We start from the raw sequence: 56695 nt of genomic DNA on the forward strand, positions 1-56695 counted from the left end.
AACGGCATCTGGATCGGTACGCCCCAGCGTTTTTGCGTGACTTTGGCAGCGTCGTACCAGTCGTCTTTTTCGCGGAAGATGCCGCACAGATCATTTGGCGTACGTGGCGGCGAGGTGCCGCACGCCGTCAGCAGTGAGGTGAGTAACAACAGTCCGACGGCTTTGCCTGCGCTCAAAATGCACCTGTGCCTGATACGTATGAAACGGGCATTTTACGCAGGTCTGCGCCTGGTGCACCTGCACTATCCTGAGCCCCAGGTGTCGTAATTCCATGCGCCCACTCTCAGGAAGACCTATGACCCAGGATGTGCTTGCCAAGGAAACCAACCGCCGCCAGTTGCAGCAGATCATCTCCGGCCTGTCCGACGGGGTGATTCTGGCCGAGGTCGACCAGACCATCCTGTGGGCCAATGAGGCCGCGCTGACCATGCATGGCGTGGGTGACGTGATGGGGCTGGGGGCCAACGGGCAGCAATACGCCGAACGCTTTGCCCTGCGCTACCGCAACAACCACCCGGTGCAGGCAGACAACTACCCGCTGGCCCGGGCCGCGGCGGGCGATGAGTTCAGCGACGTGGTGGTGGAAGTCACGCCCACCGCCGACGAAGAAAAAACCTGGGTGCACCGCCTGCGCAGCCTGGTGATCACCGACTCCCACGGTGAACCGGAACTGCTGGTGCTGATCCTCAGCGACGCCACCGAGTGGGCCAGCGCCGAGCAGCGCTTCGAAAAAACCTTCAATGCCAACCCGGCGCCGGCGGTGATCTGTCGCCTCAGCGACCTGCGCTATATCAAGGTCAACCAGGGCTTCCTGGAGATGACCGGCTACAACCGCGACCAGGTCATCGGCAAATCGGTGTATGAACTGGATGTACTGGAACAGGCCGAACGCAAGGACCTGGCCATCCAGCGCCTGGGCGAAGGCGCGACCATCCCGCAGATGCAGGCGGAGCTACGGCTGCCCGGAGGCGGCAGCAAGCTGGTAATCGTTGCTGGCCAGCCATTGGACATGAACGAAGAGGACTGCATGCTGTTTTCCTTCATGGACCTGGAGCCACGGCGCAAAGCGGAAATTGCCCTGCGTCAGAGTGAGGAGCGCTTCGCCAAATCCTTCCGCCTGACTCCGGTGCCGACCCTGGTGTGCAGCGCCGGTAACCGCCAGGTGGTGGATATCAACGAAGCCTTCATGAGCATCACCGGCTACATCAGTGAAGAGCTGATCGGCAAATCGATCGAGGACATCGACTTTATCGACAGCCCCCAGGCTGCCGCACAGTTGTTCGCCAGCCTGGAAAAAGCCGGCAACCTCGACGGCCAGGACCTCAAGGTGCGCAAGAAAGGCAACGAGGTGATCGACTGCGTGGTCTCCGCCGACACCGTGATCATCCAGGACGTGCCCTGCTACCTGATGGTGATGATGAACATCACCGAACGCAAACGCTCGGAGCTGGAGCTGGTGGCGGCCATCGAGGAAGTGATGCAGGACGCCTCGTGGTTCAGCCAGACGCTGATCGAAAAACTGGCCAACGCCAAGAGCGTCAACAGCGCCAGCCAAACGAACGTGGCCTTTACCGACCTTACCGCCCGCGAGCGCGATGTACTGGGCCTGATCTGTGAGGGGCTGGCCGACAAGGAGATCGCCTCGCGCCTGAAACTGGCGCCCAACACCGTGCGTAATCATGTGGCCACGGTGTACTCCAAACTGGGGGTGCACAGCCGCAGCGCTGCCATCGTCTGGGCCCGTGAACGTGGGCTGTTCGCCGGGGAATTGCGGGTCAAAAACAAGCCGTGACAGTGCAAATGCACTAGTGCACCTAGTGCGAATTCGCCTTATTGCGGCGACGGCTAGTCAATAACCTTCAAGGTATCAAACTGAATGCCTGAAGGAACCCGCATGTTTACCCTCTCTCAACTGCGAAACTGCATCGAAGAAGGCCTGTCGCCGCTGACGTGCGAGTTCACCCTGTGCCGGGATGCGTCCCTGACCCTCAAGGTCTATGACGCCGAAACCGGCCGGGTCGACCTGGTCGTCACCGGGATCAGCACCAACCGCCTGCAGACCCCGCAAGAAGTGGAAAAGATGGTGGAAGAGCTGCGTTACGAACTGCAGAGCAACACCATGGGCAAGCTCACGCTGGATGACTTGCCTTCAACGACGCCCCAATAAAGTAGAACACCCCGCCCCCGACGATAAACGCTCCCAGCATCCAGAACATGTAATGGGCCGGCAGGCTGGCCAGCACCAGCCCGCACAACACCGGCCCCAGCGCGGCGCCCAGGTTGGACAGGTTCTGTGCCCCGTAGTACATGCCGCGCAAGTGGTCCGGAGCGATCCGGTCGATGAACATGTACTCGGCCGGGAACACAATGATCTCCCCCACGGTGAACACCGCCATCGCCAGCACCCACCACAGTACGCTGGTGGACAGCGCAAACCCGATGATCCCCAGCATGAACATGCCCAGGCCCGCGACCAGCCACTGGCCGAGGTAACGGTGCGATATACGCCGCCCGATCAGGTATTGCAGGGCAATCACCAACACCGCGTTGGTGGTCAGCACGGCGCTGACCACGGTGTAGGTGTATTCGGCGGTGGTGGTGGTCACCAGGTATTGCGACAGCCACGCGGTGAACTGGCCGAACACCACGGCACTGAGTACACCGCCGAGAGTGAAGCACACGAGACGATGATCCCTTAAAAGTACTCGCCCGACGGCAAGGAATGGCACCGGCTTTTGCGTGGCATCAACGGTGGCCAGGGTACGGTCGCCCCAGCGCCAATACAGCAGGAAAAACCCTACCCCCAACAGCGCCGAAAGGATAAACGGCACGCTGATATCCAGCTTGGCCAGCACCGCCCCGAAAGCGGGCCCAACCGCATAACCGATGTTGGTCAGGGTGTACTTGATGGAAAACACTTCGCTGCGGGCGTCTTCGGGCAACAGGCTGGCAAAACCGGCCTTGACCGCGATATCGATCACCGCATAAGCCAGGTTGATCAGGATCAGGCAGCTGTAGAACGCCCAGATGTTCTGGGCCAGAACAGTACCGACAAAGCCCAGCACAAATAGCACGCTGAAGGTCAGCAACAACCGATAACTGTTGATACGGTCGACCAGGAAACCGCCATACACACTGAGCAGCGAGCCGACGATCAACGAACTGCCGATCACCAGGCCAACCTGGGTGATGTCGAGGGAAAAATGGTGGGTGAGGTAGATCACCAGGTAGGGAAACGTGATTGCCTTGGCCAGCGTGAGCAGCAATGTGGCGGACAGCAACAGGTTAACAGTGCGGGGGTAGTTTCTTATTGTCGCAAGCATCCTGCTCTCTTTCCTTGAAGGTAACACGGCCGTTTCAGCCGGCTACCTTAACTCAGGAACAGGGCACAAATGCAAGGTCATTTCTTGACAGGGGTGATCTCGAGAATGGTGCCGTTGGTGGTTTTGAGCAGCACGAACTTATCGCCTACCCGCGCCCACTGGCTGTCTTCTTCAGGCTGTTTGAGACCGCGCTTTTTCCAGTCGCTGACGGCCGACTCCTTGCGCATCAGGATATCCGGGGCACGGTCACCTTCTTTCAAGTCACGGGTATTGATGTTCGAAGGTTGTACGGTTTCCTGTGGGGTGTCACCGGCCTGCACGATAAAGCTGGCGGTGGACAGGCTGGTGGCGACCAGCAGGCAGGCAGCGAGGGATCTGGATTTCATGGGTGCTCCTTCAATGATGGGGGCTTACCAGGCTGGGACCGCTGCGCCACGCAAACATTCCGTCGCCGCGACAGACGCCTCCCAGGTGCCGCCTTGACGTGTTACCTGAGTAGCGCACGGCGTGCCCGCGCCAGCACCACCATGGCCGCTCACCTTTCTTTGCAGGTAATTGCCATGGGATACAGCAACGCCCTATCCGGCCCGATGCTCACCACTTTGCACACACGCGACAGCCGCCGGGAAACGCGCCTGACCGAAAAAATCCAGACGCTGAATGCCCAAATCAACGAGCAGTTCCAACGACAACCCACCTTCCGCAGCTTTGTGCAGGACGCGTTCAATCAATCGTTCAACACACTGGCCACGCCCCTCGACCTGACCAAGACATTTCTCAGGATCGACCCCGCGCCCACAGCTCATGGAGCAAACACGACCACCACCGCACGGCAGGACGCATCCACCCCGTTACTACCCACCCTCCTGGATGCGGTCGTGGAACGCCTGGTCACCCGACAGGCCGCCCACTATGCCGGGCAACCGACCCATTTCCACCTGACCAGCGACGGCCGTGACGACGGTGCCGTACAGGGTCTTACCCCGCAAGCATTCGACCGTTTTCTCGACACCTTCACCAGCACCCTGGCCGTGGGCTTCAAGACCTATGTGGAGCACTTCTGGAACGCCCCCATCGGCCCCCACGATACGCAGACCTGCAAGCAATGGCTGGCCGAGAAACGCCTGGACGTAATGAGGGCCGAAGCGGAACTGTTGAAGCTTGATGGCGTGCTCGATGTAGCGAGCGAGTTGCTGCTCCTGCGCGTCATGGGCTACCCGGATGCCGCATCCCGTCGTGCCTTGAACGGCTATCGTCCCTGTGCCTACGGGCTGGCGGTCAAGGACAAATTGTCCCGGGATATCCCGCTGTATGGCGCATTCGTGCTCACGGCCCGTGACCAGGACGATGACCAGGTACACCGCGCGGGTGAGGAGCCGCCACCGCAGGTGCGTGACATCACACCCCAGGCCAATGTCGGCAGCGTCTTGCTGTTTCTGCCGAACAGCGGCTTCGAAGCCTTCGATTCGCTGGCAAGCCTCGATCGCGAATTGCATCGTCGACTCAACGACCCCCAAGCGTTCACCGATATTCTGGGCTTGATGGGCGAAAACGACCGGGCGAGCGGCCTGGCGTTTCATCAACAACAGATCGCCAGCGGTCAATTTCGCTACATCGAGCGGCTGGAATCGATCTTCCTCTATAGCCAGGACTCACTGCATGAACGGACGCAAGCGGACTTCACCTGGATGGTCACTCACTACCAGCGTCAGGCCGCAACGCTGGATGCCTGGCTCTTGCCGGCAAGTCTCGACAGGGTGACCGATTTCACCCGCGCATTCGACGTCGGTGGGGTATTGATAGCCCGGCACACCAAGAAACTGCGGCGCCAACTCCAGCAGTTTCTCAAGGAAGCAAGCCGTGACGACCAGCAGACCTGGGCGCATGCGGTGAAGGACTACACCGATGAATTACAAGGCCTGACCGTGTCGGAAGGGCTGCCTTCGTTGTCCCAATTCAGTGATCCCTCCGTATTGCTGTCCTACAGCAATGAACAACTGCGCCAGCGACTTATCGACGACCACAGCCTGGCGGTCGACCCCGACACCCTCATCATCCACACCAAAACCTATGCGCTTCGGCCTACCGGCAGTTATGTGCCCGGCGGCAAGCCGCATCCATCTGAGCCAGGCACGCCGGTCTACACGCAGCGCGCACTCAGCCTGACGGAGTTGGCGCTTGAAAACGTCGAATGGCTGGATCTCAACTTCACCCACTTTTCGCGGCTGACGGACACCGAACAGAAACCTTACTCCGCCTTGACGATGCAGCAAATCAAAGACCTGGTGCGCAGCGTCAACATTGGCAACAGCTACGAGCAATTCCTGAAAAAGCGCCTGATCAGTTCCGACGAAGCGCAAGCCGAGCAAGATCGTTACGTCCGGTGCATGGCCCTGCAACTGCGGGTGGACGCCATCGAAGCGAAAATCGCCGGTGACTTCCTGCCGGACCGCCTGGACCGCGGCTACAAGTGGGTGATGAGCGCCCTCGCCGGGCCTGTCGATGACGACAAGCGCCCTACCGTCGAAGAACACCGGATCATGGTCAGCCGCCTGAAGCTGCGCGGTGAACGCGTTCGTGGCGTCCTGGTGTTTTCCACTGCGACGCAGAGTGTCGCGTCACTAGTGGTGTATACCCCTGGTGCCGCCAATGGGCGGTTGTTTCACGAGTACGCCGACGCATCGGCCATGCACCGCGACTTCATCAATCATGCGGCGTGGCGTGACTACTTGACCGTTCGCGTAGAACTCAGCGCACGCCCGCGTATCCAGCGCCTGCTCAAAGGCGGCGCCAACGAGACGGTGATCGCCTTGAGCCGCATCGCCGATCATTTTCTTGAAGAGGCCTACCAGGCAGAAGCGTCGGCGGTGATCAATGACGCGAATGCACAGTCGACCAGCACCCAGGAGGCCAATCTCGAGAGCGCGACGACCGTCCTCACCGCGGCCCTGGACTTCGCGACCCTGTTTTTCCCGGTGAAGGTGATGTTGCCTGTCGGTCTGTCCAGAAGTCTGCTGTCGATCATCAATGCCGTGGAAGCCGCACAGCTCGGCGACCGTGCGGCCGCCGCTGGGTACGTCGTGCGTGCCTTGGGTGAGATGGTCGGGGCCGTGCTGGATGGCGTCATGGGAGCTGCGCGCGTCACGCCCACAGGTACTGCCATAGGTCGCGGCCGTGCGATCAACCCAATGCTGGCATTAAGGAAGAAGCCGGAAGGCATCTCCCCCCTGGCGGGCTGGGCGGGTCAGCAGATTTACGTGCAAGACACTGTGACGCCGGGCACCTATGAGGCGCCCCGGCATTTTCTGCTGGAGAACAAGCGTTGGTATTCGATCCGCCGGGATAACGATGCGCAAGTCTGGCGGCTGAGGGACCCACGGCGGGCGCCCAGCGCTTATAAAGGCGACCCGCTTTACCGCACCGCACAAGGTGTGTGGGAAATACGCTCTCCGTACCTGGGCTTGCGCGGTGGAAACTCTTACCCGACCCAGCCCGAAAGAGCCTTGATAGACCTCTTCCCGCATTTGGATCAGCAGCAGGCCCGACGGGTATTCGAGTCATTCGATTTTCCCGTGAACCGCGTGCTGGAACATCAAATGCAAACGGTGCTGCACCTCAGGCTGGCGCCAGACCAGCTCGATACAAGCTTCACCTACCTGCGCATTTCCCAGGAGCGCTTCTGGGCACGTTTGAGAGGCACAGACCTGCCGGGCTCACACGCGGCCGGCACAATCGACCCCGCGCCCGGCCCGCACCGGCCGCCCGCGCCGCCCACGGTCACCCAACGCCCGGCCGCCGAGCGCTTCCTGGAGTGGGGGCAAGCCTTTGAACACCAGGCAATGACCGCCGTACCGGGACGCCCGGGCATCTGGCGGCGGAGCAACGCCACCCCCAGCCAGGCGTTACAGGACTACATCAAGATCGGCGAGCATTACTACGCGATTCTGCCCGGCGATACCGTCATCGCCGTACAAGGCGCCAAGACCGTCATTACACCGGCAAACCGACCGCACTCGACGTTCGCGCAGTTCGAAGATGTCCTCGCGAATGCCAACCTGGAACAACCCAGAATCGTGGAATACAACGCCCAACTGGATAACTGGCTCGTGGTGCCCCAAGTACCCTTTCCCCGCCCCCTTACCCGGCATATGAGCCAGATGTTCCCTCTTTTCACCCCGCACACGCTGGGGCAACTGAGCCAGCGCCTGTTCGACCGGGCCAACCCATTGGGGTTGAACGCGAATGGCTTCGCTCACTTGATCAAGAACGTGCATGACTGGAGGGCCTGGACGAAGGGCGTTGGTGCGGCACTGACTGAGCAAAGCGCGGTGTTGGCGAGCGACCCGCTGGCGCTGATGCCCACGTTGTCCAGGGGACTGAGCCCGTTCGAATGGTCATTGGACGTTTCCAATCAATTCGAACTGATACGGTTCAACACCGAGGGCCTGCGACCCACCTTGATGGCCAACCTGCTGGAACGCACTACCAACACCAACACCAAGATGCTGATGAAAGAGCTGCTGGTGGGCAGTCACTATGAAGTCTTCGACTCTGCGTTCAACACCGAGCTGGTCTTCCGTCGACCCGGCCAACCGACCGTGTATTGGATGACGCTGCGCAACACGGACGCCCGGGTCCTTTCATCGCGCAAATACAACCCTGAGGTTCCCACTTCCGCCAACCTGCGCAAACAGCAGGCGCCGATGAGCGATATGCTTGTCCAGGCACGCAACACAGGCAACCTGCAGCTGCTGATCGGTGGTGTGCAACGCAGCGGCCAGGCGCAGGTATCACCTTTCATCTTCCGACCCTGAGCACCGCGAGTGGATGGAGACAAAGCGGCTTGTCTGCGTGAAATAATTCCTGTAATTTTTCATGAAATTATTTGAAATTAATTTCATGACGCCTCAAGAAGAACTTGCAACCCTTGCCGCGCTGATCCATGACCTGCGCAAGCACAAGAAGCTCACCCTCGCCCAACTCGCACAGAAAATCGAGCGTTCGGTGGGCTTCCTGTCCCAGGTCGAGCGCGGCCTGTCACGCCCGACCGTGGCCGACTTGACCGCCATCAGCCACGCCCTCGGGGTACCTACCACGTACTTCTACAGCCAGCCCAGACCCAAGGCCGTGGACTGGATCACCCGCCCGAACGAGCGGCGCACGGTGTATTACGCCAACGGCATCACCGACATCCTCGTTTCGCCAAGCATGAACGGCGCCTTCTCGATGCTCGACAGCCTGCTGGCCCCCGGTGCCAACAGCGGTGAACAGACCATGAGCGACCGCGCCGAACAAGCCGGGTTTGTGCTGGAGGGCGAGTTGACGTTGTGGGTGGAAGGTGAAGCCGGCTCAGTCACCCTCGGTCCTGGCGACAGCTTTCACCTGGCCAGCTTCGCTCACTGCCGTTACGCCAACCTCACCGATCTGCCCGCCCGCGTGTTGTGGGTTTACAACTAGGAGCAACACCCGTGAAAAGCCATGCCACCACGTTACTGGCCGAAGTACGGACCTTTCGCCAGAACTATCCGGACGTGCGTTATGTCGACCTGATCGCCCTGGACATTCCCGGGCACTTCTACGGCAAGCGCTACCCTATCGAGATGCTGGAAAAAGTCGCCGCCGGCAGCCCGTTGAAGCTGCCACAGAACGCCGTGTTGCTGGGGGCTCAGGGCGGATTGTTCAAGATTGGCGACTACTGCTTCAACGACGGCGACCCGGATGCCAACCGCCGCCTGGTGCCGGGCACGCTCAAGCCGGTGAGCTGGGAGTCGCAGCCGCTGGGCCAGATGCTGATCACCTCGGACGGCACCGAGGCGCCCATCGAGTTCGAACCGCGCGAAGTGCTGGCCAAGGTGCTGGAACGCCTGCAACACAAGGGCATTCATCCGGTGGTGGCGTTTGAACTGGAGTTCTACCTGTTCGACAAGAAACTCGACAACGGCCTGCCGCAATTTGCCCGCGACCCGCTGAGCGATGATGCCGACGACCAGCCCAACCTGCATATCGAACGGCTGTCGCGCTTCAGCGAAGTACTGGATGACATGGCGCAAACCGCCAAGGACCAGGGCATCGATATCACCGTGATCACCGCCGAGATCGGCCCCGGCCAGTTCGAAATCAACTTCGGCCACCTCGACGATGGGATGCGCGCTGCCGACTGGGCCGCCCTGTTCTGCCGCAGTACCCGTGGCGTGGCATTGAAACACGGCTACCGCGCCAGCTTCATGGCCAAGCCCTACCTGCAATTCCCCGGCAGTGGCATGCACGTGCATGTCAGCCTCTATGATGGCGCGGGTAACAATTTGCTGGCGGCACACCAGCAGCAACCACTGCGTCATGCCGTGGCCGGCTGCCTGGAATTGCTGCCGCACTGCATGCCGATCTTCTCACCCAACCACAATGCCTTCCGCCGCCTGGGCGGTACGGTCAACGCCGCCACCCGCGCCAGCTGGGGCTTTGAAGACCGCGACGCGTGCGTGCGCATCCCCGAATCCGACCCGCGCAACCTGCGTATCGAACATCGCCTGGCCAGTGCCGACGCCAACCCGTACCTGGTGCTGGCGGCGATCCTGGTCGGCCTGGAACACGGTCTTGAAGCCAGGCGCGAACCCATCGCCCCGCTGAATGAAGACCGCAGCAGCGGCAGCGACTTCCCCCTGGAAATGCTCGACGCCGTGCGTGCCATGCAGCATCACGCGGTATTGCGCGATAAGCTGGGCGCCGAATTTGTCGACGTGTACTGCGAAAACAAGCGTCAGGATCACTTGGCCTTCCAGCAAGAGATCCATGCGCGGGAATATCGCTGGTTTCTTTAATATCACTCACGGAATCATCGATGACCGACCAAAGCGCCCCGGCCCTCAAGGAAATCTTCAACGTCGAACGCCTGCAACACATCGCCAGCGAGATGACGGCGGTGTACCCGGCGTTCGACGCCAAGGGGTTCCTCAAGCACGCCAAGGCCGGGCTGGCCGAATTGTCGGTGATGCAGCGCATGGCGCGGGTCAGCGAGAGCCTGCATGCGGTGATCCCGCTGGATTACCCGCAAACGCTGAAGCTGCTCTACGCCCTGGCCCCGCGCCTGAACAGTTCGTTTGTCAGCCTGTTCCTGCCGCACTTCGTGGCGAGCTACGGGCGGGATGATTTCAAGCGTTCAATGGCCGCGCTCAAGTACTTCACGACGTTTGGCTCCGCCGAATTCGCGATCCGCCATTTTCTACTGCACGACTTCCCGCGCACGTTGGCGGTGATGCACGAATGGTCGCTGGATACCAACGAACACGTGCGCCGCCTGGCCAGCGAAGGTTCGCGGCCGCGCTTGCCCTGGTCGTTCCGCCTGGCCGAAGTACAGGCCAACCCCGAACTGTGTGCGTCGATCCTCGACAACCTCAAGGCAGACACCAGCCTGTACGTGCGCAAGTCGGTGGCCAACCACCTCAACGACATCACCAAGGACCACCCGGAGTGGGTGCTCAGCCTGATCGAAGGTTGGAATCTGGATAACCCTCACACCGCCTGGATCGCCCGCCACGCGCTGCGCAGCCTGATCAAGCAAGGGAACACGCGTGCGCTGACGATCATGGGGGCCGGGGCCAGAGCCGACGTGAAGATCCACCATCTGCAAGTGACGCCGGCGGTGATCAACCTGGGAGAGCGGATCAATCTGTCCTTCACCCTGGAATCCACCGCCACAGCCCCACAGAAGCTGGTGGTGGACTACGCCATCGACTATGTGAAAAGCGCCGGCCACAGTGCAAACAAGGTATTCAAACTCAAGGCGTTCAGCCTGGGTGCCGGGGAACAGCAGCACATTCGGCGCGAACAGCACATTCGCGACATGACAACCCGCAAGCATTACCCTGGGCGGCATGTGGTGCATGTGTGGGTGAATGGGGAAAGGCTGGGCAGTGCCGAGTTTGAGTTGCGTGCCTGACGGGGTTCAATGACTCCACGGTATCGATCCGGTTTCTTCAGTTGGCTTCGCCCAGCAACAAGCCTTGCTCACGCGCGCACAACTCCACCACGTAATCCCACAACACCCGCAGCCGCACTGACTTGTGCAATTCCCGGCGCGAGCTGATCCAGTAGCTGCGCTGGATCCCCTCCCCCGGCAGCAACGGCACCAGGTCCGGGTCGCCGGCGGCCATGAAGCACGGTAATACCGCAATCCCCAAACCGGAGCGCGCCGCCTGATGCTGGGCGATCACGCTGGTGCTGTGGAACACCACCTTGGGGTTGCGGCAGAAGCTGCTGAGGAATTTGAGTTCCTGGCTGAACAGCAGGTCGTCGACATAATCGATCCAGGCGTGTGCCGCAAGGTCTTCGCGCTTTTCAATCGGCGGGTTGCGCGCCAGGTAGGCGCGGCTGGCATAGAGGGCCAGGCGGTAGTCAGTAAGTTTGCGCGTGACCAGTTGATCGACGCTCGGCCGCTCGAGGTGGATGCTGATTTCCGCTTCGCGGTTGAGGATGCTGACAAAGCGCGGCACCGCCACCAGCTCCACTTCCAACCCGGGGTAGCGCTCGAACAGCCCGCCCATGCGGCTGGCCAGGAACATCACGCCCAGGCCTTCGGCCACACCCAGGCGGATCTTGCCCAGGGGCGCGGCAGCATGAGTCAGCTCGTCTTCGGCCAGCAGTGCGACGTTTTCCATGGCCTCGGCATGTTTTAGCAGGGCCTCGCCGGCGGGGGTCAGTTCGTAGCCCTGGGCATGCTGCACGAATAGCGCGGTGCCGAGACTTTTCTCGATCGCCTCGATATGCCGGGCCACAGTGGCGTGGGTGGTTTTCAGGCGTTGCGCGGCGGTGAGCAAGCGACCGCTGCGCTGCAACTCGAGAAAGTACCGCAGGTCATTCCAGTCGAACATGACGCCTCCATTGCCTATCCCTGGGCTACGCTGTTTAAAAACGCACAGCAGCTGGGTAAAAACTAACATTTTTAAGACGAAAACTAACAACTAGGATGGGGCCAATAAGAAAAACAAGCGAGACCTTCAGATGCCCATTGCAACTGCTGAATACGATTACATCGTCGTAGGCGCCGGCCCAGCGGGCTGCCTGCTGGCCAATCGACTGTCCGCCAACCCCGCCCACCGCGTGCTGCTGCTCGAAGCCGGTGGCCGCGACAATTACCCCTGGATCCATATCCCCGTCGGCTACCTGTTCTGCATCGGCAACCCACGCACCGACTGGTGCTTCAAGACCGAAGCCCAGGAAGGCCTGCAAGGCCGTGCGCTGAGTTATCCACGGGGCAAGGTGCTGGGCGGCTGCTCCTCCATCAACGGCATGATCTACATGCGTGGCCAGGCCCAGGACTACGACGGCTGGGCGGCCGCAGGTAATGAAGGTTGGGCGTGGAAGGACGTGCTGCCGCTGTTCAAGCAGAGCGAAAACCACTTTGCCGGCGGCTCGGAATTTCACAGCGACGGCGGTGAATGGCGGGTCGAGCAGCAGCGTCTGCACTGGCCGATCCTCGATGCATTCCGCGATGCGGCGGCGCAGAGCGGCATCGCCAACATCAACGATTTCAACCAGGGCGATAACGAAGGCTGCGGCTACTTCCAGGTCAACCAGAAGGCTGGCGTTCGCTGGAATGCGGCCAAGGCGTTTCTCAAGCCGGTACGCCAGCGCCCCAACCTCACCGTGCTGACCGAAGTGGAAGTGGACCGCGTGCTCCTGGAAAACGGCCGTGCCTGCCAAGTGGTCGGGCGTCAACAGGGCCAACAAGTGAGCTGGAAAGCGCGCCAGGAGATTGTGCTATGCGCCGGCTCCGTCGGTTCGCCGGGCATCCTGCAACGCTCGGGAATTGGCCCGTCGAATGTGCTCAAACCGTTGGGCATCAATGTACTGCATGAACTGCCCGGCGTCGGCGGCAACCTCCAGGACCACCTGCAACTGCGGCTGATCTACAAACTGGAAAACGCCCGCACCCTCAACCAGATCGCCGGCACCCTGTGGGGCAAGATGGGCATGGGCCTGCGCTACCTCTACGACCGCAGCGGCCCGCTGTCGATGGCGCCCAGTCAACTGGGTGCGTTTGCGCGCTCGGGTCCGGAACAGACCTCGGCCAACCTGGAATACCACGTGCAGCCGCTTTCTCTGGAGCGTTTCGGCGAACCGTTGCACGGGTTCCCGGCGTTTACCGCTTCGGTCTGCGACTTGCGTCCGCAGAGCCGGGGCCGTATCGACATCCGCTCGGCCAACCCGGCGGACGCACCGCTGATCCGCCCCAACTACCTCAGCCATCCGGAAGACCTGCGCGTGGCCGCCGATGCGATCCGCCTGACGCGCCGCATCGTCGCCGCACCGGCCCTGAGCCAGTTCAAGCCGGTGGAGTATCTGCCGGGCGATTCGCTGCAGACCGAAGCGCAATTGCACGAAGCCGCCGCACGCATCGGAACGACGATCTTCCACCCGGTCGGCACCTGCCGCATGGGCAACGATAAAGACGCAGTGGTCGACGCCCAACTGCGGGTGCACGGCGTGCCCGGCTTGCGCATCGCCGACGCTTCGATCATGCCGCGCATCACCTCTGGCAATACCTGTTCACCCACGCTGATGATCGCGGAGAAGGCCGCGCAGCTGATCCTTTCGCCGAATACAAGGAGTCTCGCCCCGGAGAAAGAACTGGTTCATGCAATCTGAATAGCGGCGCCGAACCTGGCGCCGACAGTGGAACAACAATAAATAATCACTGTGAGGGCTACCCGATGTCAGAACATGCTCAAACCCTGGGCTCGCCGGTCGACGCGAGCACCAGCAACGACTCAAAGAAAGTCATCTTCGCCTCGTCCCTGGGGACGGTGTTCGAGTGGTATGACTTTTTCCTCTACGGCGCCCTGGCGGCGGTGATCAGCAAGCAGTTCTTCGCCGGGGTCAACGACACCACGGCATTCATCTTTGCCCTGATGGCCTTTGCGGCCGGCTTTGTAGTGCGGCCCTTCGGTGCGCTGGTGTTTGGACGGTTGGGCGACATGATCGGGCGCAAGTACACCTTTTTGGTCACCATCATTCTGATGGGCGTGGCGACCTTCTGTGTCGGGTTGCTGCCAACCTACGCCAGCATCGGCATCGCAGCGCCGATCATCCTGATCGTACTGCGCATGCTGCAGGGCCTGGCGCTGGGCGGCGAATACGGCGGCGCCGCAACCTACGTGGCCGAGCACGCACCGGCCGGCAAGCGCGGCTTCCATACCAGCTGGATTCAATCCACGGCGACCATCGGCCTGCTGCTGTCGCTGCTGGTGGTGCTGGCCTGCCGTTACTTCACCGGTGACCAGTTCGAAGTCTGGGGCTGGCGCATTCCGTTCCTGTTCTCCATCGTGCTGCTGGGCATTTCCACCTGGATCCGCATGAGCCTGCACGAATCGCCCGCGTTCCTGAAAATGAAAGAGGAAGGCAAGGCCAGCAAGGCGCCGATCCGTGAGTCCTTCGGCAAATGGGAAAACCTCAAGGTGGTGCTGATCGCGCTGTTCAGCATCAACGGCGGGCAAGCGGTGACCTTCTACGCGGCGCAGTTCTACGTGCTGTTCTTCCTCACGCAGTTCCTGAAGATGGACCCGGCCCTGGCCAACATGCTGTTGATCATCAGCGTGGTGATCGGTGCACCGTTCTTTATCTTCTTCGGCTGGCTGTCGGACAAGATCGGGCGCAAGCCGGTGCTGATGCTCGGCCTGCTGCTGGCCACCGTGCTGTATTTCCCGATCTTCAAGAGCCTGGCGCACTACACCAACCCGGCGATGGACCAGGCCAGCACCCAGGCGCCGATCACCGTGATGGCCGACCCGGCCACCTGCACCTTCCAGTTCGACCCGGTGGGCAAGGCGAAATTTGACAGCCCGTGCGACAAGGTCAAGACCTTCCTGGTCAAGCAAGGCCTGCCCTACAGCAGCGTCGCCGCCCCCGCCGGCAGCCCCGTGCAAGTGAGCGTGGGCGAAGTGCGTATCGACGGTTTTGACGAAAAAGCCCTGCGTGGCGCGGTGACCCTGGCCGGCTATCCGTCTTCGGCGGACGTGGCCCAGGTCAACAAGACCATGGTGGTGGTGCTGATCGTGGCGCTGATCCTGATTGCCGCGATGTGCTACGGCCCGCTGGCAGCGCTGATGGTGGAGCTATTCCCGACGCGTATCCGCTACACCTCGATGTCTCTGCCCTACCACATCGGTAACGGCTGGTTTGGCGGGTTCCTGCCGACCGTATCGTTTGCCCTGGTGGTGTACACCGGCGATATCTTCTACGGCCTGTGGTACCCGGTGGTGGTGACCGGGGTGAGTTTGATCGTGGGGATGGTCTGCCTTAAAGAGACCCGTCACGTGGATATCGATAACAACTGACCCGATCTCCTGAGCACAGAAGATCCGCTGTGGGAGGGGGCAAGCCCCCTCCCACATTTGCCTTCAGGCGCCTACACATAAATTGCTGTACATCCATACAGATAATGGTTGATCAATGCGCGCTGACTGAGCATCCTGCACAGCATCAACCCGATCTGTGTGACGACCATGCGCCTGTACCTCTGTGAAAAACCCTCCCAGGCCAAAGACATTGCGGCCGTGCTCGGCGCCAGCCGCCGTGGCGATGGGTGCTGGCTGGGCAATGGGGTCACGGTCACCTGGTGCATCGGCCACCTGCTGGAAACCGCCCCGCCGGATGCCTACGACGAAAAGTACAAGCGCTGGGTACTGGCCGACCTGCCCATCGTCCCGGAAAAATGGAAGATGCGCGTCAAGCCCAAGACCGCCAGCCAGTTCAAGGCGGTCAAGCGCCTGCTGGGGGAAGCCCAGGAGCTGGTGATCGCCACCGACGCCGACCGTGAAGGCGAGATGATCGCCCGCGAGCTGGTGGAGCATTGCCGTTATCGCGGGCCGATCCAGCGGTTGTGGCTATCCGCGCTGGACGATGCCTCGATCCGCAAGGCCCTGGCGGCGCTCAAGCCGGGCGCCGAGACGTTCAGCCTGTATCACTCGGCCCTGGGCCGCTCCCGCGCCGACTGGCTGATCGGCATGAACATGAGCCGCCTGTTTACCTTGCTCGGGCGCCAATCCGGGTATCAAGGCGTGCTGCCCGTAGGTCGGGTGCAGACGCCAACCCTGCGCCTGGTGGTGGACCGCGACCGCAGCATCGCCGACTTTGTGCCAGTGGCTTACTGGGCCATCGATGTCGACCTGCGCCACGGGGGCATGACCTTCACCGCCCAATGGCGCGCGGCCGAGGACGCCTGTGACGACCAGGGCCGCTGCCTCAACCCGCAGTTGGCGCGGGACGCGGCCGACGCCATGACCAACGCCGCCACCGCCCGGCTGGTGAAACTGCGCACCGAGCGCATGCGTGAAGTGGCGCCCCTGCCCTTCGACCTGGGCACCCTGCAGGAAATCTGCTCCAGGAAGCTCGGCCTTGGCGCCCAGGAAACCCTGGATATCGCCCAGTCGTTGTATGAAACCCATAAAGTCATCACCTACCCGCGCAGTGACTGCGGCTATCTACCGATGAGCCAGCACCCCGACGCGCCCAGGATCCTGGCTGCGTTGGCACGTGCGGATACCGCAGTGAACGAGCTGATGCCGCATATCGATGCCCAGCGACGCTCGCGGGCGTGGAACGATGCCAAGGTCAGCGCCCACCACGGCATCATCCCTACCGGCGCGGGCAAGGATGTGGGACAACTCACCGGCAAGCATCGTGCGGTGTATACCCTGATCCGCGCACGCTACCTGGCGCAGTTCCTGCCCAACCATGAGTACGATCGCACCCAGGCGGATTTCGACTGTGCGAATCAGGCGTTGCGTGCAGTGGGTAAAGTAGTGATCGAACCGGGCTGGAAACGCGCCCTGCCCGAAGCCCTGGCGCCAGCCAAGGGACGTGAAGCGCCGGCTCCGCAAGCCCTGCCGCCATTGGTACAGGGCCAGGATTATGGGGTGGCCAAGGTCAACCTCAAGGACCTGTGGACCCAACCGCCCAAACCCTTTACCGAAGGTGACCTGATCAAGGCGATGAAAAACGTCGCCAAGTTGGTGGAAGACCCGCTGCTCAAGCAAAAGCTCAAGGACACCACCGGCATCGGCACCGAGGCCACCCGCGCCGGCATCATACAGGGGCTGTTGGACCGTGGTTACCTGGTGAAGAACGGCAAGGCGCTATCAGCTACACCCGCGGCATTCAGCCTGATCGACGCCGTGCCCCGGGCCATCGCCGACCCAGGCACCACCGCCATCTGGGAGCAGGCCCTGGACATGGTGCAAAGCGGCGAAATGAGCCTGGAAGACTTCGTCGCCAAGCAGGCGGCCTGGATGAGCAAGCAGGTCGCCCGTTGCAATGGCATGCGCATGACCATCACCGGTCCCGCCAGCCCGGCAGGCCGAGGTGCCACGCCATGGAAAAAGAAACGCAAGAGCACGCCACGCAAGACGACGGCCAGTCCCAAGCGGGCCAAAAAACCGACAAATGCCGGCTAAACACCAAAAAAACCGGCGAATGACGTTTTTCGACGGGTTTAGCGCCGCTTTGGACCTTGCAGCGCGGTGGCCGGTCTAGGATTCTGTAGTGGGACCCTGACTAACCAACAACACCACCGGAGTGGCCGCCATGAAGACCGTTGCAGAAGTGCTCAAAGCCAAGGACCAGAAAAACCAGGAAGTGCATGTCATCAAACACGACCACACCGTGTTTGAAGCCTTGGTGCGGATGTCGGAGAAAAACGTCGGGGCCTTGCCGGTGGTCCAGGATGACGTGGTGGTCGGGATCATCAGCGAGCGTGATTACGCCCGCAAAATCATGCTCAAGGGGCTGTCGTCGGTCACCACCAAGGTCCATGAAGTGATGAGCTCCCCGGTGATCACCGTCGACACCCATAAAAAGGTCGATGAGTGTATGAACATCATGACCGACAGTCACCTGCGCCACCTGCCCGTGGTCGAAGACGGCAAGCTGTTGGGGCTGCTGTCCATCGGCGACCTGGTCAAGGAAGCCATCGCCGACCAGGCTGACCTGATCAAACAGCTGGAGCAGTACATCCGCGGCGAGTAGAGACCGCGAAGGCGTGTGCCGCAACGAGGCGGCACACGCGGTATACATACCGAAAGCTCCGTGGTTGCGTTTTATGCCCGCTACGCGAGCCGTTTCCTGTGCTGACCACAGTTAACTCCTACATCTTGAGCGTTTCGTCCTCCAGTAAAGTCAGGCGGTCTGAATAGCCGGGCTGGCCGAACAATGGAGTTTTTTGCGTATATAACACGGGGACGTTCTATGGCTGATACTCCAGGCCATGGCTCAATCTCGAACGCCTTACACCCCCCCCCGCCAACGAACGATCCCCCAACCTCCAAACACGCGCTGACCGCTCCAGTGGCTCAGAAACACCCTCCAAGCCTTCCATTTCGCAGAAAACGGAACCGCTCAGGTGTTGCCGTCAAATGTTCCTTATAAAAACTTAATTCAAGGTAGAGCACCATGCCAACGGTACACCGCGAAGGCGGCCCCCGTGTCCGCCACGGCCGTCATTTACCACCGACATCACTGATCATTCCAGAGATTCGGCTTCCTTTTGCCGGTCCGCCACCACGTTCCGACAACGATCAGTTAAAGGCGCACGCTCTCGCTTGGGCACAGCAACATGGCTTGATCGGTCGACGCGGTGCGCATAGGTTAAGCACCACGCCGCTGCTCGAGTTGGGGATGGCGTTGTGCGGAAAAGCCCCCACACACCGAGCCGAGACGCTGGTGTGCTGGTATCTGTGGGCGCTCACGCTGGATGATCGGATTGACGACGGGCCATGGGCGGAAAACGGTGAATTGGAGCGATTCGTCACCGCAGTGCAGGCAGTGACCGAGAACGATGGCACGCATCCCCTCAGTGAAATGAGTTGTTTTGATGATCCGATGCTGGCTGTCCTGGCCAACGATCTGTGGCCACGAACCAGACACTGGGGTAGCGACGGTTGGCGGCAACGGCTCACGCAGCACCTGATCCGACATCTGCGCGCCCAGGTGACGCTAGTGCGAATGCGCGAAACCGACGCGGTGCTCGCGCTGGCCGAATATCTGCCATTGCGCCGAGATTCGTTCGGTGCACTGTTCTTTTTTGATCTGATAGATGCCGCCGAAACGCTCGATCCCTACCAGCATTCAGCGGACGTCGAATGGTGGAACACACTGCGCGAACACAGTGCCGATATCATCGCCTGGACGAACGATATCCATTCGATTGCCAAAGATGTGGTGTGTGGTGAGCACTTCAACCTGGTATCGATACTGGCGGACACCGCAGGCATGGAATGGCCTGCCGCGATCGAATCTGCACATCAGATGGTGGTCAACGCGGTCGCGGCGTTCACGGCTGTCGCCGCTCGGCCAGCCAATCACCTGCCATCCGCCGCAACCGAGCCGGACCGGCTGCGACAGGTTGTACGGGCAGCGGGTGACTGGCACCAGACCGTTTCTCGCTACCACCTGCACACCACCGGCACTACAACGCAGGCCAACCGGACAGTGGACCTGACACTCACGCCACCAACGCTGAAATCCAGGCAGTTCGAAATCGACCCCTATCCCTTGTATGAACGTTTACGTACCACTCTACCGATCACCTACGACGAGCCCACGGACGTATGGCTGGTCAGCCGGTATGTGGATGTCAAAGCTGCATTGACGCATCCGCAAGCCAGCAACAATAACTACACCTGGCAGATTGGGCCGCTGCTGGGGCACACTCTCGTGGCGATGGACGGCTGTGAACACGCTCAGCACCGTGCACTGCTCAGCCCATCGTTTCGCAGCCAAGCCCTTGCCTCGCTTGAAGCATCCATCATCTCGGTCACCTCTGACCTGCTGGCACGCATGCATGGCCGTACCCAGGTGGACCTTATCGCCGACTTCACCGCAGCACTGCCAGTGCGGGTGATGGCTCACGCACTGGGCCTGCCGGCTGACACCAGCGAGGAGGTAGCGCGGCTGAAGCGCTGGTGCGCGATCGGCTTTGCTTACATGGGCAACTATCGACAGGACCCGGCCCAGTTAACCGGAGGGTTGTCCAACCGAGACGATTTCTACGATTTCATCCAGCCACACATCGACGCCCGCCGCGCTAAACCTGCAGATGATTTGATCTCGCAGCTCCTAGCGGCAGAGATTGACGGCCAACCATTGCCCGAAACCTTCGTCCGGGCTTACTGCGCAATTCTGATGACTGCAGGTAGCGAGACCAGTCACGGCGCACTGGCGAATCTCATTGTCAACCTGCTGAGCGAACCCGGCGTCAAAGACGCCGTGATGGCTGATCCCGACTTGATGGACACTGCGCTCACCGAAACCTTGCGACGCAATCCTCCTTTGCAACTCGTACTCCGCGAGGCCCGCGAAGCGCTGCAGCTGCCGTCGGGAACGATTCCTTCTGGTGCGACCCTGGCCTGCCTGATCGGGTCGGCCAACCGTGATCCGGCTCAATACACCGACCCGGATACCTTCAGCTTGTCGCGCACCGATCAGGCAACAAATCATTTCGCGTTTGGCGCAGGGCGTCACTTCTGCCTGGGATCCATGCTGGCGCGGATGGAAATCACGCTCGGCGCTCGCATGCTGCTACAGACCTTTCCAGACGTGCGCTGGGCGCCAGGGTTCCAGCCCTCGGAACAAGGTTTCCTGAACCGTTGCCCCGACCGACTGGAGGTTGTTCTATGACCACTGCCGCCCCCGGCTACACCGACAGCTATCTCGGCGACCAGCACGCCGGCCAATTGGTACGCCTGCGCACGCTCGAATGCGCCTTTGACCCACAAAGCCAAACGGTTTTCGACCTGCTCAACCTTCCGTGCAAGCCTGACATCCTTGAACTCGGCGCCGGTGCGGGTTCGTTCACTGGCTGGCTGACCCAGCGATACCCTGACGCGGCAGTCACGGCGACCGATATCGATACCCGATTCCTCACCGATATTCCCGGCATAAAGGTGCTTACCCACAATGCCGTCACCGATGACTTTCCTGTGGCCTCTTTTGATGTGGTACACGCCAGGGCGCTCCTGTGCCACCTCCCCCAACGGGAAGACATATTGACGCGCGCCATCACCTGGCTTCGTCCTGGTGGCTGGTTGGTGATCGAGGACGTGAGCCTGCAGCCGAGCTTGAAAACCTCGCACCCATTGTTCCGAAAGGTCGCCCAAGCCGGAATCACACTTCTGACAAAGTCCATTGGTTCCGACATGCTCTGGGCCGATACGCTCCCTGCCCGATTGCGTGACAGGGGACTCACCAACGTAGAGCATCGCCTCTTTGAGGGCCGAATCGGCGACAACAGCCCCGCCGATACATTCTGGGCCTCAACTACCCTACAGGCTGGGCCGGCGCTGCTGAAACTTGGGTTACTCACCCAGGATGACCTGGAAGCAATGACCCAGCTGCGCGCCGATCCAACATTCACCGACACTGCATTGACATTTGTCAGCGCCTGGGGACAAGCCCCTGAACGTGAGTAGAACGGCGGAGCGCCGTACATTGCACCGGAGGAAACTCAGAATGATCGATCTTGTAGTGTTAGTTGACGCACAAGACGTGCAAGTCGGTGTGTGTGACAAACGTGCCGCACACCTGGGAGCGGGTCAGCTTCATCGCGCCTTTTCGGTCCATCTGATCGACAGCGCCGGGCGTCATCTACTTCAACGTCGTGCTGCCGGTAAAATGCTTTGGCCAGGTTTCTGGTCGAATGCCTGCTGCAGCCATCCGGCACCCGGCGAAACGGTTACGGATGCCGCATCTCGTCGTCTGCGCGAAGAACTGGGCATTTCTGCCTCGTGCCGGTTTCTGTACAGTTTTGAATATCATGCTCGCTATGGTTCGATCGGTGCGGAGCACGAGTTTTGTCATGTACTGGTTGCTCAGTCTGACGCGGCGGTCATCCCGGATGCAGAAGAAATCAGTGAGATCAAATGGTGGACTCGCGCTGAAATCTCCGCCCGGCTTTCAGAATCCCCAGCGCAATTCACACCCTGGTTCCAAATGGAGTGGCTTCATCTTCTGTCAAAGCACCCTTCGTTCGATACACCTACAGTGCAGGAATGATGATGGCAAGCTCAACGACCCGACACGCCAGAAAATGACGCCCAAGTCACGTTTTCCCGGATTCTCCCGTCCCCACGGCAATTTATGTAGTGATCAAAAATAATCACTACATAAGCGTTGACGTAACCATTTTGTCCTTGCATTATCGAGACGTCTCCCGGATCGGGAGCGTTGGCAACAAGCGTTTTGAACAAGCTCGTCTGACCGCCGAGCTGTTTTTTCCGGATGTGCACTGCCCACAAGGCAGATTGATGAAGCTGACCGGCCCTAAGGGCTCGGTACAAGGCGCTCAAATGCGGCTTGTCTTCGTTATGAATGCATTGCGTAGCAGTTCATCAGCAAGACTACATGCATCAGGTTCAAGACCCTGCCCGTATTCGGCAGACCGTCGCTGACGCCCGGTTTTCGCAACCGGAGACAACTTACGAAGTATTAACGAACCAACTGATAGATCGCCAACTGGTCAAGGGGCTTACACATGAATCTGAACAACCAACCAACTATCGATGAATTGGCTGAGATGTTCGCAGCGCAGAAAGACACACTCGACGACCATATCCTGTGGATTGGCAAATCGGGCGAAGTGCAAATTGACTGCCTGGCGCCCCACACCGAAGAAGCTGAGTTCGACCGCAATAACCGTGAACTGGCGGCGCGCCTGAAGATGTACCGCCGTGGCCAGGGTTATGTCGGCAAGAAAGCAGCCGCCGATCGCAACTTTATCGAGCAGGTCTTCCACACACTTAATACCGAATGGCAGAATCTCAAGGGCCAATCGCAAGTTAAAGTGATTGATAGATACTGCTGATAACACCGCATTAAACATTTAAGCCCGCTTGTTGATTCGAGCGGGCTTTTTAATTTCGGCTCTACAACACTGCGGGAAATCGTCCCTTCTTCGCTTCGTCGCAAAAGATATCAAACAACACCTGCGCTGCCGCCGAGAGTTCATGGCCGGGTTTGGTCAGCACCCCAATCGGTCGTTCAATGACAGGATCGGTCAAGGTGATGCAATGAGCCCCCGCCTCCTCCATCTGCCGCGCGCACAATGCGGGGACGGCGCTGACACCCAACCCCGTCGCTACCATCTTGCCTACAGTCGCCAGTTGATGGCTTTCCAGCGCCACCGGCAACTTCATCTGCCGCGCCCCCAGATGCTCCTCCAGCATCACCCGCACCGTCGAAGGTCGCTGCAACGTGATGAACGGCTGCTCCAGCAAGGTTTTCCAGTCGATTTCATCAAGCTCGACCAACGGCGAATCCCCCGGCACCACGGCAATGAAGCGATCCAGGTACAACGGCGTGAACGCCAGCGACGAACCGTCTGAAGGCTCGAACGCCACGCCCAGCTCCACCTGGCGGTCGCGCACCATTTCCAGCACCTGCTCGTTGATCAAGTCGTGCACGGTGACATTCACCTGAGGGTAACGCGCGCGGAATATCTTCAGGATCGGCGGTAGCAAGTTGCCCGCGAACGATGGCATCGCCGCCACCGTGACCCGCCCGCGTTGCAGGGTAAAGCGCTGACGTAGTTCGTCCTCGGTGTTGTCCCAGTCGGCAATCAAGCGGCGCGCCAAAGGCAGCAGGGATTCCCCCTCGGGTGTCAACGCGACGTTGCGCGTATTACGGCTGAACAGACGCCCGCCCAGGCCTTCTTCCAGGCCCTTGATGGTCAAGCTCAGTGCCGACTGGGAAAGGTGCAGGCGTTCGCAGGCGGCGGCGAAACTCAGGCTCTGGGCCACGGCGAGAAACGCGCGCATCTGTTTAACTGTCATGACGCTACTCCAAATGGCCAGGCGACTATGCTGTTTTTTAAATCAATCAACCTTAAAAAACAACTTAACAAATCAATCCGTCGGAGCAACACTCGGTTCATTGGCTGGCCCACAAACAATAAAAGAGGTGCATATGGCAGGTTTCGATAAACGCGTGGCGTCCTACGAGGAAGCACTGGCGGGCCTGGAAGACGGCATGACCGTACTCTCCGGCGGTTTTGGCCTGTGCGGCATTCCGGAAAACCTCATTGCCGAGATCAAGCGCAAAGGCACCCGCGACCTCACCGTGGTATCCAACAACTGCGGCGTCGACGGCTTCGGCCTGGGCGTGCTGCTGGAGCAGAAGCAGATCAGCAAGGTGATCGCTTCCTACGTGGGTGAAAACGCCCTGTTCGAGAAGCAGTTGCTCAGCGGCGAAATCGAAGTGGTGCTGACCCCCCAGGGCACCCTGGCCGAAAAAATGCGTGCGGGCGGCGCCGGCATCCCGGCCTTCTTCACCGCCACCGGTGTTGGCACTCCGGTCGCCGAAGGCAAGGAAACCCGTGAATTCAATGGTCGTCCGTACCTGATGGAAGAATCCATCACCGGCGACTTCGCCATCGTCAAAGGCTGGAAAGCCGACCACTTCGGCAACGTCATCTACCGCCACACCGCCCAGAACTTCAATCCGCTGGCTGCCACCGCCGGCAAGATCACCGTGGTCGAAGTCGAAGAAATCGTCGAACCGGGCGAGCTGGACCCGGCGCAGATCCACACCCCTGGCATCTACGTCGACCGGATCATCTGCGGCACGTTCGAGAAGCGCATCGAACAGCGCACCGTACGCAAATAATCCGCCCCCAGCCCGAACAATAAGGACACATAAAATGGCTCTTACCCGCGAACAAATGGCTCAACGCGTCGCCCGCGAAATGCAGGACGGTTTCTACGTCAACCTGGGCATCGGCATTCCGACCCTGGTGGCCAACTACATTCCGGAAGGCATGGAAGTGATGCTGCAATCGGAAAACGGCCTGCTCGGCATGGGCCCGTTTCCGACCGAAGACACCATCGACGCCGACATGATCAACGCCGGCAAGCAGACCGTGACCGCGCGTATCGGCGCGTCGATCTTCTCGTCCGCCGAGTCGTTCGCGATGATTCGTGGCGGCCACGTCGACCTTACAGTGCTCGGTGCCTTTGAAGTCGACGTACAAGGCAACATCGCTTCGTGGATGATCCCCGGCAAGCTGGTCAAAGGCATGGGCGGCGCCATGGACCTGGTGGCCGGTGCGGAAAACATCATCGTGATCATGACCCACGCGTCCAAGGACGGTGAGTCCAAGTTGCTCAGCCAATGCAGCCTGCCGCTGACCGGCGCCAACTGCATCAAGCGTGTACTGACGGACCTGGCGTACCTGGAAATCGAAAATGGCGCTTTTGTCCTCAAGGAACGCGCACCTGGCGTCAGCGTTGAAGAGATTGTACGCAAGACCGCCGGTAAACTGATCGTCCCGGACCACGTTCCAGAAATGCACTTCCAGTGAGGACAGATTCCATGCAAGACGTCGTGATTGTTGCTGCCACCCGTACCGCCGTGGGCAGCTTCCAGGGTTCGCTGGCGAACATTCCGGCACCGGAACTGGGCGCCGCCGTGATCCGTCGCCTGCTGGAGCAGACCGGCCTGGACCCGGCCGAAGTGGATGAAGTGATCCTCGGCCAGGTCCTCACCGCAGGCTCAGGCCAGAACCCGGCGCGCCAGGCGTCGATCCTGGCCGGCCTGCCCCACGCGGTGCCCAGCCTGACCTTGAACAAGGTTTGCGGCTCGGGCCTCAAGGCCCTGCACCTGGGCGCCCAGGCCATCCGTTGCGGTGACGCCGACGTGATCATCGCCGGCGGCATGGAGAACATGAGCCTGGCTCCGTACGTACTGCCCGCCGCGCGCACCGGTTTGCGCATGGGCCATGCCAAAATGATCGACAGCATGATCACCGATGGCCTGTGGGACGCGTTCAACGACTACCACATGGGCATCACCGCCGAGAACCTGGTGGACAAGTACGGCATCAGCCGCGAAGCCCAGGACGCGTTCGCCGCCGCATCCCAGCAAAAAGCCGCCGCTGCTATTGAAGCGGGCCGCTTTGTCGATGAGATCACACCGATCCTGATCCCCCAGCGCAAAGGCGACCCGGTGGCCTTCGCCGTCGATGAACAACCCCGCGCCGGCACCACCGCCGAATCCCTGGGCAAGCTGAAACCGGCGTTCAAGAAAGACGGCGGCGTCACCGCCGGCAACGCCTCCAGTCTCAACGACGGCGCCGCCGCGGTGCTGCTGATGAACGCCGACAAGGCCAAGGCCCTCGGCCTGCCAGTGCTGGCGCGCATTGCCAGCTACGCCAACGCCGGCGTCGACCCGGCGATCATGGGCATCGGCCCGGTGTCGGCCACCCGCCGCTGCCTGGACAAAGCCGGTTGGAGCCTGGGCGACCTGGACCTGATCGAAGCCAACGAAGCCTTCGCCGCGCAATCCCTGGCGGTGGGCAAAGAGCTGGAATGGGACGCCGACAAGGTCAACGTCAACGGCGGCGCCATCGCCATCGGCCACCCGATTGGCGCCTCGGGCTGCCGCGTGCTGGTGACGCTGCTGCATGAAATGATCAAGCGTGATGCCAAGAAAGGCCTGGCGACGCTGTGCATCGGTGGCGGCCAGGGGGTAGCCCTGGCGCTCGAACGCAACTGATTCAAAGAGCAACATGGAAAGGGCCTGGTTCCACGAAAACCAGGCCTTTTCTTTACCCTTCAACCTCGCGTCTGCGGCACCGCTTTAATCGCCGTCAAATTCCCCCATACCTCCCAAGGAACCGCAATGCGCCATCTGGACGGCAAGCCAAAATCCTATCTCCTGTTCCTGCTGGCAGCCCTGGCCGTGGCAGGCTGCTCACCCAAGGATCAGTCCCGCGCACGGGCGATCAACGGCGAACAAAGCTCGTTCCTCTGATGGTGCGAACCTGTGGCGAGCGGGCTTGCTCACCTCAACGCTGATCAGCGCTTCAGGCAGCGCTGATAACGCTCGTCGACCCGCTGGGCAAACCACGCCGTGGTCAGGTTACGGGTGATCTTGGGGCTCTTGAGCACGATGCCCGGCAGGATGGCCCGTGGCATCGGCTTGCCGGCGGCCTTGTCGGCCAGGGCAAATACGCGCTTGTAGAGGGTGGTGTTCTCGAAATCCAATTGCTCGCCCTGCTCCAGCTGACTGCGGATGCTGGGGTTGCGCATGTCCAGCCTGGCCCCCAATGAACGCACCGCCAGCTCGGTGGTGCCGGGCAGCAGCGAGCCGTAGCGAATCAGATCTCCGTCCAGGGCCAGCTCGGTGCCCGAAGCACGGCTGACGGCAGCCTGGAACGCGGCATTACGGCTGGCGTACCACCCGGCATTGAAATCGGCAAAGCGATACAGCGGCCGATCGTAGCTCACCGGGTAACCCAGCAAGTGCGCGATGCCGAAGTACATGCCGCCACGACGGGTGAAGACTTCGCGACGAATTGTGCCATCCACCGTGTAGGGATAACCCCGCGCCTGCTTCTGCGCAAAGTCGATACTCACCTGCATCGGGCCTGCGGTATGCACCGGGTTGAAACCACCAAACAACGTGTTGCCCAGGGGCACCATGCTGATGAAGTCATCGAAGATGCCACTCAGGTCCTTCTCCGTGCGCGCAGCATTGAGGCGGTCGGCGTAGGTCTTGCCGCTGGGCGAACGCAGTTGCAGGGCGCTGCGCACGACAAACGCCGGCACATGGACTTTGCCGGCACGCCGCAGGATTTCATCCTGGGCGATCTTGCCCATGTCTGGCACCGGTGGGTCGACCTGATAGGTCGACTCCTGCTCGGTCACCGCCAGCACGGCGCAGATATTTTCCGTGCTGGGGTAGATGTTCTGGGTGTCAAAGGCCGTGTAGATGTCCTGGGCCCAGCCCTCGCGGTCAGCCACCTTGGCCGGCAGCAGGCGCACGATCTGCGCTTTCACCTCGGCCTCGCTGCGCTGCGGCTGTTGCGGGTTGCGCGTGGTAGAGCAACCGGCCAGTACCAGCAAAGTGGCAAGGCACAGGATCAGGCGGCTTGAATACATGGGGCTTCCTTGGGCGACGATGGGCCGGGCATTGTTGATGTGGGAGGGCGCAAGCCCCCTCCCACATTTTACCTGTTGTGGTTCTAGATCCCCGCCAACGCCAGGTCCATCGCGAAGTAGGTGAAGATCAAGTCCGCACCCGCGCGCTTGATCGAGCCCAAGGTTTCACGCACCACACGGTCCTCATCAATCGCCCCGGCCTGGGCGCCGAACTTGATCATCGCGTACTCGCCGCTGACCTGGTACGCCGCCACCGGCAGGCGCGAGGCTTCGCGGATGTCGCGGATGATGTCGAGGTAGGCACCGGCCGGCTTGACCATCAGCGCATCCGCGCCTTCCTGTTCATCCAGCAGCGATTCGCGTACGGCTTCGCGGCGGTTCATCGGGTTCATCTGGTAGCTCTTGCGGTCGCCCTTGAGCGCACTGCCGCCGGCTTCGCGGAACGGTCCGTAGAGGGCCGAGGCGAATTTGGTCGAGTAAGCCATGATCGGGATATGGGTGAAGCCCGCATCATCCAGGGCGCGGCGGATCGCCTGGACCTGGCCGTCCATCGCCGCCGAAGGGGCAATGACATCGGCACCGGCACGCGCGGCGGCCACGGCCTGCTTGCCGAGGTTGACCAGCGTCGCGTCGTTGTCGACATGGGCGCCGTGCATCACACCGCAGTGGCCATGGTCGGTGTATTCGCAGAAGCAGGTGTCGGACATCACGATCATTTCCGGCACAGCGTCCTTGATGATCGACGACATGCGCGAGACCAGGCCGCGTTCCTTCCAGGTGTCGCTGCCGCTGGCATCCAGGTGGTGGGACACGCCGAAGGTCATCACCGACTTGATGCCGGCACGGGCATAGCGCTCGATCTCGCCGGCCAGTTTCTTCTCAGGGATGCGCTGCACGCCCGGCATGCTGGTGATTGGCACGAAGTCGTCGATTTCTTCTTCGACGAAGATCGGCAGCACCAGGTCGTTGAGGGTGAATTCGCTTTCCTGGAACAGGCCACGCAGCTCCGGGGAGCGGCGCAGGCGGCGTGGGCGGGCTTGGGGGAACTGGCTGGTCATGGTGGTCCTATTGCAAGGCAGAAAATCTTTGGGGCGAAAGCTTATGCCCCCAGGCCCCGGCAGCACAAACGCCGAGGGGCCAATAGTGTATTGCGGGGGCGGTAATAATTTATTGATCTAAAGCTGTACACGCCCGTCGATGCACACCGACACGGCGCCACCCATCCATATTTCAGTGCCCTGGCGCTCAACGCAGATCCGCCCTGCCCGGCCAATTGCCGTGCCCTGGCTGACCACATAGCGCTCGGGGGCCAGGCCCTCGCCGAGCAACCATTGCGCAAGCCCCGCATTCAAGCTGCCGGTGGCCGGGTCTTCCTGCGCGCCATCGCCTGCGATAAAGGCACGCACCTCAAATTGCGTGTCCACATCGTCGCGCCCGCCGTCACAGGGGGCGATCACGCCCACGGCCAGCCCCAGCAGTTGCGAATAGTCCGGCTGCAACGCCAGGACCTGGTCACGGTCTGCCAGCATTACCGCGAGCCAGCCAGCGCCATTGTCCACCCACTGGCTGCGCACGATGGCCCCGGGCTCCAGGCCCAAGCCCAGGCGCACGCGCTCCAGCAACGGCGCGTCCACGGCACCGGCGCGCAATAACGGCGGCGCGATAAATGCCAGTTCATCGCCTTGGCGACGGATACGCACCAGGCCGATTTCGCACTCCTGGATTATCTCCTCGCCCTTGGGAATACCACCTGCCTGCAGCCAGGCATAACAACTGCCGAGCGTCGGGTGTCCAGCAAAAGGCAGCTCCGTCAAGGTGGTGAAAATTCGCACCCGGTAGTCAGCCCGAGGATCACGCGGCGTCAGTAAAAACGTGGTTTCACTGAGGTTGGTCCAATTGGCGAAGTCCGCCATCTGTTGGTCGCTCAGGCTGTCGGCGCCAAACACCACCGCCAGCGGGTTGCCTTTGAGCGCCACGCGGCTGAACACGTCCAGCTGTTTGAAATCGAAAGTCGGCATGCTTCAACTCGGAATATTAAGGCCACGGATCACCGCCGGCCGTGCGACGAAACCGTCCAGAGCGCGCAGTACATTGGGAAAGTCGGCAATGCCTACAAGGTCACCGGACTCGTAGAAGCCGATCAGGTTGCGGATCCACGGAAAGGTGGCGATGTCGGCGATGCTGTACTCGTCGCCCATGATCCACGTACGGCCCAGCAGGCGTTTTTCCAGCACGCCCAGCAGGCGCCGGGATTCGGCGGCGTAACGGTCGCGCGGGCGTTTGTCTTCGTAGGCCTTGCCGGCAAATTTGTTGAAGAAGCCCAACTGGCCGAACATCGGGCCGATACCGCCCATCTGGAACATCAGCCATTGAATGGTTTCATAACGTGTCGCCGGGTCCTCGGAGAGCAACTGGCTGGTTTTTTCCGCCAGGTAGATCAGGATCGCGCCGGACTCGAACAACGCCAGCGGCTGGCCGCTGGGGCCATTGGGGTCGATGATCGCGGGGATCTTGTTGTTGGGGTTCAGCGACAGGAACTCGGGAGAGAGTTGGTCCTGGGTCTCGAAGCTGACCTTGTGCGCTTCATAAGGCAGGCAGAGCTCTTCGAGCATGATCGACACTTTTACCCCGTTGGGGGTCGGCAGCGAATACAGTTGCAGGCGCTCTGGATGCTGGGCAGGCCATTTGCTGTTGATCGGGAAAGCAGCGAGTGGGTTCATCGGGAAGCCCTGTGTGTGTGTGCTGAAAGCCCCCATGATAGTCATCCGGCGAGCGTCCTGCATGGGTCATCAATACGCAACAACCGCCAGCTATTATGCCGTGAGGGCGAACCAATACGCCCTCATGCACTCTTAAATGAGCTCAAGCGGTGAATGGAGGCACCTCGCTATCTCGACAGGGAACACCGCAGGCGCCCCCGGCGTCATAGTGGCCAGGCGTGTCTGCCTTAACGTGACGCATGAAGACTCGAACTTACAATGACGATCAAGCCTCTGCGCCTTGTGCAACGACTGAAACGCTATTCATACATCCTGTTGCCGCTCTTGTTGGTTGGCGGCGCTATCGATCTTAGCCTGGAGTCACGGATCAGCAACGCCGACCAGGTTGACGGCGTGCAAACCCTGGTGTTCCTGCGCCACGGTGAAAAACCCGCCGGTGGCCTGGGCCAGCTCAATTGCCAGGGCCTCAACCGGGCGATGAACCTGGCCACGGTTTTGCCAGAGAAGTTCGGCAAGGCCAATTTCGTGTTCGCCGCCAACCCGACACGCAATGTGGAGGAAGGCGAACTGGACAATTCCTACAGCTACATTCGCCCGCTGATGACCATCAGCCCAAGCGCGATCAAGCTCGGCCTGCCGGTGAACATCAAGTTTTCCGCGAATGACACCAGTGCCCTCGCCGACGAGCTGGTGGAAGACAAGTACCACAACTCCATCATCTACACCGCCTGGTCCCACGGCTATCTGCCGGAGCTGATCAACAAGGTGGCGAGCGAAGCGTCCGGCGAAAAACACACCATCACCGACGACTGGTCCGGCAGCGACTACGACACGCTGTATGTGCTGACGCTGACCTGGCACAACGGCAAGGCCTCGTTGCTGAGCCGCAACTATAAACAGGGCCTGAACAACGGCGAAGAAACCTGCCCTGAACCTACCCAGGTGAGCGCCGAGAGCTGAGGGCGTATGATGCGCCGCTATTGACTCACCTGCGGATCATCACCATGCCCAACCTCGCCTCCACCCAGCCCAACCGGGGCTGGTCGTTCTGGTGGAAACCAGCGCTGTTCCTGCTGGTCGCCTGCGTCGGCCTCTACTACGTGAAGTGGTCGCCTTACTACCTCAAGGCCTTCGTCGCCGCCGATAACCACAGCATTGGCGCCTCGATTCTCAACGATCAGCAAAGCTCGCCCCTGGCAGCCGCGCTGGCGTACGCCCAGGTGTACTTCCTGGCGATCTGGAAAGCCGCTGTGCTGGCGGTGATCCTGGGCTCCCTCCTGCAAGTGCTGATCCCCCGCGACTGGCTGCTGCGCCTGTTCGGCCGCGCCGGGCTGGGGTCGACCCTGCGGGGCGGGCTGTTCGCCCTGCCGGGGATGATGTGCAGTTGCTGCGCGGCACCGGTCGCGGCGGGCATGCGTCGGCAGCAGGTCTCGGTGGGCGCGGCACTCGCGTTCTGGATCGCCAACCCCGTGCTGAACCCGGCGACCCTGGTGTTCATGGGCTTCGTGCTGGGTTGGGGCTTCACCGCATTGCGGCTGGTGGCGGGCATTGTGCTAGTGGTGGGCGTGTCCCTGATCGCGCAACGTATCGCCCGCCCGGACCAGGTGCCGGAAGCGGCTCTGGGCGCGGTGGCCGAGGTCAGTGTGGTCGAGTCCCAGCCGTTCCTGGGCCGTTGGCTGCGGACCCTGTGGCAGTTGTTCTGGAGCACGATCCCGGTGTACATCCTGGCAGTGCTGATCCTGGGCGCCGCGCGGGTGTGGCTGTTCCCCCATGTCGACGGCGCCATGGCCAACAGCCTGGCATGGCTGGTGCCTCTGGCGATTGTCGGCACGTTGTTCGTGATTCCCACCGCTGCCGAAATCCCCATCGTACAAACCATGATGACCCTGGGCATGGGCACCGGCCCGGCCGTGGCCTTGCTGATGACCCTGCCGAGTGTGAGCCTGCCGTCACTGCTGATGCTGCGCAAGGACTTCGATGCGCGGGTGCTGGTGACGGTGGCCGGGTTGACGATGTTGGTGGGGGTACTGTGTGGGTTGATCGGCGCGGCTATCCTCTGATCAGGGCGCGCTCGCGCAAATACTCCACCACGGCGCCCTGCTCCCCTACGAACTCGATCCGTGCGCCTTTGTTTTCGCGCTGGAAGGCGTACATCGGGTCGTAATACTCGCGCAGAAGCCCTTCGATCCAGGCGCGATGCAGGTCCACATCACCGCTGCGCGCCTGCTCCGCCAGGGCCGCCTGCAAGATCGCCTGCAACCGCTGGAAGCGTTCGCCGCCCAGGCGTTTATGGATATTGCCCAGGCTCTGGGTCAGGCGCTCGGCAAACAGCGCCTGGCCGGTGTCGCCAAACACCTCGATAAATTCGGCGCACAGGTCCACCACATAGTCGCGCAGGATGCGCTCGACCCGCCCTTCTACGCTGTCCTGCAGCCACACCATCGGGAACGTCTGCATGCCCTTGTGCAACGCCAGCGGCAGCGCGCAACTGCCGATCATGCGACTCTCATCCTCGACCACGAACTGCTCGATACCCGCGGCACGCTTTTTCAGCAGGTCCACGGCCAGGCGGTTTTCGAAGTCGATGTTGGACGGCTGCGCCGTGGCGCGTTTGCCGAAGCTGGAGCCGCGATGGTTGGCATGACCTTCCAGGTCCAGGGCATTGCGCAACTGGCCGAGCACCTCGGTCTTGCCGGTGCCAGTCATACCGCCCAGCAGCACGAAGTCACACTGCGTGGCGGCGTGCTCGACGGTCTCCAGCAAAAAGGTGCGCATGGCCTTGTAACCGCCACCGACACGGGGATACGCGATGCCGGCTTCGGTCTTGAGCCATTGCTGCACGATCTGCGAACGCAGCCCGCCACGGAAACAGTAGAGGTAACCCTCGGGGTTGGCCTGGGCGAACCGCGCCCACTGCTCGATACGCTCGGCCTTGATAGCGCCGGACACCAGCTCATGCCCGAGCACGATGGCGGCCTGCTGGCCCTGCTGCTTGTAGCAGGTGCCGACGCGCTGGCGTTCGTCGTCGGTCATCAGCGGCAGGTTGATCACCCCCGGGAACGCGCCCTTGGTGAACTCGATCGGCGCGCGGGTATCCATCATTGGCCGATCATTGAGGAAAATATCGCGGTAGTCGGTGATATCGGTTGCCATCAAATCACCTCAACCGCGTGGGTCTGTCGCTCGAGCAGCTCGCCGATAGGTTCCAGGACCAGGCCCAGTTCAGCCGCCATGCGGTGGAATTCGGCGTCGCCCTCGGGCGTGACGGCGATCAACAGGCCGCCGCTGGTCTGCGGGTCGCACAGCACGCGCTTGTGCAGTTCCTGCAGGCGTCCGAGCTTGCTCGAATAGCTGTCGAAGTTGCGCAAGGTGCCGCCGGGCATGCACCCCTGGTCCAGGTAGTCCTCGATCCCGGCCAGGCGTGGGACCTTGTTGTACTCAATGCGCGCCGTCAGGCCGCTGCCGTCAGCCATTTCCACCAGGTGGCCCAACAAGCCGAAACCGGTGACATCGGTCATTGCGGTCACCCCCGCCAACTTGCCGAAACGGCTGCCGGGCTTGTTCAGGGTGCACATCCAGTCCCGGGCCAGGCCGATATCTGCCTCGCGCAATTTGCCCTTCTTCTCGGCGGTGGTGAGGATGCCGATGCCGATGGGCTTGGTGAGATACAACCGGCAACCGGCGGTGGCTGTGTCGTTGCGCTTCATATGGCGCTTTTGCACGATGCCGGTCACGGCCAGGCCGAAGATCGGCTCCGGGGCGTCGATGGAATGCCCGCCCGCCAGAGGAATCCCGGCTGCGTCGCACACCGAGCGGCCGCCGCGGATCACTTCGCGGGCAATCTCCGGCGCCAGTACGTTCACCGGCCAGCCCAGAATGGCGATGGCCATCAGCGGATCGCCACCCATGGCGTAGATATCACTGATGGCATTGGTGGCAGCAATCCGGCCGAAATCGAAGGGATCATCGACAATCGGCATGAAAAAGTCGGTGGTGGAGACCACGCCGCGCTCGTCGTCGATGGCGTACACCGCCGCATCGTCACGCGAAGCGTTGCCCACCCACAGTTTGGGGTCGAGGTTCTGTGCGCCGCTGCCGGCAAGGATCACTTCCAGCACCTGGGGCGATATCTTGCAGCCACACCCCGCGCCGTGGCTGTACTGGGTAAGACGAATCGGCTCGTTCATGTAGGACCTCACGCTATCAAGTGCGCGAATTCTAACAGACAGCAAAAAGCCGGCTGGGCTCATCTGAGCGCAGCCGGCCGTTTGGTTTCAGCGGTTACCGGCGGGCAGCGAGCAAACGCTGGTGGCGGTTACGCCGGGCAATGTTCAAGCATTCGATAGCCGCCGAGAACGCCATGGCCGCATACACGTAGCCTTTCGGTACATGGGCGCCGAAGCCTTCGGCGATCAGGGTCATGCCAATCATGATCAGGAAGCCCAGGGCCAGCATCACCACGGTCGGGTTGTCGTTGATGAACTTGGCCAGCGGTTCGGCCGCCACCAGCATCACGATCACCGAGGTCACCACGGCAATGATCATGATCGGCAAGTGCTCGGTCATGCCCACGGCGGTGATGATGCTGTCGATGGAGAACACCAGGTCGAGCAACAGGATCTGCCCGATGGCCGCGGCAAAACCGATAGCCACAACGTTGCCAGCATTGGTTTCCTTCTCTTCGGGCTCCGGGTCCATGCTGTGATGGATTTCGGTGGTGGCCTTCCACACCAGGAACAGGCCACCGGCGATCAGGATCATGTCCTTCCACGAGAACGCCTGGCCGAACACTTCGAACACCGGCGCCGTCAGCTGCACGATGAACGCGATGGTGCTGAGCAGGCCCAACCGCAACACCAACGCCATGCTGATACCGATGCGTCGCGCCTTGGCCCGATGCTTCTCCGGCAACTTGTTGGTGAGGATCGAGATGAAGATCAGGTTATCGATGCCCAGCACGATCTCCATCACGATCAGGGTTGCCAGGGCAATCCAGGCGGTGGGGCTGGCGGCCAGTTGTAAAAGGTAATCCATAGGTCAGTCCTGACGTTGAGCGGAAATTAGGCTTCTTTACTGTTCGATTCGGTTTCGTTCTCTTCCTGACCATCCTTTTTCTGCGGGTTGATCAGGCCGTTGGTCGCTTCACTCAATGCCTGTTCGGCAGCCTTGTGGGTGTCATCGATGGCTTGCTTGGCCGATTCGGTGGCCTTGCCCAGTACCTGCTGCGCGCTTTTCTCGACCTGATCGCAACCGCTGATCACTACCAATGAAAGCGCAAGCAAGGATGCCGCGCCCAGGGAATTGAGTTTCATGATGTCTTCCTCGTTAGAACCCTTGGGTCCAAATAGTGGCCCCGCGATAGCGACGCATTCTATGCAGGCAAACAGTTCAGGAAAATTCGTATTTTTCTCGCGTATACTTCGTTTTTTACGAAGTTAAGACTGCCATGCTCAATTACCGACAACTGCACTACTTCTGGGTGGTGGCCAAGACCGGCAGCATCGTGCGTGCGTGCGAGCAGTTGAACCTCACGCCCCAGACCATCAGCGGGCAGATCAGCCTGCTCGAGCAAACCTTCGGTATCGCGCTGTTTCAGCGGGTCGGCCGCCAACTGGAACTGACCGAAGCCGGGCGCCAGGCCCTGCCCTATGCCGAGCAGATGTTCCAGACCGGTAATGAACTGGAGGCCATGCTGCGCGCGCAGCCCGACGAACAGCAGATCCTGTTCCGCGTCGGCGTGGCGGACGTGGTGCCCAAGTCCATCGTCTACCGGCTGATCGCACCGACCATGGAGTTGAGCGAGCCGATCCGCATCACCTGCCGTGAGGACAAACTCGAACGCCTGCTCGCCGACCTGGCGATCCAGCGCCTTGACCTGGTGATTTCCGACAGCCCCATGCCCACGCACCTGGACATCAAAGGCTACAGCCAGAAGTTGGGCGAATGCGGCATCAGTTTTTTCGCCACCCAGGCGTTGGCTGACGAACACCGGGGGGATTTCCCACAGTGCCTGCACGGCGCGCCGCTGTTGATTCCGGGCGCGGAAACCGTGGTACGCAGCCGTTTGCAGCGCTGGTTTGCCGAACAACAGATTCAACCGAAGATCATCGGCGAGTTCGACGACAGCGCCTTGATGCAGGCATTCGGCCAATCCGGCAGCGGGATCTTTATCGCCCCCAGCGTGATTGCCGACGAGGTGGTGCGCCAGTACGGCGTGGCGCTGATTGGCCAGACCGTGGCCGTGACCGAGTCTTTCTACGCGATCTCGGTGGAGCGCAAGGTCAAGCACCCCGGCATCGTGGCGATTACCGAAGGCGCCCGGCGGGAGCTGTTCACCACCCTGCCCTGACGGCTCAGGCGCCGGAGTCGAGCGGGTGCCTGGAGGTCATCAGCCACAACGCCAGCAGGATCGACACCAGGATAAACCCGGACGCCGCAAAGCCCAGGCTGCCCAGGCCGAGGGTATCGATCACGTGCCCGCCTACCATGGCGCCCAGGCCGATGCCCAGGTTGGCCCCGGCGATGTTCAGCGACGCGGCAAACGCCGGCGCATGGGGCGCAGCCTTCATCAGGCGCACATGGCTGACCAGGAACATCGCCGCCTGGGTCACGCCCCACACGGCCATCGCCGCCGCCAGGCCGATGGTCGAATGAATCGCCGGGACCAGCGCCACCATGCCTGCGATCATGAAGCCGCAAAACACCATGGAGGCGATCAACGGGTGACGATCCACCGCACGCCCGCCCAGCGAATTGCCAATCAGACCGACCGCACCGAAGCCCATCAGGCACCAGCCCACCAGCGTACCGTCGAACCCGGCCAGGCGCTCGAGGATGTCCGCCAGGTAGGTGTAGGCGGTGAACATGCCGCTGAACACCAGGATCGACAGCAGGATATGCCCCTGCATCAGCGGGTTGCGCAGGATCTTGAACTGCGAGCGCAACGTCACTTCATCGTTCTTCGGTTGGGTCACCGGCAGGTAGATAAACAGCAGCAAAGCCTTGGCCAGCGCGATCACCGCGAGGATGGCAAACGCGCTGCGCCAGCCGAACATATCCGAAATCAGCGTGCCCACCGGAATGCCGAACACCGTGGCACAGACAATACCGAAGCCGATTTTTTCAATCGCTCGGCCAGCGAACTCAGGGCCGACGATGTCCACGGCGGTTTCACTGGCCAGGGCCCAGAACACTGGCAGACCCAGCGCCGGGATCAACCGTGCCAGCGCCATCACCCAGATATTCGGTGCCAGGGCCGCCACGGTATTGGCCACACCGAACAGGATCAGGATGCTGATAAACAGGCGCTTGCGTGGGAAACGTGCGCAGTACGCCGTCAGAAACGGACCAAACGCCGCCACGGTAAATGCGAACAAGGTCACCAGCAGCCCGGCCTGGGACACAGTGACGTTCAAGTCGCGGGCGATGGACGGCAACAGGCCGACGATCACGAACTCTGTGGTCAGCACGGTAAAGCCGGCGGCCGACAGCAGCAGGATGGGAAACAACATGAAAACTCCAGAAACGACGACATCAACGACAGCCCGAAGGGCCCGCTGACAGAGAGGAAAGATGAGAGGACAGAATCTTAACAGAGTATGTCCGGATTTGGCCAAGGCCTGGGCAAGCGGTTGAGGCAATGCCGCACCGCCATGGACTTTTCCCACAGCATGCTAGACTTCGCGATCCGCGTCCTACAGCCCTTTCCGAGTCAGTAGCTGCGCCCTAAAAAAAACCAGAGACAAGTGTTTATGACTGCTGCCCCCTCTCTCCTGCAACGACTGGCCCGCGTCAGCCTGGTCACGCAAATCGTCATCGGCCTGATCGCCGGCATCCTGTTGGCCTTGCTGTTGCCCGAGGCGGCCAAGGCAACCGGGTTCATCGGCAAGGTATTCGTCGCGGCACTCAAGGCCGTCGCACCGATCCTGGTGTTTGTGCTGGTGATGGCATCCATCGCCAACCATAAACATGGCCAGGAAACCCATATCAAGCCGATTCTGTTCCTGTACCTGCTGGGCACCTTTGCCGCCGCGGTGGTGGCGGTAGTTGCGAGCATGTGGTTCCCCTCTTCGCTGGTGCTGGCGACCCATGACGCAGCGGTGACCGCGCCCGGCGGCATCGGCGAAGTGTTGCAGAGCCTGTTGCTGAGCGTGGTGGACAACCCGATCAGCGCGCTGATGAATGCCAACTTCATCGGCATCCTGGCGTGGGCCATCGGCATGGGCATTGCCATTCGCCACGCGGCGCCGACCACGCGGGCGGTGCTGGAAGACCTGTCCAACGGCGTGACCCTGATCGTGCGCGTGGTGATCCGCTTTGCGCCGCTGGGCATTTTCGGCCTGGTTGCCTCGACCCTGGCCACTTCCGGCTTCGGCGCCCTGCTCGGCTACGCCCACCTGCTGGTGGTGCTGATCGGCTGCATGCTGTTCGTGGCGCTGGTGATCAACCCGGCCATCGTGTTCTGGAAACTGCGCCGCAACCCCTACCCGCTGGTGCTGATGTGCCTGCGCGAAAGCGGCATCACCGCATTCTTCACCCGCAGTTCGGCAGCGAATATCCCGGTGAACCTCGCATTGAGCAAACGCCTGGGCCTGCATGAAGACACCTACTCGGTGTCGATCCCGCTCGGTGCCACCATCAACATGGCCGGCGCGGCGATCACCATCACCGTGCTGACCCTGGCCGCCGTGCACACCCTGGGCATTGCCGTCGACCTGCCCACTGCGGTACTGCTCAGCGTGGTCGCGGCCATCTGTGCGTGCGGCGCTTCCGGCGTGGCCGGCGGTTCGTTGTTGCTGATTCCGCTGGCGTGCAGCCTGTTCGGCATTCCCAGTGAGATTGCGATGCAGGTGGTGGCCGTCGGTTTCATCATCGGTGTGTTGCAGGATTCGGCGGAAACCGCGCTCAATTCGTCCACCGATGTGCTGTTCACCGCCGCCGCTTGCCTGGGCAAGGAAGAACAGCCGGCTTAACAGTCGCGCACAAAAAAACCGGGACGGTTCCTTTAGGAATCGTCCCGGTTTTTTTATGCGTGCTTAGAAAGCGCCCATGTAATCGCGCTTGCCCACTTCCACGCCGTTATGGCGCAGCAGCGCGTAAGCGGTGGTGACGTGGAAGAAGAACTGCGGCAGGCCGTAGGTCAGCAGGTAGGACTGGCCGCTGAAGCGCTTCTCTTTCGGCGTGCCAGGGCGAGTGACGATCTCGATACCTTCCTTGCCGTCGATCTGCTCCGGGGTGATGGTGTCGACAAAGGCCAAAACCTTGGCGATCAGCGCTTGCAGGTCGGCGAAGGTCACTTCGCTGTCTTCGTACTTAGGCACTTCGATCTCGGCAAGGCGCGCGGAAACCCCCTTGGCGAAGTCGACGGCGATCTGCACCTGGCGCACCAGTTGGAACATGTCCGGGAACAGGCGCGCTTGCAGCAAGGCGTTCGGTTCGATGTTCTTGGCGCTGGCATGGGCTTCGGCCTTGGTCAACACACCGCTCAGGGCGGTGAGCATTTGCTTGAAGACCGGGATGGAGGCGGCGTACAGGGAAATAGTCATGGCAGTCTCATGGTTATGGCACGGTTTGAACAAGCGGCGATTATAGACATGCCGGGCGCTTGTCTTTTAATTTTTCAGGATTAGGCTAAGGACCTCCACTGCATAGGGAACGCGCGATGACCGCCGAGCACGACACCGACACCCCTGAGCCGCGCCTGAACAGCACGGAAATCCGCATCCTGGGCTGCCTCATCGAAAAACAGGCGACCAACCCGGAAACCTACCCCTTGACCCTCAACGCCCTGGTGCTGGCCTGCAACCAGAAGACCAGCCGCGAGCCGGTCATGAACCTGAGCCCGGGCCAGGTCGGCCAGAGCTTGCGCGCACTCGAAGGCCAGGGTTTCACCCGCCTGGTGATGGGCAGCCGCGCCGACCGCTGGGAACACCGCGTGGACAAGGCGCTGGAACTGGTGCCGGCCCAGGTGATCCTGACCGGGCTGCTGTTTCTACGCGGGCCGCAGACCGTCAATGAGTTGCTGACCCGCAGCGGGCGCATGCACGATTTCGAAGATGCCGAGCAGGTCGTGCACCAGCTGGAACGCCTGATTGCGCGGGGACTGGCGTTGCTGGTGCCGCGCCAGGCCGGCCAGCGCGAAGATCGTTATACCCATGCATTGGGCGATCCGCAGGATATCGAGGCGATTATCGCGGCGCGAGGCAATCCGATGGAGCGCGGGGGTGTCGGTGGCGTGTCTGTCGAACGCATCGAAGAACTCGAAGCGCGGATTGCACTGTTGGAAGAACGGCTGGCCAAATTGGAACCGCTGTAACGCGGAAAAAATGTGGGAGGGGGCTTGCCCCCGATGACGGTGTGCCAGTCAATAATTTCATTGTTGAGCTACCGCTATCGGGGGCAAGCCCCCTCCCACATATGATATTCAGGGTTCTTCAGGTTCGGGCGAACGCCACGGCTTTGGCGAACTGCTCCGGCGTCGGTCGCACCCCGGTATAGAGCACAAACTGCTCAAGCGCCTGGATCGCAATCACTTCGAGCCCGGTAATCACGCGTTTACCCTTGGCACGTCCACGCACGATCAACGGCGTTTCAGCGGGGATCGCCACCACATCGAAGATCGTCTCGGCAACATCCACCGCTTCGGCATCGAAGGCCAACGCATCTGCCTCAGGCCCTCCCGCCATGCCGATGGGCGTCACGTTGATCAGCATCTGCGGGCGCAGTTCTCCCAACTCGGCCTGCCATTCGTACCCCAGGTTCTGCGCCAGCGCCCGGCCCGCAGTCTCGTTGCGCGCCACGATCACGCCCTTGGCGTAGCCACCATCGCGCAAGGCACTGGCCACGGCCTTGGCCATGCCGCCGCTGCCACGCAGGGCGAAGGTCGAGTCCTTTGGCACCGCGTGCTTCTTGAGTAACTGTTCGATGGCGATGTAGTCGGTGTTGTAGGCCTTGAGGTGCCCATCGGTGTTGACGATGGTGTTCAGGGAGTCGATGGCTTGAACCGAATCGTCGAGCTCGTCCACCAAGGCAATGGCGGCTTCCTTGAACGGCATGGAAACCCCGCAACCGCGTACCCCCAGCGCCCGGATACCACCGATCGCGCCGGGCAAATCCCGGCTGCTGAAGGCTTTATAGTAGAAGTTCAGGCCCAGCTGTTCGTACAGATGGTTATGAAAACGCAGGCCGAAATTCCCGGGGCGTGCCGACAGCGACATGCACAGTTGGGTGTCCTTGTTTGGGTGCATCTGCATGGGTAACTCCTTTGAGTAAGCAAATCGGTACAGACCTTACACAACCTTTACCTAGCGGCTGTGCTGTTTTTCAGAAATACGTTGTCTTAAAAGTATCCCCGCGACATTACTTGAGTCTATTGATTGCAGACCACAAGCGCTGGGGCTAACCGAGGAATGACCATGATTCGTACAATCCCCAAGATCGCCTTGCTGGTTGGCGCACTCGCGATGGCAGGCCAAGCCTCCGCCCACGGTGGTGGTTGGGGTGGCCCGGCTGTATTGGGTGCTTTAGTCGGCGCTGCAGTCGTGGGCTCCGTGGTTGCCAGCCAACCGCGTGAGGTCTATGTGCAGCAGCCGGTGTATGTGCAACCGCAGCCGGTATATGCCGCTCCGCCGCCGGTTTATTACGCACCGCCACCGCCGGTGTATGTGCAGCAACAGGTTTACTACCGCCCGGCGCCGGTCTATTACGGCCCACCGCGTGGCTATTACGGGCCACCACGCGGCTACTACGGCCCTCCCCACGGTTACTACGGTCGCGGCTGGTAACCGCATCGTCGGAAACAGGCCTCGCGTGATTGCGGGGCCTTTTTTTGCCTGGAAAGTCCGGATTCATGGCGTCAAGGTCGCTCTGAGGACAATGCCCTGCGCGCAATCGCACATCATCAACACCAATGTCTACTTGCCCGAACAGGCCTTGCGCTGTCATGTTTGTGTCACGAAACACTCCCACTATCGAGACTGTCCACCCATAACAACAAGGACGACTGACCATGCCCACGCAAAACCCGCACCGCGCCGCCGGCCTCTGTACGTCGAGCAAGGTCTACAGCGCCCTCACGGAACTCAAGCACCTGGAAGGCCACCGCAGCGCCAAGTTCCTCGCGTTGCTCGCGGAAAACCTGGTGCGCAAGGGGCTGCTCAGTGAGCAGGAAGTGGTGAACATGCTCGATCAGGTCGTGGACTGACGCCTCGCGTCGATGTCGACTATCGAGACGGGTGATTTTTCCTGCGCCAGCCCGCCCCGTAAAGTGACCCCCATAGCGATTGGAGGTCTTTATGCCCACTGTACAAATCATGTCCGTCATCGGCAGCGCCGTCCCCGCCCCGCTTCGCAAGTCGGGTCTTCTTGCCTGCTGGTACCTGGTACGCGATGGTGAAGCCATCAGCGGCCCACTGACATCCCTGTCGGATGCCGAAAAACAACTGCAACACGTATCGAACTTCAGGCTCCACGCCTGAGGTCAGGGCAATGGCAGTTTGACTCGCGGCTTGCTCTCCACAAACAACGCCCAGCTGGACATGAACAGCGCCGCCACCAGCGGCCCGATCACAAAACCATTGAGGCCAAACACCGACAGACCGCCCAGGGTCGAGATCAGGATCAGGTAGTCCGGCATCTTGGTGTCCTTGCCCACCAGGATCGGGCGCAGCACATTGTCCACCAAGCCGATCACAAACACGCCGAACAGCCCCAGCACCACGCCCTGCCAGATCGCACCGCTCAGCAGGAAGTAAACGGCCACCGGGCCCCACACAATCCCGGCGCCCACGGCCGGCAGCAACGACAGAAACGCCATCAGCACCGCCCAGAGCAACGCACTGGGAATGTCCAGGAACCAGAAAATCAGCCCGCCCAGCGCACCCTGGGTTACCGCCACCAGCACATTGCCCTTGACCGTGGCGCGCACCACCCGGTTGAACTTGAGCTGCAACCGCCGCTTCTGCGGCTCGGCCAGCGGCACCGCCGTACGCACCTTGCGCACCAGCTCCGGGCCGTCGCGCAGCAGGAAGAACAGCAAGTACAGCATGATGAAAAAGCTCACCAGGAAATCAAACGTGCCCTGGCCGAAGCTGAACGCCTGGGTCGCAAAGAACTGGCTGCCCTGCATCGCGCTCTTGACGATTTTCTCGCGCAAGCCCTCCAGGTTGCCCATGCCGAAACGGTCCAACAGGTGCTGGAAATACGGCGGCAGCACGTTCTTGAATTGCTCGATGTACCCCGCCACATCCAGCTTGCCGCTCTCGACATTCTTGTAGAGCGTCGCGCCCTCTTGCACCAGCAAGGCACTGGTGATGATCACCGGCAGGATCGCGATGACCAGGCAGGCGCTCAAGGTCGCCAGGGAAGTGAAATTGCGGTTCCAGCCAAAGCGCTGCTGCAGGCGGCGCTGCATCGGGGCAAAGATGATGCCGAGGATCACCGCCCAGAACACGGCGCCGTAGAACGGCAGCAATATCCAGATAAACGCGACGGTCACCAGGCCCAGCAACAACAGCAGGGTCTTGAATTGCAGGTTGGTTTGATTCATGTCCGGTCCATGTCAGAAAAGCACAGGGCCGGTATAGGCCCTGTTGCTTAGTCCGCAGCGATTCCTGGGAGTGCCGTTGGTTATCGAACAAGCGTAGACCCTATCACTGCGTGGCCTTGGCCTCATTCAACAACGTCTGGATCATCTGCTCCTGGGCCTCGTACCGGCCTTCACCAAAATGCGTGTCGCGCACCTGCCCGTTGGCGTCGATCAGGTAATGGGCGGGCCAGTACTGGTTATCGAAGCGGCGCCAGATCGCGTAGTTGTTGTCGATCGCCACCGGGTACGTAATACCCAACTTGCGCACCTGCTCCTTGACGTTGCCGATGATGCGCTCGTAGCCGTATTCCGGGGTATGCACGCCGATCACTACCAGGCCGTCCTGCGCGTACTTTTTCGCCCAGGCCTTCACGTACGGCAGGGTGTGCTGGCAGTTGATGCAGTCGTAGGTCCAGAAATCCACCAGCACCACCTTGCCTTTCAAGGATTCGCGGGTCAGTTCAGGTGAATTGAGCCACTCGACCGCGCCGCCCAGCGACGGCATGGCGCCCCGTGCATTGTCCTGCGGGTCGGCCTTGACCTTGCTCACCACGTAATCCACCACCTTGGGCACGTTTTCCAGCAGCCCTTTTTCCAGGCGGCTGACGCCTTCGGACGAGGTGCCGGCGAGCAGGGTCTTGTCAGCACCGGTAGAAATCACCACGGCCGCGGCCAGTACCGCTACCCCAGCCCCACGGCGCAGCCAACCGGTCAGCGGAATGGAGGCCTTGAGTCGATTGACCAGGCCGCGCCCGGCAACGATCAGGGTGCCCAGGGACAGCGCACTACCCAGCCCGTAGGCCAGCAGCAACAGACTGGTCTGCGCATTGGCGCCTTGCAGCATCGCACCGGTCAGGATCACACCCAGGATCGGCCCGGCGCACGGTGCCCACAGCAGGCCTGTGGCGACACCGATCATGAGCGACTTGAGCGGACCGGACAGCGCACGGCTGTCAGGATCGATACGGTTGCCCAACAACACGAACGGCCGCGCCAGCCAGCCACCGAACCGCGCCGAGATCAGCGACAGCGCAAACAGCCCCATGACGATCAGCGCCACATGGCGGCCGGTGTTATTGGCCTGTATCACCCACTCCGAGCTGACCACCGCCAGGCTGGAAACCAGCGCGAAGGTCAGCACCATGCCGCCGAGGGTCAACAGGATCGAACGACGACTGCGGTCGACACCGGCGAACAGAAACGGCACCACCGGCAGGATGCAAGGGCTGAGGACGGTCAGGATGCCGCCCAGGAATGCGACGAAGAGCATGGTGATCACCTTATGGATACGGGAAGCCCATTAAGACCGGATGAGGTATCGCGCCTGTGTCGGAAAACCGTGCGGATAAATCGATACGTATCCACAGCCCCCGTCGATACACAGCGATACAAAAATGCGCAAAGCACGATCTGGATCAATGAACCGCCCTCGCCGCTCGGCTACCTTCGCGACCTTTTGCGACCCGTGCCCATGCCTCCCATCCTCGCCCCCGAACTGCTCGCCCCTGCCGGCACCCTGAAAAACATGCGCTACGCCTTCGCCTATGGCGCCGATGCGGTGTATGCCGGCCAACCGCGCTACAGCCTGCGGGTACGCAACAACGAGTTCGACCACGCCAACCTGGCCCTCGGCATCCAGGAAGCCCATGCCCTGGGCAAGCGTTTCTACGTGGTGGTGAACATTGCGCCGCACAACGCCAAGTTGAAGACCTTCCTCAAGGACCTCGCCCCGGTGATCGCCATGGGCCCGGATGCGCTGATCATGTCTGATCCCGGGCTGATCATGCTGGTGCGCCGGCACTTCCCGCAGATGCCGATCCACCTGTCGGTGCAGGCCAATACGGTGAACTGGGCCAGCGTCGAGTTCTGGCAGCAGCAAGGGATCTGCCGGGTGATCCTGTCGCGGGAGTTGTCCCTGGAAGAAATCGATGAAATCCGCCAACAGGTGCCGGCCACGGAGCTGGAAGTGTTTGTGCACGGCGCCCTGTGCATGGCCTATTCCGGGCGCTGCTTGCTCTCGGGCTACATGAACAAGCGTGATGCCAACCAGGGCACCTGCACCAATGCGTGTCGCTGGAAATACCAGGCGACCCCGGCGGTGGAAAACGCCACCGGCGATATCGTCCAGCACTGCGAGCCGACCCTGGGCATTGGCGCACCGACCGACCAGGTGTTTCTGTTGCAGGAAGCCAACCGCCCCGATGAACAGATGCCGGCCTTCGAAGACGAACACGGCACCTACATCATGAACGCCAAGGACCTGCGCGCGGTGCAGCACGTGGAGCGCCTGACCCACATGGGCGTGCACTCGCTGAAGATCGAGGGCCGCACCAAGTCGCACTTCTATTGCGCGCGCACCACCCAGGTGTATCGCCAGGCCATCGACGATGCGGTGGCCGGTCGTGTCTTCGACCGCAGCCTGATGACCAACCTCGAATCCCTGGCCCAGCGTGGCTACACCGAAGGGTTCCTGCGCCGGCATGTGCACGATGAGTACCAGAACTACCAGAACGGCAGCTCGGTGTCGGAGCGCCAGCAGTTCGTTGGCGAACTGACCGGCGAGCGCCGGGGCGAACTGGCCGAGGTCAAGGTGAAGAACCGCTTCGCCGTGGGCAATCACCTGGAATTGATGACCCCCGCCGGCAACTTCCACTTCGACCTGGCCACCCTGCACAACGCCAACGGCGACGCCATCGAGGTCGCGCCGGGAGATGGGCACACGGTGTACCTGCCACTTCCGGCGGCGATGGACCTGCGCTTCGGCTTGCTGATGCGCGACCTCTAGCGCATCGCCGCCCAGCCCCTCAGCGCTAGATCCTGAACTGGCCGACCAGCTGCCCCAGGCGCTGGCCCAGGTCCGCGAGGCTGCGGGAGGTCTGGGCGCCCAGCTGGGTCTCGTCGGCCACGCTGTCCACCGCCACGGCAATCTGATGCACGCTGCGGTTGATCTCTTCGGCGACGGCAGTCTGCTCTTCGGCGGCGCTGGCGATCTGGGCGTTCATCGAATTGATGGTGCCGATCAACTGCGCCATGGTGTCCAGGGACGCGCCGGCTTGGTTGGCCTGGGCCGAGGTGCCGTCGCCAGCGTCGCTGGAGCGGCGCATGGCGTCCACCGCGGCTTCGGTGCCTTTTTGCAGGCGGTCGATCATGCCCTGGATTTCCTGGGTGCTGGTCTGGGTACGGCTGGCCAGGGCGCGCACTTCGTCGGCCACCACCGCAAACCCACGCCCGGCCTCCCCGGCCCGCGCGGCTTCAATCGCGGCGTTGAGCGCAAGCAGGTTGGTCTGTTCGGCGATGGAGCGGATCACGCTGAGCACACTGACGATGGAGGCCACGTCCTGCTGCAGGCTGTCGAGGGACACGCCGCTGCTGCGGATGTCGTTCACCAGCGCATGGATCTGCGCGATGCTGCCATCCACCACGCGCTTGGCGGCCTGGCCTTCGGCGTCGGTCTGCTGGGCCGCGACCGACGCGCCCTGGGCACTGCGCGCCACTTCCTGGGCGGCCGAGGACATCTGGTTGATCGCCGTGGCAACCTGGTCGGTCTCATGGCGCTGGCGCTCCATGGCCTGTTCGGAGCGCTGGGCCTGCTCGGACACCTGGCTGACCAGGCCGGTGAGTTGGCCTGTCATCTCGGTGATCTGGCGCACCAGGCCGTGGATCTTGTCGACAAACCGGTTGAACGCGCCCGCAAGATCGCCCAGCTCGTCCTGGCTGGTGACGGCCAGGCGGCGGGTCAGGTCGCCTTCACCGGCCGCGATATCGTCGAGGTTGGCTTTCATCAGGTGCAGCGGACGCAGGATGGTATTGGCCAGCAGCATGCCCACGGCGGCGATCACCAGCAGCACCACCACGGCCACGCCGAGGATGCTCAGCAGCACGCCTTCCATGCGTTTCTCGACCTTGGCTTCGACCACCGCCACCCGGGCTTCGATGCCGTCCAGGTTCACCGAGGTACCGATGACCATGTCCCACTTGGGCAGGTATTCGGTGTAGCCCATCTTGGGCACCAGTTCGGTCTGGCCCGGTTGGGTCGAGCTGTATTGCAGGTAATGGGTGCCGTCCTTGCCGACCTTGACCAGGTCGCGGTTGACGTACACCCCGTTGGGGTCGCGGTTGTCCTTGAAGCTCTTGCCCACGCCGTCGGGGCTGTTGCCCTTGAACAGGCGGATGGTCTCGGAGTCATAGCCGAAGAAATAGCCGTCCTTGCCGTAACTGGTGTTGGACAGCAGCTTGACCACCTCGGCGCGCGCCGCGGTATCACCGGGGGCTGCCGCGTCGTAGAGCGGCTTGATGGTGGTCATGGCCACTTCGACGTAGCTTTGCAGGGTGGCCTTGGCGTCGTTGAGCAGGCGCTGGCGGGTCTCTTGCACCTCATTGCGCGACTGACCCTGCAGGATCCATACGGTGGTCAGGCTGATGACCACGGCAAACAACAGCACCGGCACTACGGCGAGGGACAGGACTTTGGCCTTGAGGCTCAGACGCATGGGTTTTCTCTCTTATTAGTGGCGACTTGAGAGGTTAACGGCCGCGTAGGAAGTTTCTGTAGTAAGCCCGCTGCGGTCAGAGGGTCATGGCAGCCAGCCAGCCGAATGCCAGCAACGGGAGGTTGTAGTGCAGAAAGGTCGGCACCACGGTGTCCCAGATGTGGTGATGCTGGCCGTCGATGTTCAGGCCGGAGGTGGGCCCCAGGGTCGAGTCCGAGGCCGGCGATCCGGCATCACCCAAGGCACCGGCCGTGCCGACGATGCACACGATGGCCATGGGGCTGAAACCCAGTTGCACGCACAGCGGCACAAAGATCGCCGCGAGGATCGGCACGGTGGAAAACGACGAGCCGATGCCCATGGTCACCAACAGCCCCACCAGCAGCATCAACAACGCCCCTACCCCACGGCTATGGCCGATGAAGGCTGCCGAGGTTTCCACCAGCGAACGCACATCGCCGGTGGCCTTGAGCACTTCGGCAAAGCCCGAGGCGGCGATCATGATGAAGCCGATCATCGCCATCATCTTCATGCCTTCGGTGAACAGGTCGTCGGTGTCGCGCCAGCGCACGATGCCCGACACCGAGAAGATCAGGAACCCGGCCAGGGCGCCAATGATCATCGAGTCCAGCCACAGCTGAATGATGAACGCCGAGGCAATCGCCAGTCCGGCTACCAGCAGGGTCAGTGGGTTGTACTGCACCGCCACCTGCTCGACCCGCTCGATCTTCTCCAGGTCGTACACGCGTTTCTTGCGGTAGCTGATGAACACCGCCACCAGCAGGCCGACGACCATGCCCAGCGCTGGCAGGCTCATGGCGTGAGTGACGTTGACCTGGCTGATGTCCACGCCGCTCTTGGCCACGTTGGCCAGCAGGATCTGGTTGAGGAAGATATTGCCGAAGCCTACCGGCAGGAACATGTACGGCGTGATCAGGCCGAAGGTCATCACGCAGGCGATGAGGCGGCGGTCCAGTTGCAGCTTGGTCAGCACGTACAGCAGCGGCGGCACCAGCAATGGAATGAACGCGATGTGGATCGGCAGGATGTTCTGCGAGGCAATCGCCACCACCCAGAGCAGGCCGATCAGCAGCCATTTGACGTGGCTGCCACCGCTGGCTTCCTGGCGGTCTACCAGCAGCAGGGCCTTGTCGGCCAGCGCGTGAGCCAGGCCGGACTTGGCAATCGCCACGGCGAAAGCGCCGAGCAAGGCGTAGGACAACGCCACCGTCGCCCCTCCACCCAAGCCGCCATTGAAGGCCTTGAGCGTGGCCTCGATCCCCAGGCCACCGGTCAGGCCGCCCACCAGGGCGCCGAGGATGATGGCGATGACCACATGCACGCGGGACAGGCTGAGCACCAGCATGGTACCGACCGCGGCAATGACTGCGTTAATCATGGTTACCTCAAGCAAAAAACATAAAAAAACAGGCATGCCCGCGCCCGGGCGGCCATTGGGCGGCAACCGGCGTGCAGGCTTGAAGGAGGTCTTATTAGAGGGCGCGCACTTTGCAGCAGGCGGGCGCGCATGTCAAAAAACGGCGCCGCTTTCAGGTTTAAATCGATCGTTTGAATAAAGAAAAACCTGAAACCGCCGATACAGGGGCTCTCTGTGTTTTCAGGTAAGGATGTACCGATGTCGCTCAGGCAGCTCTCCATTCAATGGAAAATCACCCTGCTCGCTGGCTTGTGCCTGCTGGGAATCGTGACCCTGCTGGTGGGTCTGTCGCTGTATCGCATGGCGCAGAGCTCGCAGCAGGTCAAGGCCTCGAGCATGCAGATGCTGGAAGAAGCCGCCCAGGCGCGCATCGAAGCCCAGGGTGAGGTGCAGGCGCTGGGCATCCGTCGCCAGTTCATGGACGCCTATCAGTACGGCCATGGTTTTTCCCGCCAGGTACTGTTCCTGCGCGAGCAGGCCGAGAAGCGCTTTCTCGACGCCTTCGACACCCGCGAAGACCTGACCCGCCAGGTCAAGGCCGCGTTGCAGGCCAACCCGGATCTGCTCGGTCTGTCCCTGGTGTTCGAAGCCAATGCGCTGGACGGCAAGGATGAGCTGTTCGCCGGCCAGGCAGAGTTGGGCAGTAACGACAAGGGGCGCTTCGCCCTGTACTGGTCGCAGCCGACACCCGGCAAGCTGGAGTCAATGGCACTGCCGGAAAGCGACATGTCCGACACCCGCGTCGGCCCCAGCGGCGAAAAGGCCAATGCCTGGTTCACCTGCCCGCGCACCACGCTCAAGCCATGTGTGATCGAACCGTACTTCTACACGATCAACGGGCAAAACGTGCTGATGACCAGCATTGTCTTCCCGTTGATGGCCAACGGCAAAGTCATCGCCTCGCTGTCGGTGGACATCAACCTCAACAGCCTGCAGGCCGTGAGCCAGCAGGCCAGCCACAAGCTGTATGACGGCCAGACCCAGGTCAGCATCCTCAGCCCGACCGGTTTGCTCGCCGGCTACAGCCCCGACGCCAGCAAACTCAGCCAGCGCCTGGACCAGGTCGACACCGCCAGCGGCGCACAGTTGATCAGCGCCCTGGCCGGCAGCTCGCAGATCCGCAGCCTGCGCACCGATCACCAGCTCAAGGTGCTCGCGCCGTTCGCACCGATCCCGGACGGCAAGCCGTGGGGCGTGCTGCTGGATGTGCCGGAGAAGGTCCTGGTGGCCCCCGCCGAAGCGCTGAAAACCCGACTGGATGCCGACAATGCCAAGGGCACCCTGCTGGAGCTGAGCCTGGGCCTGCTGGCCGCCGTGGTCGGCTTGATCCTGGTGTGGTTGATGGCACGTAGCGTGACCCGGCCGATCCTCGGCGTGGCGCACATGCTCGAAGACATCGCCAGCGGCGAAGGCGACCTGACCCGGCGCCTGGCCTACGACAAACAGGACGAGCTGGGCCAATTGGCTGGCTGGTTCAATCGCTTCCTCGACAAGCTGCAACCGATCATCGCCGAGGTCAAACGCTCGGTGCAGGACGCCCGTGGCACCGCCGACCAGTCCGCCGCAATTGCCACTGAAACCAGCGCCGGCATGGAGCAGCAGTACCGCCAGGTCGACCAGGTGGCCACCGCCTCGCACGAAATGAGCGCCACCGCCCAGGACGTGGCCCGCAGTGCGGCGCAAGCGGCCCAGGCCGCACGCGATGCCGACCAGGCCACCCGCGACGGCCTCACCGTGATCGATCAAACCACCCGCAACATCGGGGAGTTGGCGGCGGACATGAGCACGGCCATGTCCCAGGTCGAAGGTTTGGCGGCCAACAGTGAAAAAATCGGCTCGGTGCTGGAAGTGATCCGCGGCATTGCCGAGCAGACCAACCTGTTGGCGCTCAACGCCGCCATCGAAGCAGCCCGCGCCGGTGAAGCCGGGCGTGGCTTTGCGGTAGTGGCCGATGAAGTGCGCAACCTGGCGCGACGGACCCAGGAATCGGTGGAAGAAACCCGCCTGGTCATCGAGCACCTGCAAAGCGGCACCACCGACGTGGTCGGCGCCATGGGCAACAGCTACCGCCAGGCCCAGGGCAGCGTCGAACAGGTCGGACAGGCGGTGACCGCCCTGCGCCAGATCGGCGATGCGGTAACGGTGATCAGCGACATGAACCTGCAGATCGCCAGCGCCGCCGAAGAGCAAAGCGCGGTGGCCGAGGAGATCAACAGCAACGTGGCGACCATTCGCGATGTGACCGAGTCACTGTCCGAGCAGGCCAACGAATCGGCGCGGGTGAGCCAGGCGTTGAACAGCCTGGCGAATCAGCAGCAAGGGTTGATGGATCAGTTCCGCGTCTGAAAATGCAAGGCTATCCAATGTGGGAGGGGGCTTGCCCCCGATTGCGGTGTATCAGCCAATCTGTTTTTTGACTGGAATACCGCCATCGGCGGCAAGCCCCCTGCCACAGGGCAGTTCGATCAACACTTTCAGGCCGCCCAATTCAGACGCCTGCAACTGCAACACCCCGCCCCACACTTCGACAATGTCCCGCACGATCCCCAGCCCCAGGCCATGGCCATCGATCTGTTCGTCCAGGCGTGCGCCACGGCTGAACACCTGGTCTCGCTGGCTTTCAGGAATGCCGGGGCCGTCATCTTCCACCGCCAGCAGGTAATGGTGCTCAGTCTCGGTGACGCTCAGGCGCACGTCGGCATCCGCCCATTTGCAGGCGTTATCCAACAGGTTGCCGAGCAGCTCCAATAGATCTTCGCGGTCCCAGGGCAGTTGCAGGCCGGGCGCGGCGCGGTAGCTCAGGTCCAGGTGTTCGCCGTGGATCATGGTCAGGGTGGCAAGCAGGCCGGGCAGTTCTTTATCACAGTCGAACAACGCGCCGGGCAAGGTTTCCCCGGCCAGGCGGGCGCGATTGAGTTCGCGGTTGAGGCGTTGCTGTACCTGCTCCAACTGATCACGCAGCAGTTTGCTCAGCTCAGGATGTTGCTTGAGCGTCTCGCTCGATGCCGCGCTCAACAGCACCGCCAAGGGCGTCTTGAGGGCGTGGCCGAGGTTGCCCAGGGCATTGCGCGAACGCTTGAGGCTGTCTTCGGTGTGCGCCAGCAGGTGGTTGATCTGCGCCACCAGCGGCTCCAGTTCCAGGGGCACCTGGGTATCGAGTTGCGAGCGTTGCCCCTGTTGCAGCTGGGCAATCTGGTTGCGCGCGGTTTCCAGCGGGCGCAAGGCGCGGCGCACGGTCACCCGTTGCAGGATCAGCACCAGCAGCAGCGCTGCCAGGCCCAGCACCAGGCCGATCTGGCGCATCAGCCGGAAGCTTTCGCGCACCGGGGTGTAGTCCTGGGCCACGCTGATGGAAATCGATTGGCCAAACCGCTTGTAGTCCGCACGCAGCACCAGCAGTTGCTGGCCTTCCGGGCCGAGTTGCAGGTTGCCCTTCAGCCCCGCCTCGGGCAGGCGCGGCAGTTCCTGGTCCCACAATGAGCGGGAGCGCCAGTGGACGTCGGCGAAATCAATGCGGAAGTAATGCCCGGAAAAAGGCCGTTGATAGGCTGGCGACAGGCGTTGCTCATCCAGCTGCACGCCGTTCGGCCCACGCACCAGCGCCACCAGCAGGTTCTCGGCGTCGTTGCGCAAACCGGCTTCCAGGTAGCGCTGCAAGCCGGCCTCGAACAACCACAGGCTGGTCTGGGCCAGCACCACGCCGACGATCACCATCACGCTGATCAGCCCCAGGCTCAGGCGCCGCTGGATCGACCTCATGCAGGGCTGGCGCCAAACCGGTAACCCTGGCCGCGCCGGGTCTCGATCACGCTGCGGCCCAATTTGCGACGCAGATGGTTGACGTGAACTTCCAGCACATTGGAGTCGCGTTCGGTCTCACCGTCGTACAGGTGCTCGGCCAGGTGGCTTTTCGACAGGATCTGTTCGGGGTGCAGCATGAAATAGCGCAACAGGCGGAATTCGGCGGCGGTCAGCTGGATCTCATCGCCATCACGCAGCACGCATTGGCGACCTTCGTCCAGATGCAGGCCGGCCGCCTGCAACGTCGGTTGGTTCGCCTGGCCGTGGGAACGGCGCAACAGCGCCTGGATGCGCAGGTGCAGCTCTTCGGGGTGAAAGGGTTTGGCCAGGTAATCGTCGGCGCCGGCCTTGAGCCCTTCGATGCGCTCGGCCCAGGAGTCGCGGGCGGTGAGAATCAGTACCGGAACGGCCAACGCGGCGGCTCGCCATTGGGCCAGTACCTCAAGCCCAGGCAGGCCCGGCAGGCCGAGGTCGAGGATGATCAGGTCGTAGGGCTCGCTGCGGCCCTGATACACGGCATCGCGCCCATCGGCCAGCCAATCGACCGCATAGCCCTGGCGCTGCAGGCCAGCCATCAGTTCATCGGCCAAGGGTACGTTGTCTTCCACCAGCAGCAGGCGCATCAGTCTTCCTCGTCTTTGATCAGCACACCGGTGCGTGCGTCCAGCTTGATTTCGCGCACCACCCCTTCGGTGGTCACCAGTTCCACTTCATAGGCATATTGGCCGTGTTTCTTCTCCAACTCGGCCTCCAGCAGGCGCGAGCCGGGGTAACGCGCCATGGCCTGCTGCAACAATTGCTCAAGTGGCAGGATCACCCCCTGCTGGCGCAGCGCCAAGGCTTCATCCTGGTTGAGGTCGCGGGCCGCCAGGCTGGAGCAGAATGCCAAGAGCACCAGCGCCACTCGACTGCCGACGCGTAAATTTACCTTCATTACGTATCCTGATGATTCTTGAGGACCTGCCCGGTGAGCGCGTCCAATTCAACGTCCCATTCGATGCCGTGGGCATCCTCCAACTCGACCTCATACACGTACTTGCCGTAGGCCTCGTCCAGGTCGGTGTCCAGCAATGTCGAACCGGGGTGCAGGGCCAGGGCCGTGGCTTCCAGTTGATCGAAAGCGACAATAGTAACAGTGGCCGGCACTTTCAGTGGTTTGTCGGGGTCCACGGCTCGGGCCTGGGTCGCCGTGAGGGCGATGATACCGGCGGCGGCCAGCGCGGTAAGGCGCTTCATGATAAGTCTCCGTTACAGGATGTATTCCTACGCCGGCCACCGTACGCCCTGCAACTTAACTGAAACTGAATTGCCACCATGGCAATTCTCACCCAGGCCTTTGCCCCACATTCCACGAGATTTTCTATAATGCCCCGCTCGCTCGGACAGAGACCGGTATGACAGCCATCCACATCAAGTTTCCCGCCTTGACCCTCAAGGCCGGCAAACGCGCCTTTGCGCGCATTCGTGAACAAGGCCTCACGCCTGCCGAGGTGGGCATCCTGCCCGGCGCGGCCGGCGGCCCGAAGGCACTCGGCATCCAGGGCCTGGACCTGGCGCTGTTCGGCGACTGGCTGCCCCGCGCACCACGGGAACGTGCGCTGATCGGGGCCTCGATTGGCTCCTGGCGGTTTGCCAGCGCCTGCCTGCCCGACCCGGTGCAAGGCTTGCTGGACCTGGGCCGCCTGTATAACGAACAGCGTTTTGCCAAAGGCGTGACCATGGCCGAAGTCACCCAGAGCTGCCAGCGCATGCTCGACGACTTGCTCGCCGGCCGCGATGCACGGGTGCTGGACAACCCGGATTACCGCCTGAACATCATGGTGGTCAAGAGCCACGGCCTGCTGGCCGACGACCATCGCGGGCGGCTCGGGCTGGGCCTGTCATCGGTGATTGCCGATAACCTGCGCGGCCGCGCACGGCTGTCGCGGCACTTCGAACGGCTGATCATCCACGACCCGCGCCAGGCGCCACCGGTGCATCCGCTGAAGGACTTCCCCTCGCGCTTCCTGCCCCTGGAACTGGGCAACCTGCGCCAGGCACTGCTGGCGTCGGGGTCGATCCCCATGGTGATGCAAGGCGTGCGCGACCTGCCGGGCGCAGGCGCCGGCACCTACCGCGACGGCGGCCTGCTGGACTACCACCTCGACCTGCCCTACCACGGCGATGACATCGTGCTGTACCCACACTTCACCGACCGGGTCATCCCCGGCTGGTTCGACAAGGGCCTGCCGTGGCGACGCAGTAACCCGCAAGGCTTGCAGGACGTGTTGCTGCTGGCTCCCTCCAGGGACTACCTGGCCCGCCTGCCCCACGGCAAATTGCCGGACCGCAGCGACTTCAAGCGCTTCATGGGCGACGACGCGAGCCGCAACCAGTACTGGCAGACCGCGATGAGTGAAAGCCGAAGGCTGGGCG

The 56695-nt window shown here is 61.7% G+C and carries 52 protein-coding genes and 3 pseudogenes (2 of these 55 running past the window's edge); 30 read left to right on the plus strand and 25 right to left on the minus strand.

Annotated elements, in window-relative coordinates:
• Positions 1-176, minus strand: partial view of a transglycosylase SLT domain-containing protein gene (locus BM026_RS13615; protein WP_093528972.1) — the 5' end (the start) only. It extends 445 nt beyond the left edge of the window; the window shows 176 of its 621 coding nt (coding positions 1-176); the start codon lies at positions 174-176; its stop codon lies beyond the left edge, outside the window.
• 119 nt (positions 177-295) lie between these two features.
• Here BM026_RS13615 and BM026_RS13620 point away from each other — a divergent pair, with 119 nt between their 5' ends.
• Together BM026_RS13620 and BM026_RS13625 are read left to right on the plus strand one after the other, a co-directional pair.
• Positions 296-1792 (plus strand): PAS domain S-box protein, encoded by a 1497-nt coding sequence (locus tag BM026_RS13620; protein WP_071489649.1) that lies wholly within the window; start codon positions 296-298, stop codon positions 1790-1792.
• Between the two features lie 102 nt (positions 1793-1894).
• Positions 1895-2167, plus strand: coding sequence for a DUF1652 domain-containing protein (locus tag BM026_RS13625; protein WP_071489650.1), 273 nt, complete (start codon positions 1895-1897; stop codon positions 2165-2167).
• On the opposite strand, the gene BM026_RS13630 is transcribed toward BM026_RS13625, so the two are convergent.
• Positions 2130-3323, minus strand: coding sequence for an MFS transporter (locus BM026_RS13630; RefSeq protein WP_092249726.1), 1194 nt, complete (start codon positions 3321-3323; stop codon positions 2130-2132). The two genes, BM026_RS13625 and BM026_RS13630, sit on opposite strands and share 38 nt — an antisense overlap.
• A gap of 77 nt (positions 3324-3400) precedes the next feature.
• On the minus strand, positions 3401-3709 hold the full coding sequence (locus BM026_RS13635) for an RcnB family protein (protein ID WP_092249723.1): 309 nt from the start codon (positions 3707-3709) through the stop codon (positions 3401-3403).
• Between the two features lie 174 nt (positions 3710-3883).
• Between BM026_RS13635 and BM026_RS13640 the strand changes: the two genes are divergently transcribed.
• The 4 genes from BM026_RS13640 to BM026_RS13655 all read left to right on the plus strand — a co-directional run bounded on the left by BM026_RS13640 (position 3884) and on the right by BM026_RS13655 (position 11256).
• On the plus strand, positions 3884-8137 hold the full coding sequence (locus BM026_RS13640) for a dermonecrotic toxin domain-containing protein (protein ID WP_093528975.1): 4254 nt from the start codon (positions 3884-3886) through the stop codon (positions 8135-8137).
• A gap of 85 nt (positions 8138-8222) precedes the next feature.
• On the plus strand, positions 8223-8780 hold the full coding sequence (locus BM026_RS13645; protein WP_093127236.1) for a helix-turn-helix domain-containing protein: 558 nt from the start codon (positions 8223-8225) through the stop codon (positions 8778-8780).
• Between the two features lie 11 nt (positions 8781-8791).
• Entirely contained in the window at positions 8792-10138 is a 1347-nt protein-coding gene (locus tag BM026_RS13650) for a glutamine synthetase family protein (protein ID WP_093528978.1), read from the plus strand.
• 20 nt (positions 10139-10158) lie between these two features.
• Complete coding sequence (locus BM026_RS13655) at positions 10159-11256, plus strand: DNA alkylation repair protein (RefSeq protein ID WP_092249711.1); 1098 nt, start codon at positions 10159-10161, stop codon at positions 11254-11256.
• 37 nt (positions 11257-11293) lie between these two features.
• Here BM026_RS13655 and BM026_RS13660 read toward each other — a convergent pair whose 3' ends face one another.
• Entirely contained in the window at positions 11294-12187 is an 894-nt protein-coding gene (locus BM026_RS13660; protein ID WP_093127226.1) for a LysR family transcriptional regulator, read from the minus strand.
• A 130-nt stretch (positions 12188-12317) separates the two neighbouring features.
• On the opposite strand from BM026_RS13660, the gene BM026_RS13665 reads away from it, so the two are divergent.
• The 8 genes from BM026_RS13665 (at position 12318) to BM026_RS13700 (ending at position 23172) form a co-directional block, all read left to right on the plus strand.
• On the plus strand, positions 12318-13964 hold the full coding sequence (locus BM026_RS13665) for a GMC family oxidoreductase (protein ID WP_093127223.1): 1647 nt from the start codon (positions 12318-12320) through the stop codon (positions 13962-13964).
• Positions 13965-14029: 65 nt separating this feature from the next.
• Positions 14030-15652: an MFS transporter gene (locus BM026_RS13670; RefSeq protein WP_093513796.1), complete on the plus strand. Its 1623-nt coding sequence runs from the start codon at positions 14030-14032 to the stop codon at positions 15650-15652.
• Between the two features lie 168 nt (positions 15653-15820).
• Entirely contained in the window at positions 15821-17770 is a 1950-nt protein-coding gene (locus tag BM026_RS13675) for a DNA topoisomerase III (RefSeq protein ID WP_093127215.1), read from the plus strand.
• Between the two features lie 130 nt (positions 17771-17900).
• Positions 17901-18341 carry a CBS domain-containing protein gene (locus BM026_RS13680; RefSeq protein WP_071489660.1) on the plus strand — a complete coding sequence of 147 codons (441 nt, stop codon included), beginning with the start codon at positions 17901-17903 and terminating at the stop codon, positions 18339-18341.
• 423 nt (positions 18342-18764) lie between these two features.
• A complete protein-coding gene (locus tag BM026_RS13685) occupies positions 18765-20990 on the plus strand; it encodes a cytochrome P450 (RefSeq protein WP_092249696.1) in 2226 nt (741 codons plus the stop codon).
• Positions 20987-21781 (plus strand): class I SAM-dependent methyltransferase, encoded by a 795-nt coding sequence (locus tag BM026_RS13690; protein WP_092249693.1) that lies wholly within the window; start codon positions 20987-20989, stop codon positions 21779-21781. Before BM026_RS13685 ends, BM026_RS13690 begins: the two co-directional genes overlap by 4 nt.
• A gap of 40 nt (positions 21782-21821) precedes the next feature.
• Positions 21822-22364 (plus strand): isopentenyl-diphosphate Delta-isomerase, encoded by a 543-nt coding sequence (gene idi, locus BM026_RS13695; protein ID WP_092249690.1) that lies wholly within the window; start codon positions 21822-21824, stop codon positions 22362-22364.
• A gap of 478 nt (positions 22365-22842) precedes the next feature.
• Positions 22843-23172 (plus strand): hypothetical protein, encoded by a 330-nt coding sequence (locus BM026_RS13700; protein ID WP_025854475.1) that lies wholly within the window; start codon positions 22843-22845, stop codon positions 23170-23172.
• 61 nt (positions 23173-23233) lie between these two features.
• Here the strand turns inward: BM026_RS13700 and BM026_RS13705 are convergent, their stop codons facing one another.
• Positions 23234-24139 carry a LysR family transcriptional regulator gene (locus BM026_RS13705; RefSeq protein WP_071489662.1) on the minus strand — a complete coding sequence of 302 codons (906 nt, stop codon included), beginning with the start codon at positions 24137-24139 and terminating at the stop codon, positions 23234-23236.
• A 133-nt stretch (positions 24140-24272) separates the two neighbouring features.
• Between BM026_RS13705 and BM026_RS13710 the strand changes: the two genes are divergently transcribed.
• From BM026_RS13710 to BM026_RS29375, 4 genes are all read left to right on the plus strand, one after another.
• The gene (locus BM026_RS13710; protein WP_058425579.1) at positions 24273-24971 is read left to right on the plus strand and encodes a CoA transferase subunit A; all 699 of its coding nucleotides are present in this window, start codon (positions 24273-24275) and stop codon (positions 24969-24971) included.
• 34 nt (positions 24972-25005) lie between these two features.
• Positions 25006-25665, plus strand: a complete 660-nt coding sequence (locus tag BM026_RS13715; RefSeq protein WP_092249687.1) for a CoA transferase subunit B — start codon at positions 25006-25008, stop codon at positions 25663-25665.
• Positions 25666-25676: 11 nt separating this feature from the next.
• The gene (locus tag BM026_RS13720) at positions 25677-26858 is read left to right on the plus strand and encodes an acetyl-CoA C-acetyltransferase (RefSeq protein WP_093528983.1); all 1182 of its coding nucleotides are present in this window, start codon (positions 25677-25679) and stop codon (positions 26856-26858) included.
• A gap of 126 nt (positions 26859-26984) precedes the next feature.
• Positions 26985-27116, plus strand: coding sequence for a hypothetical protein (locus BM026_RS29375; protein ID WP_256575431.1), 132 nt, complete (start codon positions 26985-26987; stop codon positions 27114-27116).
• Between the two features lie 44 nt (positions 27117-27160).
• Here the strand turns inward: BM026_RS29375 and BM026_RS13725 are convergent, their stop codons facing one another.
• From BM026_RS13725 to BM026_RS13740, 4 genes are all read right to left on the minus strand, one after another.
• Complete coding sequence (locus tag BM026_RS13725; RefSeq protein WP_092249681.1) at positions 27161-28246, minus strand: DUF1615 domain-containing protein; 1086 nt, start codon at positions 28244-28246, stop codon at positions 27161-27163.
• Between the two features lie 83 nt (positions 28247-28329).
• Positions 28330-29304: a porphobilinogen synthase gene (hemB, locus tag BM026_RS13730; protein ID WP_092249679.1), complete on the minus strand. Its 975-nt coding sequence runs from the start codon at positions 29302-29304 to the stop codon at positions 28330-28332.
• 117 nt (positions 29305-29421) lie between these two features.
• A complete protein-coding gene (locus tag BM026_RS13735) occupies positions 29422-30264 on the minus strand; it encodes a PhzF family phenazine biosynthesis protein (protein ID WP_093528986.1) in 843 nt (280 codons plus the stop codon).
• A gap of 3 nt (positions 30265-30267) precedes the next feature.
• Positions 30268-30966, minus strand: coding sequence for a glutathione S-transferase N-terminal domain-containing protein (locus tag BM026_RS13740; RefSeq protein WP_093529029.1), 699 nt, complete (start codon positions 30964-30966; stop codon positions 30268-30270).
• A gap of 258 nt (positions 30967-31224) precedes the next feature.
• Here BM026_RS13740 and BM026_RS13745 point away from each other — a divergent pair, with 258 nt between their 5' ends.
• Positions 31225-31926 (plus strand): histidine phosphatase family protein, encoded by a 702-nt coding sequence (locus tag BM026_RS13745; protein ID WP_071489668.1) that lies wholly within the window; start codon positions 31225-31227, stop codon positions 31924-31926.
• 44 nt (positions 31927-31970) lie between these two features.
• On the plus strand, positions 31971-33026 hold the full coding sequence (locus tag BM026_RS13750; RefSeq protein ID WP_093529032.1) for a permease: 1056 nt from the start codon (positions 31971-31973) through the stop codon (positions 33024-33026).
• Here BM026_RS13750 and mnmH read toward each other — a convergent pair.
• The 4 genes from mnmH to BM026_RS13770 all read right to left on the minus strand — a co-directional run bounded on the left by mnmH (position 33016) and on the right by BM026_RS13770 (position 36278).
• Positions 33016-34119, minus strand: a complete 1104-nt coding sequence (gene mnmH, locus BM026_RS13755) for a tRNA 2-selenouridine(34) synthase MnmH (protein ID WP_093528989.1) — start codon at positions 34117-34119, stop codon at positions 33016-33018. The two genes, BM026_RS13750 and mnmH, sit on opposite strands and share 11 nt — an antisense overlap.
• Entirely contained in the window at positions 34119-35153 is a 1035-nt protein-coding gene (gene selD / locus BM026_RS13760) for a selenide, water dikinase SelD (protein WP_071489670.1), read from the minus strand. Before selD ends, mnmH begins: the two co-directional genes overlap by 1 nt.
• A 94-nt stretch (positions 35154-35247) precedes the next feature.
• Positions 35248-36000 carry a TerC family protein gene (locus BM026_RS13765; RefSeq protein WP_092249671.1) on the minus strand — a complete coding sequence of 251 codons (753 nt, stop codon included), beginning with the start codon at positions 35998-36000 and terminating at the stop codon, positions 35248-35250.
• A 26-nt stretch (positions 36001-36026) separates the two neighbouring features.
• Positions 36027-36278 (minus strand): hypothetical protein, encoded by a 252-nt coding sequence (locus BM026_RS13770; RefSeq protein WP_093528992.1) that lies wholly within the window; start codon positions 36276-36278, stop codon positions 36027-36029.
• A gap of 134 nt (positions 36279-36412) precedes the next feature.
• Between BM026_RS13770 and nhaR the strand changes: the two genes are divergently transcribed.
• Positions 36413-37315 carry a transcriptional activator NhaR gene (gene nhaR / locus BM026_RS13775; RefSeq protein WP_092249669.1) on the plus strand — a complete coding sequence of 301 codons (903 nt, stop codon included), beginning with the start codon at positions 36413-36415 and terminating at the stop codon, positions 37313-37315.
• 4 nt (positions 37316-37319) lie between these two features.
• On the opposite strand, the gene BM026_RS13780 is transcribed toward nhaR, so the two are convergent.
• On the minus strand, positions 37320-38477 hold the full coding sequence (locus tag BM026_RS13780; protein ID WP_093528995.1) for an MFS transporter: 1158 nt from the start codon (positions 38475-38477) through the stop codon (positions 37320-37322).
• A gap of 240 nt (positions 38478-38717) precedes the next feature.
• On the opposite strand from BM026_RS13780, the gene sstT reads away from it, so the two are divergent.
• Complete coding sequence (gene sstT, locus BM026_RS13785) at positions 38718-39938, plus strand: serine/threonine transporter SstT (protein WP_092249665.1); 1221 nt, start codon at positions 38718-38720, stop codon at positions 39936-39938.
• Positions 39939-40001: 63 nt separating this feature from the next.
• Here sstT and BM026_RS13790 read toward each other — a convergent pair whose 3' ends face one another.
• Positions 40002-40511 carry a DUF1993 domain-containing protein gene (locus tag BM026_RS13790; protein WP_058425596.1) on the minus strand — a complete coding sequence of 170 codons (510 nt, stop codon included), beginning with the start codon at positions 40509-40511 and terminating at the stop codon, positions 40002-40004.
• A 116-nt stretch (positions 40512-40627) separates the two neighbouring features.
• Here BM026_RS13790 and BM026_RS13795 point away from each other — a divergent pair, with 116 nt between their 5' ends.
• Entirely contained in the window at positions 40628-41281 is a 654-nt protein-coding gene (locus tag BM026_RS13795; RefSeq protein WP_093513800.1) for a YceH family protein, read from the plus strand.
• Positions 41282-41399: 118 nt separating this feature from the next.
• Here BM026_RS13795 and BM026_RS13800 read toward each other — a convergent pair whose 3' ends face one another.
• Complete coding sequence (locus BM026_RS13800; RefSeq protein WP_092249658.1) at positions 41400-42218, minus strand: shikimate 5-dehydrogenase; 819 nt, start codon at positions 42216-42218, stop codon at positions 41400-41402.
• Positions 42219-42374: 156 nt separating this feature from the next.
• Here BM026_RS13800 and BM026_RS13805 point away from each other — a divergent pair, with 156 nt between their 5' ends.
• The 3 genes from BM026_RS13805 to BM026_RS13815 all read left to right on the plus strand — a co-directional run bounded on the left by BM026_RS13805 (position 42375) and on the right by BM026_RS13815 (position 43442).
• Positions 42375-42749: a hypothetical protein gene (locus BM026_RS13805; RefSeq protein ID WP_016980060.1), complete on the plus strand. Its 375-nt coding sequence runs from the start codon at positions 42375-42377 to the stop codon at positions 42747-42749.
• A gap of 224 nt (positions 42750-42973) precedes the next feature.
• Positions 42974-43168 (plus strand): hypothetical protein, encoded by a 195-nt coding sequence (locus BM026_RS13810; protein WP_071489678.1) that lies wholly within the window; start codon positions 42974-42976, stop codon positions 43166-43168.
• A gap of 91 nt (positions 43169-43259) precedes the next feature.
• Positions 43260-43442, plus strand: coding sequence for a hypothetical protein (locus BM026_RS13815; protein WP_071489679.1), 183 nt, complete (start codon positions 43260-43262; stop codon positions 43440-43442).
• Between the two features lie 2 nt (positions 43443-43444).
• Here BM026_RS13815 and BM026_RS13820 read toward each other — a convergent pair whose 3' ends face one another.
• Both BM026_RS13820 and BM026_RS13825 read right to left on the minus strand, forming a co-directional pair.
• On the minus strand, positions 43445-44512 hold the full coding sequence (locus BM026_RS13820) for an AI-2E family transporter (RefSeq protein WP_071489680.1): 1068 nt from the start codon (positions 44510-44512) through the stop codon (positions 43445-43447).
• A gap of 103 nt (positions 44513-44615) precedes the next feature.
• Positions 44616-45821, minus strand: coding sequence for a cytochrome c biogenesis protein DipZ (locus tag BM026_RS13825; protein ID WP_092249653.1), 1206 nt, complete (start codon positions 45819-45821; stop codon positions 44616-44618).
• A 201-nt stretch (positions 45822-46022) separates the two neighbouring features.
• Between BM026_RS13825 and yegQ the strand changes: the two genes are divergently transcribed.
• The gene (gene yegQ, locus BM026_RS13830; RefSeq protein WP_092249650.1) at positions 46023-47336 is read left to right on the plus strand and encodes a prephenate-dependent tRNA uridine(34) hydroxylase TrhP; all 1314 of its coding nucleotides are present in this window, start codon (positions 46023-46025) and stop codon (positions 47334-47336) included.
• Positions 47337-47361: 25 nt separating this feature from the next.
• Here the strand turns inward: yegQ and BM026_RS29585 are convergent, their stop codons facing one another.
• From BM026_RS29585 to BM026_RS13840, 3 genes and pseudogenes are all read right to left on the minus strand, one after another.
• Positions 47362-48183 (minus strand): methyl-accepting chemotaxis protein, encoded by an 822-nt coding sequence (locus BM026_RS29585; protein WP_371914412.1) that lies wholly within the window; start codon positions 48181-48183, stop codon positions 47362-47364.
• Between the two features lie 36 nt (positions 48184-48219).
• A pseudogene (locus tag BM026_RS29590) lies at positions 48220-49041 on the minus strand (cache domain-containing protein); the annotation flags it as partial.
• 76 nt (positions 49042-49117) lie between these two features.
• Positions 49118-50437, minus strand: coding sequence for a Na+/H+ antiporter family protein (locus BM026_RS13840; protein ID WP_170856121.1), 1320 nt, complete (start codon positions 50435-50437; stop codon positions 49118-49120).
• 459 nt (positions 50438-50896) lie between these two features.
• Between BM026_RS13840 and BM026_RS29595 the strand changes: the two are divergent.
• A pseudogene (locus tag BM026_RS29595) lies at positions 50897-51967 on the plus strand (HAMP domain-containing protein); the annotation flags it as partial.
• A gap of 264 nt (positions 51968-52231) precedes the next feature.
• Positions 52232-52825: pseudogene (locus BM026_RS29600) on the plus strand (methyl-accepting chemotaxis protein); the annotation flags it as partial.
• A gap of 51 nt (positions 52826-52876) precedes the next feature.
• Here BM026_RS29600 and BM026_RS13850 read toward each other — a convergent pair.
• Genes BM026_RS13850 through BM026_RS13865 form a run of 4 tightly spaced genes read right to left on the minus strand, consistent with a single transcriptional unit; the run spans position 52877 to position 55516 of the window.
• Positions 52877-54238: a sensor histidine kinase gene (locus BM026_RS13850; RefSeq protein WP_092249640.1), complete on the minus strand. Its 1362-nt coding sequence runs from the start codon at positions 54236-54238 to the stop codon at positions 52877-52879.
• A complete protein-coding gene (locus BM026_RS13855; protein WP_071489687.1) occupies positions 54235-54903 on the minus strand; it encodes a response regulator transcription factor in 669 nt (222 codons plus the stop codon). Before BM026_RS13855 ends, BM026_RS13850 begins: the two co-directional genes overlap by 4 nt.
• Positions 54903-55214 carry a PepSY domain-containing protein gene (locus BM026_RS13860; RefSeq protein WP_071489688.1) on the minus strand — a complete coding sequence of 104 codons (312 nt, stop codon included), beginning with the start codon at positions 55212-55214 and terminating at the stop codon, positions 54903-54905. Before BM026_RS13860 ends, BM026_RS13855 begins: the two co-directional genes overlap by 1 nt.
• Entirely contained in the window at positions 55214-55516 is a 303-nt protein-coding gene (locus tag BM026_RS13865; protein ID WP_058425612.1) for a PepSY domain-containing protein, read from the minus strand. The genes BM026_RS13860 and BM026_RS13865 overlap by 1 nt, the downstream gene beginning before the upstream one ends.
• Positions 55517-55674: 158 nt before the next feature.
• On the opposite strand from BM026_RS13865, the gene BM026_RS29205 reads away from it, so the two are divergent.
• A protein-coding gene (locus BM026_RS29205; protein ID WP_093529006.1) for a patatin-like phospholipase domain-containing protein crosses the window boundary here: on the plus strand, positions 55675-56695 show its 5' portion. 59 nt of this gene lie beyond the right edge of the window; 1021 of the gene's 1080 nt are visible here — the first part of the coding sequence; the start codon lies at positions 55675-55677; the stop codon falls past the right edge of the window.

It is taken from the genome of Pseudomonas sp. NFPP24 (genome assembly GCF_900112095.1).
Classification (GTDB): domain Bacteria; phylum Pseudomonadota; class Gammaproteobacteria; order Pseudomonadales; family Pseudomonadaceae; genus Aquipseudomonas; species Aquipseudomonas extremorientalis.

Excerpts from the sequence above, each read along its gene's own strand:
- BM026_RS13620 (WP_071489649.1), top strand. The coding sequence starts at position 296 with ATGACCCAGGATGTGCTTGCCAAGGAAACCAACCGCCGCCAGTTGCAG.
- BM026_RS13625 (WP_071489650.1), top strand. The coding sequence starts at position 1,895 with ATGTTTACCCTCTCTCAACTGCGAAACTGCATCGAAGAAGGCCTGTCG.
- BM026_RS13630 (WP_092249726.1), bottom strand. The coding sequence starts at position 3,323 with ATGCTTGCGACAATAAGAAACTACCCCCGCACTGTTAACCTGTTGCTG.
- BM026_RS13635 (WP_092249723.1), bottom strand. The coding sequence starts at position 3,709 with ATGAAATCCAGATCCCTCGCTGCCTGCCTGCTGGTCGCCACCAGCCTG.
- BM026_RS13640 (WP_093528975.1), top strand. The coding sequence starts at position 3,884 with ATGGGATACAGCAACGCCCTATCCGGCCCGATGCTCACCACTTTGCAC.
- BM026_RS13645 (WP_093127236.1), top strand. The coding sequence starts at position 8,223 with ATGACGCCTCAAGAAGAACTTGCAACCCTTGCCGCGCTGATCCATGAC.
- BM026_RS13655 (WP_092249711.1), top strand. The coding sequence starts at position 10,159 with ATGACCGACCAAAGCGCCCCGGCCCTCAAGGAAATCTTCAACGTCGAA.
- BM026_RS13660 (WP_093127226.1), bottom strand. The coding sequence starts at position 12,187 with ATGTTCGACTGGAATGACCTGCGGTACTTTCTCGAGTTGCAGCGCAGC.
- BM026_RS13665 (WP_093127223.1), top strand. The coding sequence starts at position 12,318 with ATGCCCATTGCAACTGCTGAATACGATTACATCGTCGTAGGCGCCGGC.
- BM026_RS13670 (WP_093513796.1), top strand. The coding sequence starts at position 14,030 with ATGTCAGAACATGCTCAAACCCTGGGCTCGCCGGTCGACGCGAGCACC.
- BM026_RS13675 (WP_093127215.1), top strand. The coding sequence starts at position 15,821 with ATGCGCCTGTACCTCTGTGAAAAACCCTCCCAGGCCAAAGACATTGCG.
- BM026_RS13680 (WP_071489660.1), top strand. The coding sequence starts at position 17,901 with ATGAAGACCGTTGCAGAAGTGCTCAAAGCCAAGGACCAGAAAAACCAG.
- BM026_RS13685 (WP_092249696.1), top strand. The coding sequence starts at position 18,765 with ATGCCAACGGTACACCGCGAAGGCGGCCCCCGTGTCCGCCACGGCCGT.
- BM026_RS13690 (WP_092249693.1), top strand. The coding sequence starts at position 20,987 with ATGACCACTGCCGCCCCCGGCTACACCGACAGCTATCTCGGCGACCAG.
- idi (WP_092249690.1), top strand. The coding sequence starts at position 21,822 with ATGATCGATCTTGTAGTGTTAGTTGACGCACAAGACGTGCAAGTCGGT.
- BM026_RS13700 (WP_025854475.1), top strand. The coding sequence starts at position 22,843 with ATGAATCTGAACAACCAACCAACTATCGATGAATTGGCTGAGATGTTC.
- BM026_RS13705 (WP_071489662.1), bottom strand. The coding sequence starts at position 24,139 with ATGACAGTTAAACAGATGCGCGCGTTTCTCGCCGTGGCCCAGAGCCTG.
- BM026_RS13710 (WP_058425579.1), top strand. The coding sequence starts at position 24,273 with ATGGCAGGTTTCGATAAACGCGTGGCGTCCTACGAGGAAGCACTGGCG.
- BM026_RS13715 (WP_092249687.1), top strand. The coding sequence starts at position 25,006 with ATGGCTCTTACCCGCGAACAAATGGCTCAACGCGTCGCCCGCGAAATG.
- BM026_RS13720 (WP_093528983.1), top strand. The coding sequence starts at position 25,677 with ATGCAAGACGTCGTGATTGTTGCTGCCACCCGTACCGCCGTGGGCAGC.
- BM026_RS29375 (WP_256575431.1), top strand. The coding sequence starts at position 26,985 with ATGCGCCATCTGGACGGCAAGCCAAAATCCTATCTCCTGTTCCTGCTG.
- BM026_RS13725 (WP_092249681.1), bottom strand. The coding sequence starts at position 28,246 with ATGTATTCAAGCCGCCTGATCCTGTGCCTTGCCACTTTGCTGGTACTG.
- hemB (WP_092249679.1), bottom strand. The coding sequence starts at position 29,304 with ATGACCAGCCAGTTCCCCCAAGCCCGCCCACGCCGCCTGCGCCGCTCC.
- BM026_RS13735 (WP_093528986.1), bottom strand. The coding sequence starts at position 30,264 with ATGCCGACTTTCGATTTCAAACAGCTGGACGTGTTCAGCCGCGTGGCG.
- BM026_RS13740 (WP_093529029.1), bottom strand. The coding sequence starts at position 30,966 with ATGAACCCACTCGCTGCTTTCCCGATCAACAGCAAATGGCCTGCCCAG.
- BM026_RS13745 (WP_071489668.1), top strand. The coding sequence starts at position 31,225 with ATGACGATCAAGCCTCTGCGCCTTGTGCAACGACTGAAACGCTATTCA.
- BM026_RS13750 (WP_093529032.1), top strand. The coding sequence starts at position 31,971 with ATGCCCAACCTCGCCTCCACCCAGCCCAACCGGGGCTGGTCGTTCTGG.
- mnmH (WP_093528989.1), bottom strand. The coding sequence starts at position 34,119 with ATGGCAACCGATATCACCGACTACCGCGATATTTTCCTCAATGATCGG.
- selD (WP_071489670.1), bottom strand. The coding sequence starts at position 35,153 with ATGAACGAGCCGATTCGTCTTACCCAGTACAGCCACGGCGCGGGGTGT.
- BM026_RS13765 (WP_092249671.1), bottom strand. The coding sequence starts at position 36,000 with ATGGATTACCTTTTACAACTGGCCGCCAGCCCCACCGCCTGGATTGCC.
- BM026_RS13770 (WP_093528992.1), bottom strand. The coding sequence starts at position 36,278 with ATGAAACTCAATTCCCTGGGCGCGGCATCCTTGCTTGCGCTTTCATTG.
- nhaR (WP_092249669.1), top strand. The coding sequence starts at position 36,413 with ATGCTCAATTACCGACAACTGCACTACTTCTGGGTGGTGGCCAAGACC.
- BM026_RS13780 (WP_093528995.1), bottom strand. The coding sequence starts at position 38,477 with ATGTTGTTTCCCATCCTGCTGCTGTCGGCCGCCGGCTTTACCGTGCTG.
- sstT (WP_092249665.1), top strand. The coding sequence starts at position 38,718 with ATGACTGCTGCCCCCTCTCTCCTGCAACGACTGGCCCGCGTCAGCCTG.
- BM026_RS13790 (WP_058425596.1), bottom strand. The coding sequence starts at position 40,511 with ATGACTATTTCCCTGTACGCCGCCTCCATCCCGGTCTTCAAGCAAATG.
- BM026_RS13795 (WP_093513800.1), top strand. The coding sequence starts at position 40,628 with ATGACCGCCGAGCACGACACCGACACCCCTGAGCCGCGCCTGAACAGC.
- BM026_RS13800 (WP_092249658.1), bottom strand. The coding sequence starts at position 42,218 with ATGCAGATGCACCCAAACAAGGACACCCAACTGTGCATGTCGCTGTCG.
- BM026_RS13805 (WP_016980060.1), top strand. The coding sequence starts at position 42,375 with ATGACCATGATTCGTACAATCCCCAAGATCGCCTTGCTGGTTGGCGCA.
- BM026_RS13810 (WP_071489678.1), top strand. The coding sequence starts at position 42,974 with ATGCCCACGCAAAACCCGCACCGCGCCGCCGGCCTCTGTACGTCGAGC.
- BM026_RS13815 (WP_071489679.1), top strand. The coding sequence starts at position 43,260 with ATGCCCACTGTACAAATCATGTCCGTCATCGGCAGCGCCGTCCCCGCC.
- BM026_RS13820 (WP_071489680.1), bottom strand. The coding sequence starts at position 44,512 with ATGAATCAAACCAACCTGCAATTCAAGACCCTGCTGTTGTTGCTGGGC.
- BM026_RS13825 (WP_092249653.1), bottom strand. The coding sequence starts at position 45,821 with ATGCTCTTCGTCGCATTCCTGGGCGGCATCCTGACCGTCCTCAGCCCT.
- yegQ (WP_092249650.1), top strand. The coding sequence starts at position 46,023 with ATGCCTCCCATCCTCGCCCCCGAACTGCTCGCCCCTGCCGGCACCCTG.
- BM026_RS29585 (WP_371914412.1), bottom strand. The coding sequence starts at position 48,183 with ATGACAGGCCAACTCACCGGCCTGGTCAGCCAGGTGTCCGAGCAGGCC.
- BM026_RS13850 (WP_092249640.1), bottom strand. The coding sequence starts at position 54,238 with ATGAGGTCGATCCAGCGGCGCCTGAGCCTGGGGCTGATCAGCGTGATG.
- BM026_RS13855 (WP_071489687.1), bottom strand. The coding sequence starts at position 54,903 with ATGCGCCTGCTGCTGGTGGAAGACAACGTACCCTTGGCCGATGAACTG.
- BM026_RS13860 (WP_071489688.1), bottom strand. The coding sequence starts at position 55,214 with ATGAAGGTAAATTTACGCGTCGGCAGTCGAGTGGCGCTGGTGCTCTTG.
- BM026_RS13865 (WP_058425612.1), bottom strand. The coding sequence starts at position 55,516 with ATGAAGCGCCTTACCGCGCTGGCCGCCGCCGGTATCATCGCCCTCACG.